Annotated in this window: 61 protein-coding genes, 1 tRNA gene and 2 pseudogenes (2 of these 64 running past the window's edge); 24 read left to right on the forward strand and 40 right to left on the reverse strand. The window is 61.8% G+C overall.

Annotation, left to right across the window (positions count from 1 at the left end; translation table 11 throughout):
- Together P9217_RS02600 and P9217_RS02605 are read right to left on the reverse strand one after the other, a co-directional pair.
- Window positions 1–281: the beginning of an ABC transporter ATP-binding protein gene (locus tag P9217_RS02600; RefSeq protein ID WP_245460562.1), read on the reverse strand. It extends 1,294 nt beyond the left edge of the window; the window shows 281 of its 1,575 coding nt (coding positions 1–281); its start codon is at window positions 279–281; its stop codon lies off the left edge, out of view.
- 1 nt (window position 282) lies between these two features.
- Complete coding sequence (locus tag P9217_RS02605) at window positions 283–885, reverse strand: ABC transporter permease subunit (protein WP_278086713.1); 603 nt, start codon at window positions 883–885, stop codon at window positions 283–285.
- A 63-nt stretch (window positions 886–948) separates the two neighbouring features.
- On the opposite strand from P9217_RS02605, the gene P9217_RS02610 reads away from it, so the two are divergent.
- The gene (locus tag P9217_RS02610; protein WP_278086712.1) at window positions 949–1,134 is read left to right on the forward strand and encodes a hypothetical protein; all 186 of its coding nucleotides are present in this window, start codon (window positions 949–951) and stop codon (window positions 1,132–1,134) included.
- Here the strand turns inward: P9217_RS02610 and P9217_RS02615 are convergent.
- From P9217_RS02615 to P9217_RS02635, 5 genes are all read right to left on the reverse strand, one after another.
- Window positions 1,131–2,087: an ABC transporter permease gene (locus P9217_RS02615; RefSeq protein ID WP_245418846.1), complete on the reverse strand. Its 957-nt coding sequence runs from the start codon at window positions 2,085–2,087 to the stop codon at window positions 1,131–1,133. The genes P9217_RS02610 and P9217_RS02615 overlap by 4 nt on opposite strands.
- A gap of 72 nt (window positions 2,088–2,159) precedes the next feature.
- On the reverse strand, window positions 2,160–3,740 hold the full coding sequence (locus P9217_RS02620) for an ABC transporter substrate-binding protein (RefSeq protein ID WP_278086711.1): 1,581 nt from the start codon (window positions 3,738–3,740) through the stop codon (window positions 2,160–2,162).
- A gap of 80 nt (window positions 3,741–3,820) precedes the next feature.
- A complete protein-coding gene (locus P9217_RS02625) occupies window positions 3,821–4,699 on the reverse strand; it encodes a dihydrodipicolinate synthase family protein (RefSeq protein ID WP_278086710.1) in 879 nt (292 codons plus the stop codon).
- A 605-nt stretch (window positions 4,700–5,304) separates the two neighbouring features.
- A complete protein-coding gene (locus P9217_RS02630; protein WP_245322552.1) occupies window positions 5,305–5,895 on the reverse strand; it encodes a DUF1349 domain-containing protein in 591 nt (196 codons plus the stop codon).
- Between the two features lie 128 nt (window positions 5,896–6,023).
- Entirely contained in the window at window positions 6,024–6,731 is a 708-nt protein-coding gene (locus P9217_RS02635) for a hypothetical protein (protein WP_245432974.1), read from the reverse strand.
- A gap of 463 nt (window positions 6,732–7,194) precedes the next feature.
- Here P9217_RS02635 and P9217_RS02640 point away from each other — a divergent pair, with 463 nt between their 5' ends.
- From P9217_RS02640 to P9217_RS02650, 3 genes are all read left to right on the forward strand, one after another.
- Window positions 7,195–8,790 (forward strand): GMC family oxidoreductase N-terminal domain-containing protein, encoded by a 1,596-nt coding sequence (locus P9217_RS02640; RefSeq protein ID WP_278086960.1) that lies wholly within the window; start codon window positions 7,195–7,197, stop codon window positions 8,788–8,790.
- Window positions 8,791–8,925: 135 nt separating this feature from the next.
- Window positions 8,926–10,101: an MFS transporter gene (locus P9217_RS02645; protein ID WP_164748138.1), complete on the forward strand. Its 1,176-nt coding sequence runs from the start codon at window positions 8,926–8,928 to the stop codon at window positions 10,099–10,101.
- 424 nt (window positions 10,102–10,525) lie between these two features.
- Window positions 10,526–10,828: a hypothetical protein gene (locus tag P9217_RS02650; RefSeq protein ID WP_067330561.1), complete on the forward strand. Its 303-nt coding sequence runs from the start codon at window positions 10,526–10,528 to the stop codon at window positions 10,826–10,828.
- Between the two features lie 242 nt (window positions 10,829–11,070).
- Here P9217_RS02650 and P9217_RS02655 read toward each other — a convergent pair whose 3' ends face one another.
- Window positions 11,071–11,928, reverse strand: a complete 858-nt coding sequence (locus P9217_RS02655; RefSeq protein ID WP_278086709.1) for a universal stress protein — start codon at window positions 11,926–11,928, stop codon at window positions 11,071–11,073.
- Between the two features lie 443 nt (window positions 11,929–12,371).
- Here P9217_RS02655 and rnk point away from each other — a divergent pair, with 443 nt between their 5' ends.
- Window positions 12,372–12,836: a nucleoside diphosphate kinase regulator gene (gene rnk, locus P9217_RS02660; protein ID WP_067330551.1), complete on the forward strand. Its 465-nt coding sequence runs from the start codon at window positions 12,372–12,374 to the stop codon at window positions 12,834–12,836.
- Between the two features lie 159 nt (window positions 12,837–12,995).
- On the forward strand, window positions 12,996–13,559 hold the full coding sequence (locus P9217_RS02665) for a nucleoside-diphosphate kinase (protein WP_278086708.1): 564 nt from the start codon (window positions 12,996–12,998) through the stop codon (window positions 13,557–13,559).
- An 8-nt stretch (window positions 13,560–13,567) separates the two neighbouring features.
- Here P9217_RS02665 and P9217_RS02670 read toward each other — a convergent pair.
- Window positions 13,568–14,111: pseudogene (locus tag P9217_RS02670) on the reverse strand (DUF488 domain-containing protein).
- A 705-nt stretch (window positions 14,112–14,816) separates the two neighbouring features.
- Here P9217_RS02670 and ctaD point away from each other — a divergent pair.
- Both ctaD and P9217_RS02680 read left to right on the forward strand, forming a co-directional pair.
- Entirely contained in the window at window positions 14,817–16,412 is a 1,596-nt protein-coding gene (gene ctaD, locus P9217_RS02675) for a cytochrome c oxidase subunit I (RefSeq protein WP_067330541.1), read from the forward strand.
- Between the two features lies 1 nt (window position 16,413).
- Window positions 16,414–17,076, forward strand: coding sequence for a Tim44/TimA family putative adaptor protein (locus P9217_RS02680; RefSeq protein WP_278086707.1), 663 nt, complete (start codon window positions 16,414–16,416; stop codon window positions 17,074–17,076).
- 121 nt (window positions 17,077–17,197) lie between these two features.
- Here P9217_RS02680 and P9217_RS02685 read toward each other — a convergent pair whose 3' ends face one another.
- The 10 genes and pseudogenes from P9217_RS02685 to P9217_RS02730 form a co-directional block, all read right to left on the reverse strand.
- The gene (locus tag P9217_RS02685) at window positions 17,198–17,743 is read right to left on the reverse strand and encodes a universal stress protein (RefSeq protein ID WP_278086706.1); all 546 of its coding nucleotides are present in this window, start codon (window positions 17,741–17,743) and stop codon (window positions 17,198–17,200) included.
- A gap of 72 nt (window positions 17,744–17,815) precedes the next feature.
- Entirely contained in the window at window positions 17,816–18,019 is a 204-nt protein-coding gene (locus P9217_RS02690; protein ID WP_278086705.1) for a hypothetical protein, read from the reverse strand.
- 156 nt (window positions 18,020–18,175) lie between these two features.
- Window positions 18,176–18,466, reverse strand: a complete 291-nt coding sequence (locus tag P9217_RS02695) for a hypothetical protein (RefSeq protein ID WP_278056374.1) — start codon at window positions 18,464–18,466, stop codon at window positions 18,176–18,178.
- A gap of 81 nt (window positions 18,467–18,547) precedes the next feature.
- A pseudogene (locus tag P9217_RS02700) lies at window positions 18,548–20,076 on the reverse strand (FAD-dependent oxidoreductase).
- A gap of 370 nt (window positions 20,077–20,446) precedes the next feature.
- Window positions 20,447–21,103, reverse strand: coding sequence for a fructose-6-phosphate aldolase (gene fsa / locus P9217_RS02705; RefSeq protein WP_278086704.1), 657 nt, complete (start codon window positions 21,101–21,103; stop codon window positions 20,447–20,449).
- Window positions 21,104–21,228: 125 nt separating this feature from the next.
- Window positions 21,229–21,600: a DUF488 domain-containing protein gene (locus tag P9217_RS02710; protein WP_278086703.1), complete on the reverse strand. Its 372-nt coding sequence runs from the start codon at window positions 21,598–21,600 to the stop codon at window positions 21,229–21,231.
- Window positions 21,551–21,805: a hypothetical protein gene (locus tag P9217_RS02715; RefSeq protein ID WP_278086702.1), complete on the reverse strand. Its 255-nt coding sequence runs from the start codon at window positions 21,803–21,805 to the stop codon at window positions 21,551–21,553. The genes P9217_RS02710 and P9217_RS02715 overlap by 50 nt, the downstream gene beginning before the upstream one ends.
- Window positions 21,806–21,843: 38 nt before the next feature.
- Window positions 21,844–22,251, reverse strand: a complete 408-nt coding sequence (locus tag P9217_RS02720) for a cytochrome c family protein (protein WP_278086701.1) — start codon at window positions 22,249–22,251, stop codon at window positions 21,844–21,846.
- Between the two features lie 119 nt (window positions 22,252–22,370).
- Window positions 22,371–24,137 (reverse strand): GMC family oxidoreductase, encoded by a 1,767-nt coding sequence (locus tag P9217_RS02725; protein WP_278086700.1) that lies wholly within the window; start codon window positions 24,135–24,137, stop codon window positions 22,371–22,373.
- Window positions 24,138–24,164: 27 nt separating this feature from the next.
- Entirely contained in the window at window positions 24,165–25,016 is an 852-nt protein-coding gene (locus tag P9217_RS02730) for a gluconate 2-dehydrogenase subunit 3 family protein (RefSeq protein WP_156751165.1), read from the reverse strand.
- A 95-nt stretch (window positions 25,017–25,111) separates the two neighbouring features.
- Here P9217_RS02730 and P9217_RS02735 point away from each other — a divergent pair, with 95 nt between their 5' ends.
- A complete protein-coding gene (locus P9217_RS02735; protein ID WP_278086699.1) occupies window positions 25,112–25,963 on the forward strand; it encodes a LysR family transcriptional regulator in 852 nt (283 codons plus the stop codon).
- Here the strand turns inward: P9217_RS02735 and P9217_RS02740 are convergent.
- From P9217_RS02740 to P9217_RS02750, 3 genes are all read right to left on the reverse strand, one after another.
- The gene (locus P9217_RS02740) at window positions 25,953–26,810 is read right to left on the reverse strand and encodes an ATP-binding protein (protein ID WP_095800018.1); all 858 of its coding nucleotides are present in this window, start codon (window positions 26,808–26,810) and stop codon (window positions 25,953–25,955) included. The genes P9217_RS02735 and P9217_RS02740 overlap by 11 nt on opposite strands.
- 73 nt (window positions 26,811–26,883) lie before the next feature.
- Window positions 26,884–27,432, reverse strand: coding sequence for a plastocyanin/azurin family copper-binding protein (locus P9217_RS02745; protein ID WP_127216080.1), 549 nt, complete (start codon window positions 27,430–27,432; stop codon window positions 26,884–26,886).
- A complete protein-coding gene (locus P9217_RS02750; RefSeq protein ID WP_127216081.1) occupies window positions 27,429–27,842 on the reverse strand; it encodes a DUF5602 domain-containing protein in 414 nt (137 codons plus the stop codon). Before P9217_RS02750 ends, P9217_RS02745 begins: the two co-directional genes overlap by 4 nt.
- A gap of 430 nt (window positions 27,843–28,272) precedes the next feature.
- Between P9217_RS02750 and P9217_RS02755 the strand changes: the two genes are divergently transcribed.
- The 5 genes from P9217_RS02755 to P9217_RS02775 all read left to right on the forward strand — a co-directional run bounded on the left by P9217_RS02755 (window position 28,273) and on the right by P9217_RS02775 (window position 30,598).
- Window positions 28,273–28,851, forward strand: a complete 579-nt coding sequence (locus P9217_RS02755) for a PTS sugar transporter subunit IIA (protein ID WP_278086698.1) — start codon at window positions 28,273–28,275, stop codon at window positions 28,849–28,851.
- 190 nt (window positions 28,852–29,041) lie between these two features.
- Window positions 29,042–29,197 carry a hypothetical protein gene (locus P9217_RS02760; protein ID WP_278086697.1) on the forward strand — a complete coding sequence of 52 codons (156 nt, stop codon included), beginning with the start codon at window positions 29,042–29,044 and terminating at the stop codon, window positions 29,195–29,197.
- A 362-nt stretch (window positions 29,198–29,559) separates the two neighbouring features.
- Window positions 29,560–29,636: transfer RNA gene (locus tag P9217_RS02765), tRNA-Pro, on the forward strand.
- Between the two features lie 64 nt (window positions 29,637–29,700).
- On the forward strand, window positions 29,701–30,036 hold the full coding sequence (locus P9217_RS02770) for a hypothetical protein (protein ID WP_278086696.1): 336 nt from the start codon (window positions 29,701–29,703) through the stop codon (window positions 30,034–30,036).
- Window positions 30,037–30,331: 295 nt separating this feature from the next.
- Window positions 30,332–30,598: a hypothetical protein gene (locus P9217_RS02775; RefSeq protein ID WP_278086695.1), complete on the forward strand. Its 267-nt coding sequence runs from the start codon at window positions 30,332–30,334 to the stop codon at window positions 30,596–30,598.
- 37 nt (window positions 30,599–30,635) lie between these two features.
- On the opposite strand, the gene hdaA is transcribed toward P9217_RS02775, so the two are convergent.
- Genes hdaA through P9217_RS02790 form a run of 3 tightly spaced genes read right to left on the reverse strand, consistent with a single transcriptional unit; the run spans window position 30,636 to window position 33,082 of the window.
- On the reverse strand, window positions 30,636–31,340 hold the full coding sequence (hdaA, locus tag P9217_RS02780) for a DnaA regulatory inactivator HdaA (protein WP_278086694.1): 705 nt from the start codon (window positions 31,338–31,340) through the stop codon (window positions 30,636–30,638).
- Between the two features lies 1 nt (window position 31,341).
- Window positions 31,342–32,553: an AI-2E family transporter gene (locus tag P9217_RS02785; protein WP_278086693.1), complete on the reverse strand. Its 1,212-nt coding sequence runs from the start codon at window positions 32,551–32,553 to the stop codon at window positions 31,342–31,344.
- Complete coding sequence (locus P9217_RS02790; protein ID WP_067330741.1) at window positions 32,495–33,082, reverse strand: CDP-alcohol phosphatidyltransferase family protein; 588 nt, start codon at window positions 33,080–33,082, stop codon at window positions 32,495–32,497. Before P9217_RS02790 ends, P9217_RS02785 begins: the two co-directional genes overlap by 59 nt.
- A 269-nt stretch (window positions 33,083–33,351) precedes the next feature.
- Here P9217_RS02790 and purM point away from each other — a divergent pair, with 269 nt between their 5' ends.
- The 3 genes from purM to P9217_RS02805 are packed head-to-tail and all read left to right on the forward strand — an operon-like array spanning window position 33,352 to window position 35,661.
- On the forward strand, window positions 33,352–34,431 hold the full coding sequence (purM, locus tag P9217_RS02795) for a phosphoribosylformylglycinamidine cyclo-ligase (protein ID WP_278086692.1): 1,080 nt from the start codon (window positions 33,352–33,354) through the stop codon (window positions 34,429–34,431).
- Window positions 34,428–35,135 carry a phosphoribosylglycinamide formyltransferase gene (gene purN, locus P9217_RS02800; protein ID WP_066995863.1) on the forward strand — a complete coding sequence of 236 codons (708 nt, stop codon included), beginning with the start codon at window positions 34,428–34,430 and terminating at the stop codon, window positions 35,133–35,135. Before purM ends, purN begins: the two co-directional genes overlap by 4 nt.
- A 7-nt stretch (window positions 35,136–35,142) precedes the next feature.
- Window positions 35,143–35,661, forward strand: a complete 519-nt coding sequence (locus P9217_RS02805; protein ID WP_067330453.1) for a histidine phosphatase family protein — start codon at window positions 35,143–35,145, stop codon at window positions 35,659–35,661.
- Window positions 35,662–35,783: 122 nt separating this feature from the next.
- Here P9217_RS02805 and P9217_RS02810 read toward each other — a convergent pair whose 3' ends face one another.
- The 3 genes from P9217_RS02810 to P9217_RS02820 are packed head-to-tail and all read right to left on the reverse strand — an operon-like array spanning window position 35,784 to window position 36,550.
- Window positions 35,784–35,990 carry a DUF680 domain-containing protein gene (locus tag P9217_RS02810; protein ID WP_278086691.1) on the reverse strand — a complete coding sequence of 69 codons (207 nt, stop codon included), beginning with the start codon at window positions 35,988–35,990 and terminating at the stop codon, window positions 35,784–35,786.
- Window positions 35,991–36,044: 54 nt separating this feature from the next.
- Complete coding sequence (locus tag P9217_RS02815) at window positions 36,045–36,251, reverse strand: DUF680 domain-containing protein (RefSeq protein ID WP_066995857.1); 207 nt, start codon at window positions 36,249–36,251, stop codon at window positions 36,045–36,047.
- A 53-nt stretch (window positions 36,252–36,304) separates the two neighbouring features.
- Window positions 36,305–36,550: a DUF680 domain-containing protein gene (locus P9217_RS02820; protein WP_066995852.1), complete on the reverse strand. Its 246-nt coding sequence runs from the start codon at window positions 36,548–36,550 to the stop codon at window positions 36,305–36,307.
- A 484-nt stretch (window positions 36,551–37,034) separates the two neighbouring features.
- Between P9217_RS02820 and P9217_RS02825 the strand changes: the two genes are divergently transcribed.
- Together P9217_RS02825 and P9217_RS02830 are read left to right on the forward strand one after the other, a co-directional pair.
- On the forward strand, window positions 37,035–37,703 hold the full coding sequence (locus P9217_RS02825) for a response regulator (RefSeq protein ID WP_067330446.1): 669 nt from the start codon (window positions 37,035–37,037) through the stop codon (window positions 37,701–37,703).
- Window positions 37,704–37,707: 4 nt separating this feature from the next.
- Window positions 37,708–39,105: a sensor histidine kinase gene (locus P9217_RS02830; protein WP_067330443.1), complete on the forward strand. Its 1,398-nt coding sequence runs from the start codon at window positions 37,708–37,710 to the stop codon at window positions 39,103–39,105.
- Here P9217_RS02830 and P9217_RS02835 read toward each other — a convergent pair.
- The 6 genes from P9217_RS02835 to P9217_RS02860 form a co-directional block, all read right to left on the reverse strand.
- Entirely contained in the window at window positions 39,086–39,961 is an 876-nt protein-coding gene (locus tag P9217_RS02835) for an ABC transporter permease (protein ID WP_095826471.1), read from the reverse strand. The two genes, P9217_RS02830 and P9217_RS02835, sit on opposite strands and share 20 nt — an antisense overlap.
- A 13-nt stretch (window positions 39,962–39,974) precedes the next feature.
- Window positions 39,975–40,829 (reverse strand): ABC transporter ATP-binding protein, encoded by an 855-nt coding sequence (locus P9217_RS02840; RefSeq protein ID WP_278086690.1) that lies wholly within the window; start codon window positions 40,827–40,829, stop codon window positions 39,975–39,977.
- A 164-nt stretch (window positions 40,830–40,993) separates the two neighbouring features.
- Window positions 40,994–41,980: an ABC transporter substrate-binding protein gene (locus tag P9217_RS02845; RefSeq protein WP_245430701.1), complete on the reverse strand. Its 987-nt coding sequence runs from the start codon at window positions 41,978–41,980 to the stop codon at window positions 40,994–40,996.
- Between the two features lie 204 nt (window positions 41,981–42,184).
- The gene (gene dapB, locus P9217_RS02850; protein WP_067330434.1) at window positions 42,185–42,964 is read right to left on the reverse strand and encodes a 4-hydroxy-tetrahydrodipicolinate reductase; all 780 of its coding nucleotides are present in this window, start codon (window positions 42,962–42,964) and stop codon (window positions 42,185–42,187) included.
- A 112-nt stretch (window positions 42,965–43,076) separates the two neighbouring features.
- Window positions 43,077–45,182, reverse strand: a complete 2,106-nt coding sequence (locus P9217_RS02855; RefSeq protein ID WP_095826470.1) for a molybdopterin oxidoreductase family protein — start codon at window positions 45,180–45,182, stop codon at window positions 43,077–43,079.
- Between the two features lie 248 nt (window positions 45,183–45,430).
- Window positions 45,431–47,308 carry an ABC-F family ATP-binding cassette domain-containing protein gene (locus P9217_RS02860; protein WP_278086689.1) on the reverse strand — a complete coding sequence of 626 codons (1,878 nt, stop codon included), beginning with the start codon at window positions 47,306–47,308 and terminating at the stop codon, window positions 45,431–45,433.
- Between the two features lie 128 nt (window positions 47,309–47,436).
- On the opposite strand from P9217_RS02860, the gene P9217_RS02865 reads away from it, so the two are divergent.
- Together P9217_RS02865 and P9217_RS02870 are read left to right on the forward strand one after the other, a co-directional pair.
- On the forward strand, window positions 47,437–47,691 hold the full coding sequence (locus tag P9217_RS02865) for a hypothetical protein (RefSeq protein WP_127239797.1): 255 nt from the start codon (window positions 47,437–47,439) through the stop codon (window positions 47,689–47,691).
- 197 nt (window positions 47,692–47,888) lie between these two features.
- Complete coding sequence (locus P9217_RS02870) at window positions 47,889–48,080, forward strand: hypothetical protein (RefSeq protein WP_067330421.1); 192 nt, start codon at window positions 47,889–47,891, stop codon at window positions 48,078–48,080.
- 113 nt (window positions 48,081–48,193) lie between these two features.
- Here P9217_RS02870 and P9217_RS02875 read toward each other — a convergent pair whose 3' ends face one another.
- The 5 genes from P9217_RS02875 to P9217_RS02895 all read right to left on the reverse strand — a co-directional run bounded on the left by P9217_RS02875 (window position 48,194) and on the right by P9217_RS02895 (window position 51,403).
- Window positions 48,194–48,475: a hypothetical protein gene (locus tag P9217_RS02875; protein ID WP_127239799.1), complete on the reverse strand. Its 282-nt coding sequence runs from the start codon at window positions 48,473–48,475 to the stop codon at window positions 48,194–48,196.
- 10 nt (window positions 48,476–48,485) lie between these two features.
- Window positions 48,486–48,926: a MucR family transcriptional regulator gene (locus P9217_RS02880; RefSeq protein ID WP_066995912.1), complete on the reverse strand. Its 441-nt coding sequence runs from the start codon at window positions 48,924–48,926 to the stop codon at window positions 48,486–48,488.
- Window positions 48,927–49,278: 352 nt separating this feature from the next.
- Window positions 49,279–49,521: a hypothetical protein gene (locus P9217_RS02885; RefSeq protein WP_245307741.1), complete on the reverse strand. Its 243-nt coding sequence runs from the start codon at window positions 49,519–49,521 to the stop codon at window positions 49,279–49,281.
- A 5-nt stretch (window positions 49,522–49,526) separates the two neighbouring features.
- A complete protein-coding gene (locus P9217_RS02890; RefSeq protein ID WP_278086688.1) occupies window positions 49,527–50,570 on the reverse strand; it encodes a DMT family transporter in 1,044 nt (347 codons plus the stop codon).
- Entirely contained in the window at window positions 50,570–51,403 is an 834-nt protein-coding gene (locus P9217_RS02895) for a hypothetical protein (RefSeq protein ID WP_066995820.1), read from the reverse strand. The genes P9217_RS02890 and P9217_RS02895 overlap by 1 nt, the downstream gene beginning before the upstream one ends.
- A gap of 110 nt (window positions 51,404–51,513) precedes the next feature.
- Here P9217_RS02895 and P9217_RS02900 point away from each other — a divergent pair, with 110 nt between their 5' ends.
- The gene (locus tag P9217_RS02900) at window positions 51,514–52,482 is read left to right on the forward strand and encodes a LysR substrate-binding domain-containing protein (protein ID WP_127216510.1); all 969 of its coding nucleotides are present in this window, start codon (window positions 51,514–51,516) and stop codon (window positions 52,480–52,482) included.
- A 250-nt stretch (window positions 52,483–52,732) separates the two neighbouring features.
- Here P9217_RS02900 and P9217_RS02905 read toward each other — a convergent pair whose 3' ends face one another.
- Complete coding sequence (locus P9217_RS02905) at window positions 52,733–52,915, reverse strand: hypothetical protein (RefSeq protein ID WP_067330410.1); 183 nt, start codon at window positions 52,913–52,915, stop codon at window positions 52,733–52,735.
- 125 nt (window positions 52,916–53,040) lie between these two features.
- On the opposite strand from P9217_RS02905, the gene P9217_RS02910 reads away from it, so the two are divergent.
- Window positions 53,041–53,196 carry a hypothetical protein gene (locus P9217_RS02910; RefSeq protein WP_082954124.1) on the forward strand — a complete coding sequence of 52 codons (156 nt, stop codon included), beginning with the start codon at window positions 53,041–53,043 and terminating at the stop codon, window positions 53,194–53,196.
- Between the two features lie 161 nt (window positions 53,197–53,357).
- Window positions 53,358–54,868, forward strand: partial view of an ATP-dependent helicase gene (locus P9217_RS02915; RefSeq protein WP_127216509.1) — the 5' portion only. 571 nt of this gene lie beyond the right edge of the window; 1,511 of the gene's 2,082 nt are visible here — the first part of the coding sequence; the start codon lies at window positions 53,358–53,360; the stop codon falls past the right edge of the window.

The following is a 54,868-nucleotide window of genomic DNA, read 5'->3' on the forward strand; positions in this document are numbered from 1 at the left end:
ACCAGCGATACTTTGCCGCCCTGGAAGGCACGTTTCCTCCGGCCCGAGAGTGAGAGGATGTCGGTGCCGCCAATCAAAATGTTGCCGGAGGAAATGCGCATTCCCGGCCGCGCAAAGCCTAGCAAACTCAAGGCGACTGACGTCTTTCCAGATCCCGATTCACCGATGATGGCCAGGACTTCACCCCGCTTCACATGAAGGGAGACGTCGCTGACGATTTCGCGGCCGTTGAGGTCATGCATGAAAAGCGATTGCACAACGAGCGGGATTGCTTCGGTCATTTCAAATCTCTTTCGACCGACCGACCGAGCGCGCAAAGCTGTCGGCAAGCACGTTGACGGCAACGGAGAAGGCAGCAATTGCCAGAGCTGGCGCGATTGCGATCCATGGCGAGATCGTGATGCCAATCCGGTTTTCGCTGATCATCAGACCCCAGTCGGCCGCCGGCGGTGGCAGGCCCAGGCCCAGGTAGCTTAGCGAAGCATAGAGGATGATCGACCCGCAAAGTCGGACCCCGAAGTCGGCCAGGACCGGTGTCAGCACGTTGGGCAGGATGTCAAGGAAGCAGATTGCGGCCCAGCTTTCCCCGCGCGCGAAGGCAGCTTCGACGTACTCGTTCTTTGATATGTCCATCGTGATCAGTCGCACGATACGGAAGATGCGGGGTGAATGCAGGATCACAATCCCTATGATGACTGTGGGCAGGCTTGGCCCGGTCGAGGCGAGAAGGACGAGAAGAAAGATGGCCGGCGGGAGCGCGTAGATCACGTCGGAAATGGCAATCAGAAAAATATCCAGCGGGCCTCGCCGCAGGCCCGAGTAGATGCCAAGCGGCACCGCGACTACATAGGCCGCCACGGTCGCGCAAAGCGCGACGACGAGCACAGTCCTCCCGCCATAGAGAAAGCGGCTGAAAGTGTCGCGCCCCAGGAAGTCGGTTCCGAGCCAATGCTCGTGGGTTATGGTCGCGAAGGGAGCCCCGACGATTTCATCGAAGGCGTACGGACTGAACAATGGTCCGAACGAGGCGAGGGCAACGATGATGACGACCAGGACCAGAGCGATGCGAGCTGCTGGCTTCGCCAGGGTCAGGCGCAGGACGGAGTGGCGCATACGGTCAATCTCTCCGGCTAGGTCGTACCGCGCGCCACGCGCAGCCTTGGATTAAGAAGAAGGATCAGCGCTTCGGACACCAGGTTGATAAGCACATAGGTCGCCGTGATGATCAGCGTGATGGCCAGCACTGTCGGCATGTCTCGGTTGATAACCGCTTCCGAGAGCGCGCTGCCGATGCCCGGCAGTTGAAAGACGGACTCGGTGACCACCACTCCGCCGGCCAACCAGGCCGCATTCAACGCGATCGTCTGGATGCTGGGTGTGATGGTGTTGGGAAGAACATGACGTAATAGCACCCGCGCGGGGCTTATGCCCCTCAGCCGTACCATATAGATGTATTCGGCGTTCAACACTTCGAGTGCCACCGCCCGCACCATGCGTACGACCTGGGCCAGCGTTGTGCCGAGCAGGGTCAGGACCGGCAAAATGAAAAGGGTCGATTGAGATGAAAGCGGAAGGCTGTCGTTGATCAGCGAAACCGGCGGCAACCAACGAAGATAAACCGCGAAAAGCACAATCAATACCGTGCCGATTACGAACTCAGGCAGGGCAACGGTCACGATTGTCGGAACCGATATCAGGTGGTCGGCCAATCTGTCTTTGTAGATCGCCGCGGCAACGCCGAGCACGAAGGAGAGCGGTATCAGCAGGAGCAGCGATGTGACCGTCAGTATCAGGGTGTTGACGGCCCTCGGCCCAATCGTCTCCCAGACTGGCCGGCCGGACGGAATTGACCGGCCGAAGTCGCCGGTGAGTGCGCCCCCGATCCAGCTGGCATATTGCACGACGGCCGGCCGATCCATGCCAAACTCGCGCCTGAGCGCCTCCACCGCCGAAGGGTCCGCCTTGGCACCGAGCGCTGCCCGGGCCGGATCTCCCGGCAAATATTGGGTCGCGGCAAAGACGACAATGGAGACGGCAAAAAGAGTGACGACAGCCAGGACTATTCTTGTCAACAGAAGCTGCAGCAAGGGTTTATTCAAGGGGTCTCACCTTCAGAGAAAGGGAGCCGCCGCGGCTTGGCTGGCCACGGCGGCTGCAGTTTACCCGAGATAGACGCTTTCGAACTGATAATAGCCGAGATTTCTCTGGGTGGAGGGAACGATATTCTTGACCTTGGCGCTGGCGGCGTCGAGAAGATCACGGAAGCCCCAGATGATGTAAGCTCCCTCGTTCCACAGGACCTTCTGAGCCTCCACATAATATTCGCGGCGCTTGGGGCCATCGAACGTGGTTCTTGCCTTGCTTACCCACTTGTCGAACTCGTCACTGGTCCAATCCGGTTCGTTCCAGTAGGCACCCCGGGCATAGCCTTGGCCGAACTGGGATTCGAGAGTGTGCTGTCCCCAATCCGAACTGCCCATCTGCGTCTTTTTGAAGTTCGGGCCGGAATAGTAGCTGTCGGGCGGCACGACCAGAAGTTCGATGTTGACGCCGATCTTCTTGGCCTGGTTGGCGATGAGCGTAGCCGACGCCTGCATGCCTGGAGCGGCATCCGAGGTGTAGAGGGTGATCGCCTGGCTATTGTCAAAGCCCGCCTGCTTGAGCAGCGATTTCGCCTGATCCGGGTCGTAAGCGCGTTGCGGCAGTTCGGAGGCGTAGTCCGGATCCGTGATGCAATGCAGGTCGTTGCCAATCCTGCCATATCCCGACAATGCGTTGTCGAGCAGTTGCTGGCGGTCGATCATGAGCCGGAACGCCTGGCGGACGCGCACGTCCGTAAAGGGTTTCAGGTTCGTCATCATGAATTGGTCGGTCGTGGCACCGCTCTTCGAGCGCAGCAGGGTGAGTGCGGGATTTGCTTCAATCAGGCGCGCAAGACTTCCATCGAGCTGAGCCACGGCATCGACCTGGTTGGCCACCAGCGCATTCATGCGCGCGGTCGGGTCGTTGATCGCGATGAATTCGACCCCATCGAGATATGGCTGGTCGGGCGTGCGATAGTTATCGCTGCGTGCCAGCGTCACCCGCTGACCGCGGGACCATGACACAAACTTGAAGGGCCCGGTCCCGATCGGCTTGTCGAAGTCGGTCGTGCCGTCCTTCATGAGGAACATGACCTTGCTGCCCAGCACTTGCGGCAGCAGCGCATAGGGCTGCTTCAATTCGACTTCGACCGTATTGGGGTCAAGCGCGCGTACCCCTTTCGGCTCCATGAGCGGCGCCAGGTTGGGGTAGGCATCGGCCTTGTTGTCGGAATTGAGGATGTACTGGATGGTGTAGACGACGTCCTTGGCCGTGAAAGGCGCGCCGTCATGCCAGACCACACCTTTCTTGAGCTTGATTTTCCAGACGTTGCCCTCGGCGTTGTGAGTGAAGTCATCCGCCAGCTTGTTGTAGAGATTGCCATCCTTGTCGAAGTCGGTGAGCCGGTCGAAGATCGACTGGGCGACGGCGAAATCCATATCGCCTGTCGAGATGAAGGGGTTGAGCGACGATTTCGCCCCGGCTGCGCCTAGACCGACGCGGAGCGTCCCTCCCCGCTTCGGTTCATCGGCCAGGCCCGGGCGAAGGCCCGCCCCGGCAAGCATCATACCGGTGCCCAACATCAAGCCTGTCTTCAGCACATCGCGCCGCCCGATAAGCGTCGAATCTGCCTTTGGGCGATTTATGTCCTTGCTCATTCCACATTCCCTCCTGTTTAGATGGTTTTCTTCGGCTTATTCATTCAACCAAGGGACGGAGCGCCCGCGCTGGCCACGGCTTAGGCAAGCAGTCCTGCAAGCTTGAGGGCCTTCAGGATGTTTTCCTGGTCCTGCTTGGCCAGGTTGCCATTGGGCTTGCGCGGTTCACCCACCTTGCGGCCTTGAGCGTTGATGGCAAACTTGATGCGGGCGGGGAAATTCACGCTCTTGGTCATCTCCCGTGCGAGCGGCGCGATCTTGTCCGTCAGCTTCCGGCCAAGGACGTAGTCGCCCGCTGCGTGGGCGGCGAAGATCTCCCCGTACTGTTTCGGGATGACGGTGTTGATGCCGGAAATCGAGGCCTGCGCCCCAAACAGAAAGCTCGCAATGTTCACGCTGTCCGCGCCAGCGGCAATGGCGACCCGGTCGCCGACGGTCTGGACGAGTTCCGTCACCGGCTCCAGCGCCACTTCCTTCACGCAGATGACTTCGGGCAGTTGGGCTACGCGCTGCATGACGGCAGGGGGGTTGAAGAAGTGGTTATAGTAGATGATGGGTAGAGAGGTCGCCGCCCCAACATCCTGGATGAACTTGTCCAGCCCCTCCCCCGATGGGGTATTATAGATTGGCGGCCCAAGCATCAGCGCACAGGCGCCGGCCTGCTTGGCTAGCAGACCACGCTTGATGGCGTCGCGGGTTGTGGTTGTGATTATCCCTGCGATTACGCGCAGCTTGCTGTTGGCCGTGGCTGTTTCCACCAAGAGCTCGAGTTCTTCTGCGGAAAGCTCATCCCCCGAACCTGTGCTTCCGCCGACCACGGCAAGGCGAATGCCAGCGCTTTCCATGAACCGAAGCTCACCCTTGAAGAGATCCAGGTCGAGATCACCATCGGGTCTAAACGTCGAAACGAGCGGCGGGATGATCCCCTTGATCTCGTCCTTTTGAAGCACAGTCGCCATTGCAGTTCCTTATTTCACCTAGTGAAAGTCACTATTACTGGAATGAACATCCTGCGAAGCGCGGAGCTTGTCAAGGGGCTTTCGCAATGACGGCGCTGAATGACCGAGACAGGCTTGCTGCGCTTGGTTTTCAGCCCGCCGAACCCGTTCGCTGGTCAACAGGCATCTTCGTGCGGGGAGCAGTGAAGCCGGCCATAATGCGACGCGGTCGGAGCACCGATCTTGTGGCGCAAGACGAGAATGCACACAGCGGGGTCATGGCATGAGTTGCGCGGGCTTGGTGGCAACCAAATCCCGCACTACACCCTTTGCGACCTTTGCACTCCTGGCGCGGCGATCGCGCTTGTGCTCAAGGCCCCGTACCTCGGCCGATCCGTAAGGATCACTGTTCTTGCGACCTGGAAACAGGCCACCCCCGTAACGCGACGGCGTGACATCCGTGACCCCGATCACAGTGTCCTGCCCCATCTCGCATCACCGTCGGCGTCTGGCAGGGAAAGCGATGCGGACGACCATAAAGGACGGTCAGTCGCTGTTTGCCCGACCGAGATCGATGATATGAGACGAACTGGCGCAGCTGTCCTCAACGGCCAAAGTACGGTCAGCTATTGTCCGTTGCGCAGATCGCTGATCTTGGCGACAGAAAGCCTGACGTCCGAGAAGACGGCGGTCGTCCCCTCGCCCGTCGGCGATTGAACGCCAAGTCCCATACGCACCGGCCGCCTTGCTACACCGGGCAGAGTGAACCAGCGCAGGAAATTCCAGTATTTGCCGTCTTCCGAAAAATGGAACGCGACCGTCTCGCCATCGCAATAAGCACGCAGCCACACGTGGGCGCCGGAATGACGAGGACCGTCCGAGTCGTCGGATGTGCCGCGCGTCACCACGCTCACGATGGTCGGCTTACGCGCGGCAGAAAATTCGAAGGCGACCTTTGCCCAATTGTTGTCGTCACATTCGATGAAGATCGCGCCGGCATCGTAAGCAGAGGCGAAGTCGACAGAGACCCTGGCAGACAGCGCAAAATGCTGCTCGTCGATCTCGCGCACCAATCGCGTGACATTCGCGGCCCGGCTTTTGCCGCTCGGGGCGAAGAACCAGTCCGTGTTCGCGTTGGCCCGCAGCCGCACCGAGGCGTTCTCGATTGCCGCGGAGCCGTTGTCAGCCCCCTCAACGCGCATGCTGTCGAGCTTCATGTTTTTTCCTTCACTTCAACAAATTCCGCCGAGAGCCGGCCGGTTTTGACCGGCTTAAACAGCGCTGAGAACGGCACTCGGCGCCAATGCTTGATATCGTCCGCGAAGCGCGCCAAGGATCGCCGAATTCAGGGGTGGAGTTCTATGGCGAGCCACACCGAATCGGTATCCGCGTAGTAGCGGTGCCATGGGTAGGCCCACTCATTCTTGCCGCTGACCCTGCAGAAGGGGTCATGCGAATAACCGACCGGCATCACAACGTCTTCATAAATTGTCGTTTCGTCACGAAGTCGAAACTTCTGCATCCGGCCGGAGCCGTGGATTTGCGTGTGTGTTTCAAGGAAGCGATGCTCATTGTGAATGAAGCAGTCAGTGTCTCCCGGCGACCACCAAAGGTTCAGCTTGAGCGTGAACGTCTGCGGGGAGCCGGGTGCCGCGCGCTCGTTGGTGAATACCAAAGGATCGGTGCTGACCGTGCCGATCTCATCCTGCGGGGAAATGAACAGAGGCGTGTCGCGTGGGAAACTCTTGATTCGATTGCCAAGCCAGTCCCAGCCGCGGAACATGCACCCCCCGAGATTGGTGGCTTTTCGCACCTTCAGAAGCGCCGCCCGTTCCGCGGATTTGATTTGCCCGCCCTTCAGCCATGTCGATTTCCAGGCAGGCACGATCGCCGGATGCTCATCTCCGGTGATCATCGCGCTGGGGCTGACATTCACAACGACAGCGTCTTCAACGGGATAGTCGTGGACATCTTCGACGACCTTGGCGAAGATGAAGTCGTCGGCAAACGAAAGGTCTCTCGTCTGGTTCGGCACGGTTTTGTCGTCCATCATCAGGGTAACCTGAGCCCGACCACACCACAATGCGGACGCCAAAAGAAGTGCGCGTCTGGACGATTCTTGTCGTAACTTGACGTCAATTCTGCGCCATATTGCGAAGTGCGCCGGTCCCGGTGGGTAAGCCGGCAATCGGGTGTCTTCGAAAGACTGGCTCTCAGGGCGCCAGCGATGCCAGGCAAAGAGTGACCTCACCACAGCGAACTTTCTCGCTCGGCGCGTCACATTGCTTCCATGTTCCATGCGTTGCGAACTTGTCATGAGCTCTCGATGTTTGCCTACTGGGCGAGATTGGCAGAGGCAGCTTCGACATTGCGTCGTATCGATGATCGAACAGGAGATCTGCCGCGCCAAAATCCGGCATGAAACCCGACCTCAGGCTGGAGCTCGATCAGAGGATCTCGACCCCATGACAAAGTATGGCTCGGCGCTCTTGGGCATCCGACCGCGGGATGAAATTATGCAGACCAACTGTGACTACATAGTCGTTGGCGGCGGCTCGACTGGATGCGTGGTTGCCGCGCGGCTTTCGGAAGATCCTGATGCCTCGGTCTTCCTGCTGGAGGAAGGCCCACGCGACTTCAATCCCTACATCCATATCCCGGGTGCCTACTATAAGACCGCACAAGGGCCCCTATTGAAAAGGATTCCCTGGGAACCAACCGCAGCCCAATCCCGTGTCGAGCAGCCGACGATGGTCCAGGCCCGGGTGCTGGGCGGCGGCAGTTCCGTCAACGCGATGATCTATATCCGCGGCGCGCCATCCGACTATGCGCGGTGGGAAGCGCTCGGCGCGGATGGCTGGAATTATGATGATGTGTTGCCCTACTTTCGGCGGTCGGAAGACAACAACCGGTTCTGCAACCAGGCCCACGCCGTAGGGGGACCGCTAGGCGTTTCCGACATCGACCATATCCACCCCCTCACACGCGCCTGGCTGCAGGCGTGCCAGCAGGCTGGGCTGCCCTATAATCCTGATTTCAATTCCGGCGATCAGGCCGGCTGCGGTCTTTACCAGATCACCGCCAAAAACAGGCGGCGCAGCAGCGCCGCAACGGCCTTCATCAAACCCGCCCGCCACCGACCTAATCTCCAGGTTCGAACGGGTTCCACGGTCACGCGGATAATTGTCGAAAAGGGGCGGGCCGTCGGGGTCGAGTATGTAGCGAAGGGCCGCAAATGGGCCCTCATGGCCAGTCGCGAAGTAATCTTGTCGGCAGGTGCGATTGCCTCGCCGAAATTGCTGATGTTATCAGGGATCGGTCCGGCCGACGCTTTGCGCGGACATGGCATTCCTGTCGTTGCCGATCTGCCCGGGGTCGGACAGAACCTGCAGGACCATATCGAGATATCGCTCGTCTATCAGTTGAACGGGCCCCACAGCTACGACAAATACAAGAAGCCGCACTGGAAAGCCGCGGCTGGCCTGAACTATCTACTGTTCAGGGGTGGCCCGGCTTCTTCCAATCTGATCGAAGGAGGGGCGTTCTGGTGGGGCAACACAAGCGAAGCGATCCCGGATGTGCAATATTTCATGGTCGTGGGTGCGGGCATCGAGGAAGGCGTCGACGCCGTCCCGGGCGGAAACGGCTGCACGATAAACCTAGGACAGATCCGGCCTCGGTCTCGAGGGGAAGTGACGCTGAAAAGTGCCGATCCTTACGCCAACCCACGCGTGGCCCCGCGGTATTTTTCCGACCCCTATGATCTCGATGCGGTGGTTGAAGGAACGATGGGGGCGTTCGATATCATGGAGCGACCCGCCATCCGCCGCTACATTGCCTCAAGGCAGATCCCGTCCGCCGGGACAGCGGCGCCACTACAGGTGAGAAAGTTCTGCCAGGAGGTCGCGCATCCGGCGCTGCATCCTGCAGGCACCTGCCGAATGGGCAAGGACGGCATGGCAGTGGTTGATCCCGAGCTTCGCGTCCACAGTATCGAAGGCCTTCGCGTGGCGGATGCGTCGGTCATGCCAACGCTCATATCCGGCAATCCCAACGCTGTGTGCATTATGATCGGCGAGAGGACTGCGAACTTTGTCCAGCATGGCAAGTAGAAACGCGCGACCCTGCTCCCTCTCAAAGATTAGCCTGCGCCCGCGGTGGCCTGCCTTGGCCGCCCCCAACCATGACGGCCTCGCTCCAATCACCGGTGTCTCAATTTGAACGCCACACCAGAGAGAATAGCGACAGTGAAGGACAGCTCGACGATCTCCCCTGCGATCCGAAGCAGCCGTTTCTTTTGCAGCCTTTTCTTTTTGGGAGCAGGCGTCGGCATCGGAGCTTGGGCGTCCTCACTTCCAGTCCTCAGCGCTCAAATGGAACTGGACAAGGCGCAACTCGGGTGGATCCTGATTGGCTTCGCTCTGGGCGCAATTGTGATGATGACCAATATCGGTCGCTTGGCTGCCATTGCCCCGAGCAGTGTGCTCAGCTTGCTGGGATCTCTAACGTTCGGCGCAGCGCTGTTGGCCCTCCCGTACGCCGGTGGCACCTATTGGCTGGCGTTGATTGTGTTTTTTGCCGGTATCGGTTTCGGGACGCTCGACGTATCGATGAATATTGATGCCTCGACAGTGGAGCGTCACATGGGTCGGCAAGCAATGTCCTCTTTTCATGCCGTATTCAGTTTCGGAAGCCTGATCGGCGCATTCGTTGTCGGCCAGATACTGTCCAACGGCGGCGCCTTGGCCGTTTGTCTTGGGGTGGCGGGACTTGGTGTTGCGGCAGTCGCGGTCGTCGCCTGCATAGGATGGAACAATTCAGGCCGGTTCGACGATCCTGCCGACTCCATTGAGGCGACGGATGGCAAATTCGATAATGCAATAAGGAAGCATCTTTACCTGCTTGGTGGCCTGGCATTCTTAGGGATGCTGGCCGAGGGCGGGATGATGGATTGGAGCGCTATTTACATCGTGACCCGATCCGGAGGAGCAGAAAGCACAGGCGCCTATGGTTTTGCGGCATTTGCAACCATGATGGCAACCGGCCGCCTATTCGGTGACGCCATCGTTAAGCGGATCGGCCAGATGCCGATGTTGCGCTATTGCACAATAGTTTGCGCAGGCTCGGTGTTCACAATGATCCTGATGGGCGGCAATCTTCCTGTTGTTCTGATTGCGCTCGCCATATGCGGTCTTGGCCTAGCAAACGTCGTGCCCACACTTTTCGCCGCCGCCGGGCGTGCGGGTGGCACTTCTGCTGCTCGGGCAATGTCGATCGTGACGACGATGGGATACGCGGGATTGCTTCTTGGGCCTGGATTGTTGGGTTTTATTGCTCAGATTTCGTCGCTCGTCGGCAGCTTATCCGTCATCCTAATGGCATTTGTCGCAGTTTCGGCTTCAGCGCGCTCGAGCAAATGCTAGGGTTTGGCCAATCACCCGTCCGTGGTGAGGCGGATGGCTCGCATGCACATTCTTAGGCCTCGCCAAGGACGTAGCTGCCAGCTGTATGGCCTCGCGCAGTTAGCTTTTGACACTGACCTACAGCCGGGGGGCAGGTTTCGCGGAACAATGGTATTCGTCCGACTGGGCACAAGCCGATCGCGTGCTGCCGAGCCAAGTTATGTTGTAGGGGCGAACACGGTTACCAACTGAATATGAGACTGGATGTCTGAAAAGGGCCGAAAGCGGAACGGGAGCTTCACAATTTCGACACCAGCCAACGGCATCGGCCCTTCCCTTTTTCGGACTCGATATCCATTTCTGACGGGTCGAGCCATCGCGCCGGAGCATACTGGCTTTCAGCAGACAGCGATGTCGCTCCCGAAAGCGTCTGAAAGGGTAACTTATGACGATCACTGGAGCTCAATGCCGCGCTGCTCGCGCGCTGGTCGAATGGACCCGCGAAAAGCTCGCCAGCAATTCAGGCGTGGATGCGCTGGCCATCGAGGAATTCGAACGTCGGATCACACTCCCCGACTACGAAGTCTGTAATAGGCTCCAAATCGCGCTCGAAGGCGCCGGCGCCTTTTTTATTGCCGAGAACGGCGGCGGTATCGGGGTTCGCCTGAAACTAAACCGCTCCGAGGTCAGGCGGATCAGCGTTCTCGAGAATGAGGGGGGCATCGTTGGCACGGATGCCGTTCCATAGATCCTGGGCAGGGTCCTCAACGGTACACCGCGCGCGAGGCGATGTAATCGAAATCAGCGAGCCCACCGCTGCTTCTGGGTACACTTTGAACAGTCTGCTCTTAGCGTGGGTCGTTTGCGGGAAACTCATGGCACGCGCGGCGCTTCACGGGACCGCAGCGAGGGCATGGTGGCGTCCCGCTCAATTCGTGGTGACCGCGGATTCCCAAGACGAACAACGATGATGATCCATGCGGACCTTGATCAACTTCGGATAGGCGGTACCGCAAAGACATCCACGTCGACCGAACGCAGAAGGCTTTCTGTCACGCTTCCCAGAAATAATTTGATGAAGCCCGAACGGCTATGCGTTCCGATCACCAGAAGATCGGGCGCCACCTCGTTAATTGCCTCCATGATCGCCTCGACCGGGCCGCCTTCCCTAATTTGCAGCGACCAATTGTCGACGTCAAAGTCGTTCGCTTCCAGAAATGCTATGAGTTCTTTTTCCACCTGCGAACGTTCTGTCGCCACGTAGCTCGCCAACTCGTCCTTGCCTATTCCGGCATTTGACATTTTTCCCTTGGCGAAGGCATCGAACCCATGGACCAGCGAAAAACTGGCCTCGCCTATCAATCCGGTTTCCTTCGCCGTGCTTATTGCGCGCGCCGACGGCTCGGACATATCCACGGCAGCCATCACTTTTTTGTAGGAATGTTCTACCTCAGCATTCACCATGAGCACTGGGAATTGTCCGGTGCGGATCACACGTTCGATCGTCGTTCCCACAAAGACATCACGGAGCAATTGCTTGCGGTGCGCGCCCATGACAATGAGATCGACCCCGCGCGCCTCGGCCGCATTCAAAATGCCGCGGAACGGATTCCCGGTCACGACTGCGAAATCACATTGGAGTCCCTTCAACTCGGCGATCGAGGTCATTTGTTCTGCAAGATATCTTAGGGCCTCGCGGGTTTCGAGCCGGACTATGGCTGAGGGTTGGTCGTCGTCGACGACATGGACGAGCGTGAGTTCCGCGGCAACGTTCCGGGCCAGAAGGCCGGCCCGCCGCAATGCCCGTTGTGACCGGGTGGAAAAATCTGTCGCCGCAAGGATTTTCATGCCAGGTCGGTTCCGTCTTCCTCGTCCATGAGATCACCATCCCCTTCCTTCGGGAGACTTTGGGTAGTGATCTAAGTGACGATGGTCTCGTTTGTCCGCCGAGTCACCCCAGGCGCTGGCTCAACTGTTTCAAGGTGCCGCTTTTGGCAGGTCTTGCGGCTGAGCCTGCCATTGTCCGCCTTGACTTCACGAATTACGTCACCAACTATACCTATATGAACGCCGCAGCCAAATTCTGTCGTGATTTTCTTTTCCGGGTTTGCCCCATCGCGGGATCTTAACCCCCGGCCCGGCTGCCAATGCGCCCCGAGCCGAGGGGTAACGCTCAATCGACATGTTAGGATCAGCAGGGCTCCAACCTTTTGGCGCACTGGGATCAATTTCCGAAGTCGCCTGTCCGCCACCTTTGATGGCGGCTGAGCCAGTAGAAATATGAGCATTAGATGCAGAAAAACTCGAAAATCCGGCGCAAGCCGAATATCCGCATCTCGCAGTCGGATCATGCGCGCTTATCGGTGCTCGCGAGCACTTTCGCCGCACGATATCCGGAGGCTTCCGATGAGCTGCTCGCCGAGCTCGAGCGCGCGCGGATCGTCGCCGATGGTTGGGTCTCCGCCGGTACCGTCCGGATGGGTTCAACTGTGACGTTCAAGCCCGACACCGGTGATCGGAGAACGGTAACGCTGGTTTTCCCTGGCGATGCTGACATCTCCGAAGGCAAGGTTTCGATTCTTACACCGATTGGCACAGCCCTGATCGGCCTCTCGGCTGGACAGTCAATCATGTGGACCGCCCGAGACGGGCGCCGGCACGAACTGTTGGTGCTTGGTGTGACCCAGCCCGCCCCGCAAGGTGATGGAGTCAGTCAGCTCGCACCTGCGTCTCCAACGATGGCAGCGAGCGTCTGAGATGGGCGTCTCCGTCCGTCTCCTCAATCATGCAGGCAGCTTGATCGCGGGAGTCTGACCCCTCCGCCGGCTCATCTCGGTCCGGCACAGGGGTACTTCCTCACATCCGATCAACTGCAGTTGCCGGATCGCCTTGTGCGGGCCGGCTGGAGACGTACCATGCCCAATATAGACACCTGCCAACTGACCACCAAGGATTACACGATTCTTCAAGTGATACGGGAACGCCATCCGATCCGCGACGAAACCTTCTCGACTATTCACCAGCGGAAGATTTCGAGCGCAGTTGTCATGTTTCGCGATGACATCCCAGCGAACGTCGTGACACTCAGCAGCCGCGTGGCCTATCGGGTGAACGACGGTCCTGCCGAAACCCGCATCGTCGCACATGACCAGATGCGCGGTCTGGTTGGCATGCTTTTGCCTATCACCAATCCGCGAGGCCTGGCGTTGCTCGGTCTGGCCAAGGGGCAGTCGATGTCCATTCCGACAGCGGACGGGATGCTTGAAACGCTGACGGTGCATGAAGTGGTTTACCAACCAGAAGCCGCAAGGCGCGAGAGACTGAAACTGGCGGGAGTTGCTGCATCGGATTCGCTGCGGCTGGATGGACACGGTCCGCGGGCCGTCCATCGTTCCGATGAACCGCACGACGAAGTTCAGAACAAGGTTGCGGCGGCTTTCAACGCCGGGTTCGACGACCCGGGGCCGTCGGCTGCCTGAGGGCTCGACTATGCCGAAGGCTGTGAAGGCGGGTAGACAAGCATTCCATCGGCTCCTGCCCTCACGCCGTCGGTGAGTTTCGCCGGCACGACCTTGTATGGCTCATCAGATGAAAAACGGACTCGCCGCGGCTGATCAGGTAGTCCGCGACGATCCTTCTGTGACAGCGCCACCACAGCGCTTCCGAGCACATGACGGCACACTGCCGCTCCCTGCCGAGCGATACAAGCCGGCCAGGCCGTCATGAAACTCCGCCGACAACGCGTAGTCGGCGTAGTTGTGAAAACTCTGGTTAATCCAGAACGCGTTTAGCATTGGTGGAATGTCATGCGCCTTGCCCCGCAGGCCGCCAAGCTCGGCAATGTACTCATATCCAATGCCGAACGGGGCCAGGCTTTCCGCAAGCACCTCGGTGTTGAATTGCGGGTTCGCCCGCGAGCGTCTGACGGTTCTTATGTCGATTACCAGGGCGACTTCTCCCACATGCAGCAGGGCAACGAATTCTGGAATCGACGTGGTCGAGTGACCGATAGTGTAAAACGGATAAGGCATTTTCTCCCTTGTCGACCCACAGCCAGCCATGTGGCTTCGCGCCTGGGAGGAACGATCATCCACAACGTGTTTAAATCCGCCTCGCGCCTCCTGCAGTCCCTCACTCCCGCGGCATGCTCCCGAATAGATGATTCCGGCGCCTTGCGCGACCTCGAGCCTACCTGACTCAATATCGGGAGCTGCGGCGCCGATGCGGAAATATTGTCGGCATCAGTTGTGCTCCGTCGTGGCTATTTGATTCCTGAGACTCGCCCCCCGGCGTGCAGATGTGCGCTCACAGTTGTCTGCGTACAAAGGCGACCGCGGTCTTCCAGACGCTGCCCGAATGACGATTTCAAGCAAGGTGCGGGCGCGATTGATGCCCACCGGCTCGCTTGCAAGAGCAATAAATTTGCACTTACGCGGCATTTAATTCCGTTTGCCTTCCTCTTCCCTCCGTAGCACGTTTGGGGCGGTACGGAGCTGGCGCCTCGGAATGTGGCGGCGCTTTCTTCGACAGAAAGCTCGCGGCCATGCACAGGCGGACCGCTGGCCATCGGCTTACGCCCGATCGGCTCCAAAGCCCACGACATTGCGATGGACGCAATGTCACGGACGACTGAAAACACGAAGCAGCCAGCGCCTGGTTCTCCGATCGCGGCGGATGAATGCCGTCCCTCGCGAGAGCCATCAGGCTTGCCTGCAATGAAAGGCAGGTAGCGCACCATGTCGAATCCAGCGGCAGCGATGGAAGGCCACAAGCCCCGGTTTCTGGTCAGGTGGCTGTACTCGACCAACCACAAGGACATCGGGACGCTCTACCTGCTCTTCTCGATCTTGGCGGGGATTCTCGGCACCGCGCTTTCGATGCTGATCCGGATAGAGCTCCAGGAGCCAGGGCTGCAGATATTCAGGGATCCGATGGCCTACAATGTCGTGGTCAGCTCCCACGGCCTCATCATGATCTTCTTCGTTCTCATGCCGGCCCTGATCGGCGGCTTCGGCAACTGGATGGTACCGATCATGATCGGCGCACCCGACATGGCGTTTCCGCGCATGAACAATATCTCGTTCTGGCTGCTGGTGATGGCGTTCATCCTCTTCATCACCTCGATGTTCGTGCCGGGAGCGCCAGGCACGCTCGGCCATGGCGGCGGCTGGACGCTCTACCCGCCGCTTTCGACCTCCGGCCAGCCTGGTCCCGCGGTCGATCTCGTCATCCTTTCGATCCACCTTGCGGGAGCGTCATCAATCCTCGGCGCGATCAACTTCATCACGACCATCTTCAACATGCGCGCGCCAGGAATGACGATGCACAAGATGCCGCTCCTTGCCTGGGCGATGCTGGTGACCGCTTTCATGCTGCTGATGTCGCTGCCGGTGCTGGCCGGAGCGATCACGATGCTGCTCACGGACCGCAACTTCGGCACGACGTTCTTCGTTCCTGATGGCGGCGGTGACCCGATCCTCTACCAGCACCTGTTCTGGTTCTTCGGCCATCCGGAGGTCTATATCATGATCCTGCCCGGCTTTGGCATCATCAGCCACGTCATCTCGACCTTCGCCAGGAAGCCAATCTTCGGCTATCTCGGCATGGCGTATGCGATGGTGGCGATCGGCCTGATCGGCTTCCTCGTCTGGGCGCACCATATGTATACGACCGGCATCTCCCTCGACAGCCAGCGCTACTTCGCCTTCGCCTCGATGGTCATCGCCGTTCCCACAGGCGTGAAGGTGTTTTCGTGGCTGGCCACAATGTGGGGCGGATCGATCGAGTTCAAGACACCGATGCTGTGGGCTATCGGCTTCGTCTTGCTCTTCACCGTCGGCGGCGTCACCGGGATCATGGTCGCCAGCCCCGGAATCGACCGCTCGTTGCACGACACCTATTTCGTGATTGCCCACTTCCACTATGTGCTGTCACTGGGCGCAGTCTTCGCCATCTTCGCTGGCTGGTACTACTGGTTCCCGAAGATGACCGGATACATGTACAGCGAGACGCTCGGGAAACTGCATTTCTGGACGATGTTCATCGGCGTCAATCTCGTCTTCTTCCCGCAGCATTTCCTCGGCATGGCCGGCATGCCGCGCCGCTACGCTGATTATCCCGATGCCTTCGCCGGCTGGAATTTCGTCTCCTCGATCGGCTCCTACATCTCGACCGCGGGGCTGTTCATCTTCTTCGTCGCGGTCGCAGAAGCTTTCAGCCGCAAGCGCCCGGCCAGCGCCAACCCGTGGGGCGAAGGGGCGACCACACTTGAATGGCAGCTGCCGTCGCCGCCGCCATTCCATCAGTGGGAAAGGCTGCCCCGGATCCACTGATATGGGCATCTTCGACAAGTCGATGGTGAATGTCATGAGCGAGACCTCAGACCCGACCAGCCAGATCCTTCTCGTTGCGATTCTCGCGCTTTATTGGGCAATGCTTGGGAGTTGGAGCCAGCTCCTGTCCCGCTGGAACGACGAGAGGGCCAAGCGGGACACTGCAGCGGCGCGGCGGGACGAAAGTGCCGAACACACATCCTGTGCGGACATGTCCCAGGATGCGCTTCGCAAGATCGACCCGGATTTCGATCTCGCGGCATTTCTGGCCGGCGCCAGGAGGGCCTATGAAGCGATACTGCGGGCGTTTGCGGAGAGTGACATCCAGACATTGCAGCGCCTCGTCGGGCCGGAAGTGCTTGATGCCTTCGAACGAGATATCGTCGGGCGGCGCGATCGGCAAGAGATGCTGGAACTCACCTTCATCAGGACAGACGAAACGAAGGTTGTCGATGCTTTCGTGGAGAATGGCACCGCTGAGATAGTTGTTCGATACGTTTCCGACGTAGTCAGCGTTACACGCTCTGCCGACAATGCAGTCGTCGCCGGCGATCCCTGGGAGATCGTTGAGATGATCGATACGTGGACGTTCGCCTGTCAAACCCAGTCAAGGAAGCGGAACTGGATGTTGATCGCCACCGAGGGCGAACAACAACAAGCCTGAGTTCTTGCGACAGGGTCCGGCGGCAGGCTTGTCACGGTTAACGAGCACCAACCCAGCGGGCTGGGATGCGTTCGCGAAATCTGTCAGCAGGTGGGATGCACTCCGCCATCGGTGCCGGCGATCAGTTCGACATGAGCCGGTTCAGCCGATCAGCTTCAAGTAGCGAGCGGGTAGCGCCGCCGAAGATCCACTCCCTGAACCTGCTGTGGCCATAGGCGCCGGATATGACGAGATCCGCGTTCATTGCGCCGGCGACGTCGGCGATCGTTCGGCCATTGGATTTTTCCGGAAACACCTCCGCCTTGGCCTCTACGCCGTGCATGTCCAGGAAGGCGACAACATCATCCAGCCCGTTCCAGGTTTGGTCAGTTGGGCCATCGTCGATCGTAATGACCCCAACCTCCTGAGCCATCCGCAAAAAGGGCATGGCATCTAGAACCGCGCGCCTGGCTTCACGCGTGTCCTTCCATCCGACCAGAACCTTGTTGATGCGGAAATTCTCCTGGTTGGTCGCTGCCACAAATACGGGCCGTCCGGCCTGAAGGATCAGATTGCCGAGGTCGGTCGACCGATACGCGTCGTCGAAACTGGCACCCTCCGGCGATGCTGTGACGATGACATCGGCCAACCGCGCCGATTCAATTAGCGAGCGGGTCGGATTGCCCACGGTCCCACGCCATTGCGTATGAACCGTCGTGCCAGCAATGCTTTCGAACTGCGCGTGGAGGTCCTCGAGCCGTCACTTGATGTTCTTGCGCTGGCGCATCATGCTCTCGCCTTCGAAGGCCACTCCACCTTCCATTACAACCGGCGGCGGAACGTCGGCGGCCGACAGACCTATCAGGCGCGCGTCGAAGCGCTGGGCGAGATCGACTCCGAGCTTGACAACAGGAGCGACCATCCCGTCGATGTTGAGGTTGAGAACGATCGACTTGTAGCCCATGTTGGCTTTTCTTCCGTTGGTTGCGGTTGATCGCGGCGCCGGAACGCAAACGTCAACAGGGCCCGCCGCGAGATCCGGCAAGGTTTCAACAAACTCAAGGACGAACGATGGTTGGAGTGAGGAGTTCGCCGGCCGGCGCGATCGTCAGGTCCCCGCCTACTCGAACATAATCCGAGCGGTGCCTCTTTTGGCGATCAAGGCTCTGCGAACTTCCTGAACCCGTTCAGCCTCTCGTTTGGTATAGGGGCCCATCGGCCGGGTCTTTTCATTGCCGCGACGGACCTGGCAGTACCAACGACCGCTGTCGGAGAAGATTGCGACCGACGTCGGCATCTGATGGGACTCTTGTTCGGCAACCTCCTTGGCGAACTCGACGATCTTTGAATGATGCTGAGTGGGCGCAATGACTTGCAAATCCCTGGCAACGTCCTGTTGCAATGCGGACATAGATCGGTCTCCTTTCGGTCACGGTGACATGCTCGGCTGCGTCATTCTCGGTGCGCTCCCACCCGTGCTCGAGAGCGCGTTCTAGCTTGCCGTTTGGCGCTCCATTTCCAGCTCGGCCTGCAAACTTTCCAGGTCGCGGAAGATCGAGGCGACAGCGAGCGTGCGCCCCTCCCGTTTGAATCGGAGCAGGCAATCCCTGGCCGCGACGTCTCCATCGACCGAGATCTCGTCCCATCGCTCGGCATGGCCGACATAGTTGATGGGCACATCGTAATGCTGGCTCCAGAAGAACGGCACTGCCGCGAACTTCTCGCGATGGCCAAGCATGTTGAGTGCGGCGGTGCGACCTTGTCTCTCCGCAACCACCCAATGCTCTACCCGAAGATTCTCGCCACTATGCGGATCGGGCCACCGGGAAATGTCGCCGGCCGCGAAAATTCCGGGCGCGCTTGTTTCCAAAAACGCGTTCACCGCAACGCCGCGATTGAGTTTGAGCCCGGCCTTTTCGGCGAGACCTATGCGTGGCCTGACGCCGACGCCGGCCACGACGAAATCCGCCATCAACGTGCCGCCGCTGCTGAGCTTCATCTTGTTGCCGTCGATGCTGGCCGCAGTCGCCTCGAGATGGAAGACGACACCCTTCTCCTCATGGACGGCGCGGATGAAGTCGCCCATCCGCGGACCCAGGACCCGCTCCATAGGCCGTCTGTCCGGCGCTACGACATGAACGTCGATGCCGCGCGAGCGCAGCGCCGCCGCAACCTCGAGGCCGATGAACTGGCGCCGAGCGCGGCGCAGCGTCGCGCATTCGCGGCCCGCTCGATAATCGCCTTGCAGTCGGCGAAAGAGCGCAGCGTGTGGACAAATGATTGCTCGGTTCCGGGGGTAGCAAGCCGAACTGGTTCGGCCCCCGTGGCAAGGAGCAGCCTTTCGTAAGAAATCGTGCTGCCATCCGACAGCACAACCTCGCGGGACCGCGGGTCGATGCGGTCGGCCTTTGTGTCGAGACGCAGGTCGATGTTGTTTTTCGAATAATACTTCTCGCCGCGCAGCGGAATTCAATCCTGCGGCGCCCTGCCGGCGAGATAGTCCTTTGAGAGGTTCGGTCTGTCGACGGGCGGCGCCTGGTCATCGCTGATCATGGTGATGCTGCCCTGGTATTGCTCACGCCGCAGTGTCTCAACGGCAGCGAAACCAGCCGCGCCACCCCCGACAATGACAATTCTTTCCGGAGCCGCACCGCCATCTTGCACCACCGGTGCCGTTCGCTTACGCTTCTCGACCACGAATATCTTGCCTTCTCGCTGTTCCACAGACCAGCAGGCGAGCGGGTTGAAGGCGGGCGCGCGCAGCGCCTCGCCCGTGCGCAGATCGAAGCACGCGTGATGCCACGGACACCGAACCGTGTCTTCTGCTACCAGACCCTCGACGAGCGGCCCGCCGTAATGCGTGCATGTCGCGCTGACCGCGAATACCTCGCTCCCGCGGCGCACCAGCAGCACCTGCTCGTCGCCGCAATGGCCGACGAGCTTGCCGCCATCCTCAAGATCGGCGATCGCGATGCCCTGAACCAGATCCGGACCGTTTGCCTTCGAATGGCTCCCAGCCATTTTCGTCTCCGTTGGCGATTCTCAGCGCAAGATCGATAACTGGAGCCTCGATAGACTTCGCACGCCCTGAACATGTTCCATCCAGGCGCGCCTTCAGACCGACGCTTTCGTTTTCACCGGAGCTCCCGACTAAAGCGGAACCGCTACGTCCCAGTCTCCTGCCATCCAGGGCACCATGCAAACGAATTTAGTGAGCGATTGAATGCATTTTTTGCGTTGGATTCCAGGAGCATGTGATGGACGGACGAAGTGAGGACAAAGTGAACATGCCGGCCACTTTGAGGCTGTCGGTGTCACCACGGCGCGTGTTCTCGACCAGCCCGTCCCTTGGGCTGCTCACGGCTCAAGTCGGACCGCCGGCCAGCAAGTTTTAAAGGATCGCTTGCCTGGTCTTGCCCCAGTCCGCGAGAAAGGATGCCAACCCCTTGTCGGTGAGTGGATGCTTGGCAAGGCTCCGAAGTACAGTTGGGGGAATGGTCGCAATATCGGCGCCTGCAATTGCCGCAGCTTTGACATGGATCGGAGTGCGTATTGAAGAAGCCAGGATTTCCGTCGTGAAGCATGCGTCGTTGTCGTAGATCGCGCGGATTTCCCGGACCACTTCCATGCCGTCCAATCCGAGGTCGTCGAGCCTGCCGATGAAGGGCGAAATGAACGTCGCGCCCGCCTTGGCCGCAAGCAATGCTTGGTTTGCGGAAAAGCACAGCGTGACATTGACCTTGTGGCCGAGGCGAGCGAGCGCCCGACAAGCCCTGAACCCATCCCAGGTGGATGGCACCTTGATGGCCACGGTGGTCGCGATGCTCGCCAAACGCTCTCCTTCGGCAATCATGCCGTCGAAGTCGGTCGCGGTGACTTCCGCTGAAACCGGGCCTTCGATCGTCCCGCAGATCTCCTTGATCACATCCCTGATCGGCCGACCTGTCTTCGAGATGAGCGACGGGTTCGTGGTCACCCCATCGACAAAGCCTGCCGCGGCAAGCTCGCGAATTTCAGATATATCGGCTGTATCGACAAAGAATTTCATTGTGCGTCTCCTCGATGATTTGATGAACCTTGCTCGGTTTGGTTCCAGAAAAGTGATTTGAACCCGCTGTAGTGGTCACACGCCCCATGTCCTTGACGGCACAAAGGCAGGGCGGCGCGACGTCTCTAGCGATGTCCCAGCAAAATCTCTCTCAGGACGACGGCATCGTTGTGGGCCTCGTCATGAGCCGAGTAGACGAGCGTGACAGGGCCGTGTCGTATCAGGTCGCGGAGCCGGTCGAGCTCATCGCCATGCGCGTGGATTTCCGCCGCATATCTCCGACGGAATTCGTCCCAGCGGGCGGGATCGTGTCCGAACCATTTCCGAAGCTCGGTGCTTGGCGCGAGTTCTTTCATCCAGCAGTCGATGCCGGCATCGATCTTCTTGACCCCGCGCGGCCAAAGCCGGTCAATCAGCACCCGCGTGCCATCGTCGGCAGCTGGGCTCTCATAGGAGCGCTTCAGTTTTATGCTCTCGTCGATGGCTTTTCCGCTCATCCGTCCGTCTCCTTTCGTTGACGGCATCGAGAAGCCCGGAGAACTCGTTTCGAAGGATCATCTCGTCGGCTTGATCGGATACGATGACGAAGATGCTGCCCCGATACCGCTCGATCCAGTGATGGCCGGTTCCGTGGCTTCGCAGGTAGTCACCGATCTGATGAACGGTCGAATACCCCAGGCCCTGATGCAGGAGGAATTTCATAAGATTGTGCTTTGCAAGCCGGACAGATCGTCCTTGGCTCAGGGGGAGGCCTTCTGTCCTTGGGCGTTGAACTGTTTCAGATAGGCGATCACATCGGCGATCTCCTGGTCTTTGCTGAGACCAGCGAATGTCATCTTCGTGCCGGGCACCAACTTGCGCGGCGCGTGCAGATATGTGGTCAGCGTCGGTTCATCCCAGGTCAGGCCCGAATTCTTGTTCGCCGCGGAATAGCTGTAACCAGGGTAAGTGCCTGCCGCACGGCCAACGACGCCATTCAATACCGGCCCTACCCCGTTCTTGGCGTCGGGCCCGACCGCATGGCAGGCCATGCATCTCTTGAAGACCGAGGCGCCGGCGTCAGCATCGCCAGGAGATTTGTCCTGCGCCTGCGCAGATCCGACTGCGCTGAGAACCACGGTCGTCAATCCAAGAATGGTTGATCTCATCTTCGCGTGCTTTCAATGAGGGGCGGCTTGGTTGCCGCCAAGCCACCCTGGTTATGTCGGTATTCGAAACGCACAGCCTGCCGGATCCGAAGCTTGGATCCGGACCCGGCAGACTTGCCTCAGGAGGGAACCAATGGGCCGGGGTTCTTCAGATAATTCTTGATCGCGTCCGCCGCCCAATAGGCAAGAGCGCCCACCGGTCCGGTCGGATTCTTCCCGGCGTTCTGCGGAAATACGCAGGCGCCGGTGACGAATACGTTCGGGACATCCCAGACCTGAAGATGTTTGTTCAGGACACTGGTGGTGGGGTCGGCGCCGAAAACGGCCCCGCCGGTATTGTGAGTGCTCTGATAGGGAACGATGGAATAGGGCACCGGCGGAATGCTCCGGTCGACCCTGATCGCACCCATCTCCTTGGCGATTGTCACGCAGATGTCGGCCTGGCCGTTCATCTGCTTTATTTCGTTATCCTGGAAATCGAACGTCATCCTCATCAGCGGGCGTCCGAAGATGTCCGTATAGGTCGGATCGAGGCTGAGATAGTTCTGCCTGTAGGCCATCACCGCGCCTTGATTGCCAACGTTGGCAGCATGGTCATAGTTGTCGACCACTGCTTTCTTCCAGTCCGAGCCCCAGCGCGGCGTGCCATGGGGTGTCGGATGTGACTGGATAGGCCGGGCGCCCGAGTTGCTGCAACTGATACCGCCGCCGCCGATGTATCCGGCCTTCACGAAATCGTAGTTGTCGCCGTTGAAATCATCCATGCAGGTGCCGAGCGCGCCGGCGCCCATGAAGCGGTTCAGGATGGTCTTCTTGTCGAAGAAGGCGGTAGCCCCGCCGCCGCACTGGTAGGCATAGTTTCGGCCGACCACGCCTTTACCCGTGGCGGGATCGTAAGGAACGCCGATCCCCGACTGCAGCAGCAGGTTGACGTTCCCGAGCGCGTAGGCCGACAGGATGATAAGGTCGGCAGGTTGTTCGAATTCTCGCCCGCGAGCGTCGAGATAGCTGACGCTGACGGCCTTCTTGCGGGTCGAATCGAGATTGATCTTCAGCACGATCGAATTTGTGCGCAGTTCGAAATTCGGATTCTTCAGCGCCAGCGGAATAACGGTGAAGTGCGGACTGGCTTTTGCATTCGCCTCGCAGCCGAAACGCTCGCAGTAGCCGCAGTAGTGGCATTGGCCGAACGCCACGCCATCGGGATTGACGTAATCGCGAGACGCGTTGGACGAGGGGTTTGGGAAGGGATGGTAGCCGAGATTGCGGGCCGCCTTCTCGAACATCACCATGCTCTGCGCGGCGATCATTGGCGGGTTGGGATAATCCTCCTTACGCGCGCCCTCGAAGATATTGCCGCCGTCGATTTTCTTGCCGTTGAGATTGCCGGCCTTGCCGGAGGTGCCGCAGGTCTTTTCGAACTTGTCGTAATAGGGTTCGAGATCGTCATAGGTGATCGGCCAGTCCTGCAGGTGCATGTCCGAAGGGATGATCTTTTCGCCGTACTTGTCGACGGTCCGGGTGCGCGCCTGATGATCCCATTCGAGCCAGCGCCAGGTCACGCCGTTCCAATGCACGCCGGCACCGCCGACACCCTGCCCTGGCAAGAACGAGCCGAGTTGACGCATCGGCAGCGCCGTTTGCGATTCACTATTGCGGAATGTGATGGTTTCCCGCCGCACGTTCTGCATGAGGTCGTGGCGGGCGGCGTAGCGCAGTTCGTCGTGGATTTCAGGATCGATGAAATCCGGATTGGTGTCACGCGGGCCTCCCCGCTCAAGGGCGACGATCTTGAGCTTGGTGGATGCAAGCTCCTTGGCAATGATGCCGCCTGTCCATCCAAGACCGACAATCAGCACATCGACCGGGTTCAGTTTGGTGGCCATGTCAAAGTCTCCTTTTTCTTGCGGCGATCAAATGAGGTCCTGGATGCCCTTCGGTTCAGCCTTGTAGGGCTTGTTCCGGAACGGCTCGATCTTGTCCACGTACATGGCATCTGCGCCGGGGAAGCCGATCATCTTCCAGGCAGCTGCGTCCTTGTTCCCGCCGTACATCGGGTCCGCGAAATAACCCTCGATCGTGAGCTGCAGAAGGAGGCTGAAGAAGGTTGCAGCGGGCACCGTTGGAAGCTCGGTCTTCGTGGCCTCAAGGTCCGCCATAACGGCGGCGCGGTCCTTTGCCGAAAGGGCCGCGAAGCTGTTCTTGTGGCTTTTCTGTACGACGGCATTGACGTCGGCGATTCCCGCCCGGATCAGTTCCGAGGGCGTCATCGGCAATTGATATCCCTGCCCGGGCGTACCCTCGCCGAACGGCCCTTCCAGATAAAGCCGGTCGCCCTTGCCGTATCCGCTGGCCATCTGCCGGTCGATGTATGTCGCCACGCCAAGCTCCTTGGCTCCGGGACCGGCCGCATCCTTTGGAATGAGCGTGTCGACCGCCGCCTCGACGAAGGCGGATTCGTCGACATTGAAGAATTCGTAGCCACCGCCTCGGGCACGAGGTTCGGCGGCGTGATGGTGCTTCGTGTCCGTGGCGGCAGCTGCCACGATCTCGTCCGCCGATGTGGATCCGCCAAACGGCAGGGTGCCCGCTGCCGCGCCGGCTGCGCCGAACAGTTTTAGAAAGTCACGACGTCCGACATCGCCTTGGCCGTTCTTTTCTTTCGTCGACATGATCGCTCCTGTGACACTGCGGGCAAAACGAGGGTGAGGATGGAGAGGCCTATGCCCGCTCCATCCCGGCGCTGCGCCGCATTCAGCGCTCAATCCGGTGAGTATTCGGAGAGCCTAATGTTCGCGCCTACTATGTGGCAAACGAAATTCATTGACATTTAAGCGCAACTTTTATGCTATTAGCGGTCATGGATATCGAACTCGCTCGCACCTTTGTTGAGATCGTCTCGACCGGGAGCTTCATTCGCGCCTCGGAGCGCTTGAACGTCGCCCAGACGACCGTCAGCGCACGGATCCGCAACCTCGAGCAACAATTGGGCCGACCACTCTTCGTTCGCCACAAAGGCGGCGCTTCGCTCACGCCCGCGGGTGAGCAATTTCTGCGGCACGCTCCGATGTTCGTCCAACTATGGCAACGCACCCTTCACCAGGTTGCCGTGCCTACGGGACGCCGGGCTGTTCTGACGGTCGGCAGCGAAGTCAGCCTTGCGCAACCTCTTCTGCTCGATTGGGTCCGATGGATGCGCCGCTCGCTTCAGGATATTGCACTTAGAGTGCATGTCGATGTGCCACAGGACCTGATCAACCAGGTCGCCTCGGGAATGGTCGACATAGCCATCATGTACGCGCCCCCACACAGACCGGGCTTGAAGATCGATCTGCTTCTTGAGGAAAAACTGGTTCTCGCGACCACCAACCCCGAAGCGCAACTCCTGGACGGATCCGATTATGTCTATATGGATTGGGGGCCGGATTTTGAGCTTCATCACGGCGTGAATTTCCCGAGTGCTGCGCCGGATCTTTCCTTCGACCTCGGTCCGCTCGGATTGAACTATGTTCTGGCCGCTGGCGGGTCCGGATATTTCCGAATGAGCTCTGTGCAACCTCACATAGAAGCCGGCCGGCTTCATCTTGTGCCTGAAATGCCCCAGTTCTCCTATCCGGTGTACGCGGTGCAATCCGCGAGTGCGGATGAGAGCGTAGTAGGTCCTGCCCTGTCAGGATTACGTGCCGTTGCAGGCGGCGACGTTAAATTCTAGTCATTCTTGACGAGGCTTTGACATCCGGTCGGATTGACGGGAACAGCAGGTCGACTGTCGTCCCAATCCCCGGCTCGCTTGCAATGCGAACATGGCCGCCGATCATACGCATCAATGCGCGCACTTGCGGCAGCCCCATGCCGGTACCTTCCTCACCCTTCGTGGTGAAGAAAGGATCGAACGCGTTTCGCAACACTTCGGCGGTCATGCCGCAACCTTGGTCCTTGACGCTAACGCAGACATAGGTTCCCGGCCCCGGCGGATCGGGTGTCGCGGTCTCCTGCACCAACGGTCCGGTGATGACTCTGATCTCGCCGCCATTTGGCATGGCATCGCGCGCGTTGACGACGAGATTAAGCACTGCGGTGTCGAACAATGCGGGATCGATCAGGCAGTCGGGAGTTTCTGCACCGAGTTCAAGCTCGACGCGCACATCGGGTCCGCCGCCGTACCTCAGCAAAGGCGCGAAGGATCTGAGGAATTCATTCACGTCGCCAGCATGAGCATCAAGTTCCTGGTGCTTTGCAAAGGCGAGGAGCTGCGAGGTCAAATCGATCCCGCGATTGATTCCTTCTCGCGCCAGCGTGATGCAGGCCCTCACACGGTTGGGCTCGTCGGCTCTTGCTTCGGCAAGCCTCAGGCCGGACTCGATGACCGCCAGCAGGTTCCTGAAGTCATGCGCAATGCCGCCAGTCATCTCCCCCAATGCAGCAAGGCGATTCCTCGCACGCTCGCGTCCCTCGACTACGGCCCAGCCATCGATAGAAGCGTCCAGCAACTGAGAGCGCCCGCCTCGCCCAGCTTGAGACCGCGACTGATTTTCGCATGTATGCACGTCGCCTGTCATGAGAGCCGTCCCCAATCGACGACAGCCGGGAACTCGTGCCCCGGTCTGACGCAGTATCCAATCTTTCCTTGTTTCAGCCCGGTCCCGTAGGCATGGTCTGATCGCGCCGGACGAACCCTCGTGTCATGATGTCTTCGACTTTCGGAAATGCCTTGAGGGCCGCCTCCGGCAGATCGCCATTCGGGCCAACCAGCTCGCTCCAGCCATGTGCCTCGGGCGCGCCGACGATGATACGTCCGACCATTCCGGCGTGCTCATGCGGGATGCAATAGTAGTCATAGACCCCCTTCTCGATGAAAATGACCGAAAAGCTCTCGTTGGGCAGGAGGTAATCGGAATCCCACGGTTTTGCCGCCTTGGGCATGCGGCGCGGTCTCCCGAAGTTCGTCGGACTGTAGGCAGTCGTCGTGTGCGAATTGCCGGAATTGAGATTCGTCCAGCGCACCGTCTGTCCCGGTTCGACCAGGATGCCGATCGGGTCGAACCAGACCTGTGAGCCGTCGTCGCGGCCTCGCATTCTGATTTCCACCACCTCGTCGGCCCACGCGACCTGGGGAGAGAGGGAAAGGGCAGCCACAAGCCCGCCACCCCCGCCCAGTACCTGACGACGTGTGAAGCTCATTTGGCGACACGTGCTTCGTCGGCGGTAGAGACGTGCCACAACACGACGTGGACGTGCGGTTCCGGAACGCCGGGATGCCCGGCATTGTAGTAGATGTCGACATGGTCGACATTGCCGCCTGGCGCCTTGAGGTCGTCCAAACGCTTGTCCGGATTGAGATCCTTGATCGGCAGCATATAGATGGTGCTGACAAGCTTGCCGTCATGGTCATAGGCAAGGAACGGGCCGGCAGGCAATGTCGTCGGATCGACGAAAAGTTGGCCCATGCCCGGCAGGAAGTCGGGCAGCTTCACGAGCTTGCTGACCTGTTCGTAAGGAGCCGCTGGTGGGGCTTTGGTGACCTCATCCGCCGCCATGGCGCAAAGCGAACTGCCCGCTGTGAAGGCAACTGCGAGGATGAGTTTTTTCATCACGGTATCTCCTTGTTGAACTAAAAATGCGACCACCGTTGATCTATAGGAAGGTCGACAACCGATATTCATTGGTGAGACGGGCATATCGCGTCCAAACCAGCAAGCAGGAGACTGTAGCGGTCGTCAAACGAAATTAACTGTTGTCTCAGTGCACTATTTTTGCTCGTCAGATCGCGTACGGTTTGCTTGATTTCGAAAAATCTTTCACTACCTTCAAACTGCTATGCATATTTTTAACCTCGATTTCCGGCGAATGCCGAAACGCCTCAAAACGGGCCATTAACCCGGACGCGAGAATGTCCTGGCTTCGCGTCCGGGACGGCCAGGATCTCAACTTCATTCGAAAGTGATTTCGGCTCTGCCTAAGCAGCGCGGCTGAACACTCATTTGTCGCTTGCGTTTGGATCGACGCGGAGGTTTGACCCTGATGATCTCCTCCATCTTGTCGGAAGAAGACATCTCGCTTGACCTTGTGACAAAGGGAAAGCAATCAGCCTTGTCGAAAATCGCGATCAGGATCGCTCGAAGGAGTGGACTTGACGAGAAGGTGGTTCTCCGCGGTCTTTTCGACCGCGAGCGCCTCGCCTCGACTGGCATCGGTCGTGGCGTGGCGATCCCGCACGCTCTACTGGAGAACATCTCCTCGCCTGTCGCGTCTTTGACACGCTTGGCCCCGCCTGTGGATTTCGACGGTCCCGACGACGACCCAGTCGATCTCATTTACACTATCCTTTGGCCGCGCTCAGCCTCTTGCGCCTTCCTCCCTGCCCTTTCGCGAATATGCCGGCTGCTTCGGGCATCTCAGGTTCGGGAGCGGCTCCGCCTTGCACAATCCGCAGATGAGGCGTTGACGGTTCTCGAAACTCAGCTGCTCCCGAGTTCCACCAGTTTGCATATTTCCCCGGAGGGGTTGGAGTTGTCTCGTATGGGGATGCAGCGCTGCCTTGCGGGGCGCGGTGCGATGGCCTCATTTCCGAGCACCCCTGACCGCTACACACCGCGATGATGCCCGAAAACTTCCTCGTAGGCCCCCCGTTCCCCGGCTGCATTGGCGACGGGCGAGCCAGCGGGCCACTAGGAACGCTGGAACTACGTGAGATGGCTGCGTGTGGACAATTTGGTGCAGTCTAGGCTTCGACTGGACGGGTGTCACACTACCGCATGGGAAGAGCGCTCTTTCTGGAAAGGAGACGAGAATGGTTAAGCCGAAGAAAAACGGCAAGGCAGTTTCAAGGCTGTTCGAGTCTAACATCAACCGTGACAGCAGCTTGCTGCCGATGCTGATCGGCGGGCTTGTCCTGAATCATCATCGGGGCAACCGTCGTTATGATGTTCGTTTAGTTTCGCAGTGATACCGACGCGAATAGCGGCCGTGACCCACCCGCCATTAGGCCTGCTGATCAATTTGACAGGACTCTGGCCTCGTTACGCGGATGTGTGGTGACGCGAAGCTCAACGGCGGGCGCGGTCGATAGAGATGTTGCTGGGCGCGCATCCGTACGCCGCCGCGTATCTGCGCCTGCCCATCGCCCGCAGCCGGCCCTTATTACATTTTTGACCTTCGGCTCGAAAGCAGGAGGGGGAACGACTGGGCAACACTGTGGGACTTTCCGTGGGACTTTGCGTGCCGGACTCTGCCAATGTACGCTGTTCGTTCCGCTCTTCCATTTTGGGGCTTGCTCAAAATGGTTCGGAACCCTATGGGGATGCCGTTCGGAGTGTAGCGCAGCCTGGTAGCGCACCTGATTTGGGATCAGGGGGTCGCGTGTTCGAATCACGCCACTCCGACCAGTTTCCTGAACATCTTAGAGCCCGCGCTTCGGGAACCCTGTCGGCCTTCAGAAGTTCTGTTGCCATGGCCGACATTCCAAGGACCCCCACCATCGCCCGCATCTGGCGCGGCCGGACCTTGCCGGAAAAAGCCGACGATTATGAAGCTTACAATTACGAGACCGGCATCAAGCCGCTCATCGAAAAGGCAGTCGGCGTCCAGACATTTCGCGAGGACACGGCGACCCATTCCGAGTTCGTGACGATCTCCTATTGGGAGAGCATCGAGGCAATGGCGCGCTTCACCGGCGGCGGGCCGACCCAGGTCCACCACCTCGACCGCGACGCGGAATTCCTGATCGAGCTGCCGAAGAGCGTGCAAGTGCTGCGCTTGCTCACCAGCCATGGCAAGACGGGCTGAAGGTGTCCAGCATCGAGCAACAGGCCTTGATCTCTGAAGGGAGCCGTCGGCGTGGAACCGAGTAAACCCGCCGGGCGAGTCCCCAACAACCTCGAGCCCGGCGAGCCTACAACCCGATCTGCAATGTGACCGGGACCGGGATCAACCGGCCTCTTCCACACTGCAAGATGGATGCCAGGGAAATGGCTCGAAATGGGACAGCCACGATCGTCCCGCAACTCCGGACGGAAAACCGCTACGCACTTTTCCCGGAGTTGCTCTAGACTCCGGGCAAACGGGGCAAGGGGGACTCTGGATGCCTATTCTCGAGGCGCTGCTGTCGCTGATCGGCCCGGCCTATTTGGCCTGTTATGGCTTCGCGGTTCCGGTCGCGGTCGCCTGGGCAATCCTGTGCGCTACTCTGTGGGTTTGGAACAACCGGCCGAGCAAGAGGCAGAATGGCAGCGTCGCCCTGTCGCGGATCGCCAGCCTGGTGCTCTTCGTCTTTGTCATCGCATGCTACGTGGCGGCGCATACGGGGGTCTATCTGCTGGCTCGGCATCTGGCCGGACTATGGGCGTAGAGAGCGCACAACCCCGGGAACAGCCTTCCTCGACAGCCTAAATATCGAACTCGCCCTGCCCCTCGTCCATGGCGCTGACGGTCTCGGCGGCGAGCGCTCGGGTGATCGGCGTCTTGCGCTCGAGAGCGGCGCGGTCGAGGCGCTCCACGACCCGCATGGCGGTTGCCAGCGAGCGCTCGATGCGCCGCACCAGATATTGCACGACATGCGGCTCGACCTCGACCTGGCGGTCGGCGAAGAGCTTGGTGATAACGCCGGCGAGCAGCAGGTCGTCCGGCTCGTGGATCTCGATGGTCGCCGCCGCTTTCAGCCGCGAGATAAGATCCGGCAGCGCGACGCGCCAGGCCGAGGGAAAGCGCCGCGCCGTCAGAAGCAGCGTGGAGCCGGCGCCGCGCACGGTGTTGATCAGGTGGAACAGGCCTTGCTCGTCGATCGGGAGCTTGTCGATGTCGTCGATCAGCGCGGGGCTCGCGCCAAGCCCGCCAATGTGCTCGCCGATGCGATCGGGAGCGATGGCGACAGCGTGCGCATGCGCTTGCCAGATCTGGGCAAGATGCGTCTTGCCGGACCCGGGAGGGCCGGCGAGCACCACCACCGGCGCGGGCCAGTCCGGCCAGCGGTCGACCAGTGCTGCGGCCTGCGCGTTGGCCCCGGAGACGACGAGCTCGTCGCGCGAGTAGCCGGTACCGTGGCCGAGATCGAGCGGCAGCTGGCGCGGTGGATCGGTTCGTTCGCCAGCCATTTCAGCCACGCGGCTGTGAGCGGCGGCCGCCGCCGCGATCCGCCGGCAAAGGAGGTGCTGGCTCTGTGGCATGGCCGTTGTAAAGCGGCGATTCGAGGTAGCGGGCAATCGCAAAGCGCACCAGCACGGCAATGGCCGCCGAAGCCGGCACCGCAATCAGCAGGCCGACGAAGCCGAACAGCGCACCGAAGGCAAAGAGCGCGAACATCAGCCAAACCGGGTGCAGGCCGACGCTTTTGCCGACCAGCCTCGGCTGCAGGATATTGCCCTCGATGAACTGGCCGACGAAGAACACGCAGACCACCGCCACGATCATCGTCCAATCCGGCCAGAACTGGACGAAGGCGACGCCGACAGCAAGCACCAGCCCGGTCAGCGAGCCCACATAGGGGATGAAGGAGATCAGCCCGGCGAAGAAGCCGATGAGGATGGCGAAGTTCAGCCCCGTCAGCGTCAGGCCGGTAGCGTACATGGCGCCCAGCACAAGGCAGAGCGTGCCCTGCCCGCGCACGAAGCCGGCGGTGGCGGTGTTGATCTCGCGGGCAAGCGCCCTGACCGTCTCGACATAATCTCGCGGCACCCAGCTGTCGACCACGGCCACCATCCGGTCCCAGTCGAGCAGCATGTAGAAGGCAACGACCGGGGTGACGACGAAGAGGCTGACCACCGAAACCAGCGCCACGCCCGAGCTCCAGATCGAGGTGAAGACGGTGGTGAGCAGCCCAAAGCCGGTGGTGAGCAGCGAGTTCAGTCCTTCGCGCAGGCTGGCCGCGTTGACGCCAAAACGCTGCTCCAGCCACTTCGGGTCGAAGCTGGTGATGAGCGACTGCAGGCGGGTGAGATATTCCGGCAGCTTGCGCGCGAAATCGGCCATCTGCGTGGCCAGCACAGGGACCAGAATAACGAAGGCGAGCACCACGACGACGACGAAGGCAATGAGGATCACCACCGTCGCCATCAGCCGGGAGAGGCCGAGCCGCTGCAGCCGATCGGCCACCGGATCGAGGAAATAAGCGAGCACCATGCCGGCGACGAAGGGCAAGAGGATGCCGGAGAAGACATAGAGGAACAGCGCCAGAAGCACGGCGACGATCAGCCAGAATGCGATCTGCCGGCGCAACGCGGTCGAGGCCGCGGCCGTCCAGGCTTCGCCGTCAGGTGTCCGTGCTGGAATTGCCCGACTTGGTGTTGCTCGTCCGGGAGCCTTCGCCATAGCCACTCATATGCCTTAGCCAGGCCACGAGATAGGCCGCGGCCGAAGCCACGGTCAAGACCCCCGAGAGCAATATGAGGGCCGGCCGGAGCGGATAGAGATGCATGGAAAAGGCAAGCTCGCCCAGCACAAGCGCCGCCAGCGCGATCTGCACGGCGGTGTTCACCTTCGACACCAAGAGCGGCTTCATCTCGACCGGCTGCGCCATCACGCTGGACAAAAGCACGGCGCAGACGATCAGCGCGTCGCGCGAGACCATGGTCACGACAAGCCAGAGCGGCAGTTCCCCGGCATAACCCATGACGACGAAGACCGAGACCAGGAGGAGCTTGTCGGCGACCGGATCGAGATAAGCGCCGAGCCGCGAGAACAACCGGTAGCGGCGAGCGATGAAACCGTCGACGCCGTCGGAGATGCCGGCGACGAGGAAGCCGGCAAAGGCCCAGTCCCAGCGCGCCTGCAGCATGGCCAGAACCACGGCCGGCACCAGCAGCAGCCGCATGATCGTGATCATGTTGGGTATGGTCACGTGATGTCCCATCATGGGTTTTGTTGGAAGATAGTTGATGGAGATGAGAGGCGCACGCAAGGGAGGAGTTGCGGATCTCCCCGCTCGAGGGGGAAGATGGTCTCTGGCGCACAAGGCGCTGGAGCTCCACGCGAGGCGACCCCCTCTGTCGCCTCCGGCGACATCTCCCCCTCAAGGGGCCCTCAAGGGGGGAGATTGGCTCTCACGCGCCTTGCCCCTCGAAACCATTCATGCGATGAGCCCGCAATGGAAACAGGGATGAGCCGAAGATGAGCAACGGCGACAAGGCCAAGCGCAAGAACGGGCTCACCTATGCCGAGGCGGGCGTCGATATCGATGCCGGCAATCTCATGGTCGAGAAGATCAAGCCGCTCGTGCGCGCGACGCGCCGGCCGGGCGCCGACGGCGAGATCGGCGGCTTCGGCGGCCTGTTCGATTTGAAAGCCGCCGGCTTCACCGATCCGGTGCTGGTCGCGGCCAATGACGGGGTCGGCACCAAGCTCAAGATCGCCATCGATTCCGGCAAGCACGATACGATCGGCATCGACCTCGTCGCCATGTGCGTCAACGATATCGTCGTGCAGGGCGCCGAGCCGCTGTTCTTCCTCGACTATTTCGCCACCGGCAAGCTCGATCCGGACCAGGGCGCGTCCATCGTCGGCGGCATCGCGCAAGGCTGCCGTCAGGCCGGCTGCGCGCTGATCGGCGGCGAGACCGCCGAGATGCCCGGCATGTATCACGACAAGGATTACGACCTTGCCGGCTTTGCCGTGGGCGCGGCCGAGCGCGGCCAGTTGCTGCCCACCGACGACATCGTCGAGGGCGACGTGCTGCTTGGCCTCGCCTCCTCCGGCCTCCACTCCAACGGCTTTTCGCTGGTGCGCCGCATCGTTGCCGCGAGCGGACTTGGCTGGAGCGATCCTGCGCCGTTCAACGATGAGCTCAGCCTCGCCGAAGCGCTGCTCGAGCCGACGCGCATCTACGTGAAGTCGATCCTAAAGGCGATCCGCAACACGCATGGCATCAAGGCGCTTGCTCATATCACCGGCGGCGGTTTTCCGGAAAACATTCCGCGCGTGCTGCCCAAGGATTTCTCCGCCGAGCTCGACCTCGAAGCGATCGACGTACCGCCGGTATTCTCGTGGCTCGCCAGGACCGGCGGCGTCGCGTCGCAAGAAATGATGCGCACCTTCAACTGCGGCATCGGCATGATTCTCGCCGTTGCTTCCGGCCAGGCGGCGCAGGTGGCGGCGGTGCTGCAGGAAGCCGGCGAGACGGTGACGCCGATCGGCCGCATCGTGCCGCGCCGCGACGCCGGCGTCATCTACCGGGGCTCGATCGAACTATGAGCAGGAAACGCACGGTCGTCCTGATCTCGGGCCGCGGCTCCAACATGACGGCGCTGATCGCGGCAGCCAGCGACCCGACCTATCCGACCGAGATCGTCGGCGTCATCTCCGATCGTGCGAACGCCGCGGGCCTCGGCCTCGCGCAGTCGCGCGGCATCGCCACCAAGGTCATTCAGCGCGCCGACCATCCGAGCAAGGACGCACATGACGCTGCGATCGATGCCGCGCTTACCGGCTTCGGCGCCGAGATCGTGGCTCTGGCCGGCTATATGCGCATCCTCGGCCGCGGCCTGGTCGAAAAATGGCAGGGGCGCATGGTCAACATTCACCCTGCCCTTCTGCCTGCCTTCAAGGGGCTGGACACGCATGCGCGCGCCATCCGCGCGGGCGTGCGCATCCATGGCTGCTCCGTGCATTTCGTCACGCCCGAGATGGATGACGGCCCGATCATCGCCCAGGCCGCCGTGCCGGTGATGGTCGGCGACAACGAGGACACTTTAGCCGCGCGGGTGCTGAAGGTGGAGCACCGGCTCTATCCGCTGGCGCTAGGGCTGGTCGCCGAAGGCAAGGCGCGCATGGAAAAGGGCCACACCGTGCTTGCCCATTTCGCCGACGACGCCGACAACGCCACTTCAGTGGTGATGGCGCCCGACCCGCTGCGCGAGGAAACCGACCTCGAACAGCTGGCGCGCATCACGCCGTAGGACTGCCATGGCGACGCCCAGACAACTCCTTGTGCTGCGCCATGCCAAGTCGAGCCGGGACGATCCCAAGCTCGCCGATTTCGACCGTCCGCTCGCCCCGCGCGGGCTGAAGACGGCACCGCTGATCGGGCGCGAGCTTTCGCGGCGCGGCTGGCTGCCGGATCTGGCACTGGTCTCGCCGGCGCTGCGCACCCGCGACACCTGGCGACTGGTCGCCGCCGAATTGCCGAAGCATGGGCCAGCGGAATTCGCCGAGGAGCTCTACGCGGCGGCGCCGGCCGCCATCCTGGCGTGCGTGCGGCAGGCGAAAGCCACCAGCCTGATCGTGATTGGTCACAATCCCGGCCTGCAGAATTTCGTGCTGCGGCTCGCCGGCACCGGATCGGATGAGGGCGTGTTCAAAAAAGTCGAAGCGAAGTTTCCGACGGCGGCACTGGCCCGGTTCACGGTGAAGGAGGATTGGGCGAACCTCGACTTCGGCGGAGCGCGACTGACGCATTTCGTCAGGCCGAAGGATTTGGAATAGAGCGCCTCTGTGCGCAGCCGGGCCTATAGTCACGACACAAGCCGGCCTGCGGATAGCCGGCTCCATAAAAGCAGAGCGGCGGGACAAACCCGCCGCTTTCAGGTCTATCGACGATCGACCGTCTAGTGGTTGCCGAACAGATCGCGGTCGGCGTCCTGGGCAACCGGCTTCTGGACGTTCGCATCAGACTTCTTGACCGAAGCGGTGTACGAGGTATCGACCGAAGCAGCCGGCTGGTGGGCGTTGGCCGAACCGTAGTTGTCGGAACCGGCGAAAGCGGCACCGGTGGCAACGAGAAGGGCAGCGGCGGTAAGAGCGATCTTGGTCATTTCAGTTACTCCAGATTTGAGGGGTGAGTTTGAAGAGGTCGGGCTGGCGGCCGGTTAGTGGTTGCCGAACAGGTCGCGGTCGCTGCCCTGGGTGACGGGCTTCTGGACATTCGCATCAGACTTCTTGACCGAAGCGGTGTACGAGGTGTCGACCGAAGCAGCCGGCTGGTTGGCGTTAGCCGAACCGTAGTTGTCGGAGCCGGCGAAAGCAGCACCAGTGGCAACGAGAAGGGCAGCGGCGGTAAGAGCGATCTTGGTCATTTCAGTTACTCCAGATTTGAGAGTTGTGGTTCTGATCGGTTCGGGACGGAGGCCTAGCGGCCCCAAATGCCCTGGCCGGATTCCGGCTGGTTCTGATCGGGCGTGATCCTGAGATCGCGCTGCTCGAACTTGCGGATCGAACCGGTGATGCTGCGGTCGATGTTGTCGCCCGACCGCGGCGCAACCGACTGGGTGACGGCCGGCTGGTTGACGTTGTCGGAACCGTAATGGTCGCTGCCGGCGAAGGCGCTGCCCGTGGCAACGAGAAGGACCGCGGCGGTAAGAGCAATCTTGTTCATTTTAGGTACTCCAGATTTTCAAAATTCTGTCCGTCAAGTGGCGTGCCGTAATGGAAATTCGCGTCGCTCGGACCACCCCGAGATGGGTCGGTCCTGTTGCCATTTCCAATCACGAAGATGTGCAAATCGAACCGTTCGGTTCGACCTTGAAATCGCGTGAACAGCGCGGCTGCCACATTCTTTTGTTTGAATATCAACTACTTGCAGTGTTAGCCGACGAGGTTTCACGGTCTGGACAACGAGCCAGCGTTCACCTGAGTTACACGAACCGTCAACATAAATTGAACCGAACCGTTCGGTTTTATCCATCGCGCGAGCGAATTGGGCCTCCAGGCTGACCGACGGAACCGATTTCAGCCGGCGTTTGCCTTGTCCGCGGATCGAGACTATCGATTGCTTTCAAACTGTCCGTTCGGACCGCCGGGCCGCGCTTGCGAAAGCCCGGCGCCACCCGGATGGAGGCATTGCCGAACAGCGATGGACGATGCGGCTCCTGCTTGTCGAAGACAATCGCGAACTGGCCGATTGGCTGAGCAAGACGCTGCGCCAGGCGAGCTACGTCGTCGACGTGGTACATGACGGCGAGGACGTCGAGCATGCGCTGGCGGCCGGCGACCATGCGCTGATCATCCTCGACCTCGCCCTGCCGCGCATGGGCGGGATGGAGGTGCTGAAGCGGCTGAGGGCACGCGGCAACCCGGTGCCGGTCATCGTGCTCACCGCCAACGCCAGTCTCGACGGCCGGGTGAAGGGCCTCAACGAGGGCGCCGACGACTATCTGGCTAAACCCTTCCAGATCGAGGAACTGGAAGCGCGCATCCGCGTGCAGCTGCGCCGTGCCAACGACCGGACAGCGCCCGTCATCTCCTGCGGCGACCTCGTCTTCGACACCAACACCAGGCTGTTCTCGCTCGGCGGCGCGGCGCTTTCGCTGACGCCGCGCGAACATGCGGTGCTGGAACAGCTGGTAGTCAAGGCGGGGCGCACGGTGAGCAAGGCGGCACTCTCGACGGCGATCTACGACTTCGACACCGACGCCGATCCCAGCGCCATCGAGATCTACGTGCATCGGCTGCGCAAGAAGCTGGAAGGCTCGCGCGTGCAGATCGCCACCTTGCGCGGCCTTGGCTATCTGCTCCGCCATGAAGATTAGGGCCATGAAAATTAGCAGCCTCCGCCTGCAATTGCTGGCCTGGGTGGTGCTGCCGCTGACCGCGCTGGTGACGGTCAATCTGTGGACCAGCCAGCGCAACGCGCTGGCGACGGCAGATCTGGTCACCGACCGGATGCTGGTCGGCTCGGCGCGCGCGATCGCCGAGCGGGTGGCGATGGCCGAAGGCGTGCTCGACGCCACCATTCCGCCGGCGGCGATCGAGATGTTCGACACCGGCGACCGCGACAGCGTCTACTACCGGGTCGAGACCGCCAACGGCCGGCTGCTGACCGGATATCCCGACCTCCCCCAGGCGTCGCAGAGCGGCAGCATCGAGGCTTCCTATCGCGATCGTCGGCTGCGTCTGACAACGCTCAGCCATGCCGTGATCGGCGCCGGCACGGATTCGCCGATCAGGGTCACGGTGGGCGTCACGCTCGCCGGCCATGACGCGATGGTGCAGCGGCTGTGGTTCAGCGCCTTTGCCCAGCAGCTGGCGCTGGTGGCGATCGCCGGCCTCTTCGTGCTGCTTGGCCTGCGCCGCGGGCTGGCGCCGCTGATGCGCCTGCGCGATACGGTGCGCTCGCCGGATCGCAGCGATCTCGACCCGGTCGAGGTGCCGGGCGCGCAAAGCGAGATCCGGCCGCTGATCGACGCGCTCAACGCCTATATGGAGCGCGTGCGGGCACAGATGGCGGCGCAGCGCCGCTTCATCGCCAATGCCGCGCACCAGCTGCGTACGCCGCTGGCGCTCATGTCGACACAGGCGAGCTATGTGCTGCGCGAAAGCGCCGCCGACCGGCGCGAGGAGGCGCTGGTGGCTCTACAGGCAGGCTCCGGCCGGCTGGCGCGGCTGGCCGAACAGCTGCTCACGCTGTCGCGCGCCGAGCCGGGCAGCCGCCGGCCGCGTGCCGACCGCATCGACCTCACCGAAGCCGCCCGCGAGGTGCTGGAAACACATGCGCCGAAGGCCGTCGAGCGCAACATCGATCTTGGGCTCGAGGAAGCCGGACCTGTTCCCGTCATCGGCGACGGCACCATGCTGCGCGAGATGATCGTCAACCTGGTCGACAACGCGCTGCGCTACACGCCAGCCGGCGGCACGGTGACCGTCCAGCTGGCCGCGATCGGTCGCGAGGGCGTGCTGACGGTCACCGACACCGGTCCCGGCATTCCGGCCGAAGAGCGCGAGCAGGTCTTCGAGCGCTTCTACCGCATTGCCGGTGCTGCCGAGGAAGGCAGCGGGCTCGGACTCGCGATCGTACGCGAGGTGGTCGAGAATGCCGGCGGCAGCGTTGCGCTTGGCGGGGCCGCCGGCAGCGGGCTCAGGGTCGAGGTCCGGCTGCCGCTCGCCGCGCCCCAGGACAGGCCGACTGGAGCGGTCAGGCCCCCTGCTCGTTGAACGGCGCCGGACGCCATTTGACGACGTAGTTCTCGAAACGGGTGATGATGAACTCCACCACCAGCGCCATCACCGCCAGGATAATCATGGCGGCGAAGACGCCATTGGCGTTGAACGCGCCCTGGGCGGTCGAGATCAGCAAGCCCATGCCCTGCTTGGCGCCGAGGAACTCGCCGACCACGGCGCCGACCAGCGCGAAGCCAAAGCTGACATGCAGGCTCGCCAGGATCCAGCTCATGGCCGATGGGATGATGACTGTGGTGGTGATCTGGTAGGGCGAGGCGCCGAGGATCTGAGCGTTGGCGATCATCGCCCTGTCGGCCTCGCGCACGCCCTGGAAGGCGTTGGCGAAGACCACGAAGAACACCATGACGACGGCCAGCGCCACCTTGGAGGCCATGCCGAGGCCGAGCGCTATGATGAAGACCGAGCCCAGAACGACGCGCGGCACCGAGTTGGCGATCTTGATGTAGATCGAGAAGACATCCGCCAGGAGCTTGTTGCGGCCAAGGATGATGCCGGCGGCGATGCCGCCGACGGCGCCGATGGCGAAGCCGAGGAAGGTTTCCTCGAGCGTCACATAGATCTGCAGCCAGAGCGGCCCCTGCGAGGTGCCCTCGGTGACCCAGGACCAGATCTGCTCCCAGATGCCGGAGGGGCTTGAGAAGAAGAACGGATCGATGACGCCGTGATCGGCGCCAAGCTCCCAAAGAGCGAGGAAGACGATCAGGATGGCGAGCCGCAGGCCGATGACCAAGGCATGGCGGCGGCGCAGCCGCGCCCTCGCCCGGGCTTCCGCGGCGACGATCGAGGTCGCGCGGGCGGCTTGGTGAGAGGCTGGAGAGATGGCGGTCATGGCAAGTCTCCTTTCAATGGCCGGTCTGCAGGCCGCGGCTCTGGCCGAGCTGCACTTCCTCGCGCAGGTCGTTCCAGATCACCTTGGCGATCTCGATGAATTTCGGATCGTAGCGGATGTCGGCCATGACACGCGGGCGCGGCAGGTCGATGCGGTAGACACTCTTCACCGTGCCCGGCCCGGCGGTGAGCACATAGACCTTGTCGGCCAGTGCCACCGCCTCCTCGAGATCGTGAGTGACGAAGACGACGGAGGATTTGAGATCCGACCAGAGGCCGAGCAGCTCGTCCTGCATGGCGGTGCGGGTCTGCATGTCGAGCGCGCTGAACGGCTCGTCCATCAGCAGAATCTTCGGCTGGTTGATGAAGGTTTGCGCTAGCGCGACCCGCTTGCGCATGCCGCCAGAGAGCTGGTGCGGATAGTGTTTCTGGAAACGCGCAAGGCCGACGCGTGCGATCCAGTCGCGCGCCCGGTCATAGGCTTGCGCCTTCGGCGTGCCGCGATAGAGCGGGCCGGCGGCGACATTGTCGATGACGCTGCGCCACGGAAACAGCGCGTCCGCCTGGAAGACGAAACCGATGTCGCGGCTGATCTCGGTTACGGGATTGCCCATGACGCGGACATTGCCGGTCGTCGGCCTGAGCAGCCCGGTGACGAGGTTGAGCGTCGTCGACTTGCCGCAGCCGGTCGGCCCGACGACGCAGGCGAACTCGCCGCGCGCCACCGTCATGGTGAAATCGCGGATGGCCGTCATCATGTGGCCGTCGGGGGTGACGAAGCGCAGCGTCACATCGTCGATGGCGATCGCGGCATCGGCCGGCGCCGCGGCCGGAGACAATTTCTCGGCCGCCATGGTTTGCAACTGCATGGCACACTCCTGTAGCGATGGTGCGAGGATGGCTGGGGGCTCGGGCCCATGGGCCCGCCGCGCCTCGGCATCCGGAAAGGCGCCGCTGCCGAATTGATTCCGACAAGCGGCGCAACTTGTTGTTCTTCAACGACCGAGCCGGCAGGCCCGGCTCCCTGTCGGCGCTACTTGGCGGCGTCGACGAATGCCGTGGTATAGGTCTTCGACAGATCGATCTGCTTGCCCTGCAGGCTTTTCGAGAAGGTCGACAGCACCTTCAGCACCGTCTCCGGGCCATCGGCGGGCATGCGGCCGTCAGGCGTGAACATCGCCTTGCCGCCGGCCAACCCTTGCACATAGAGGTCCTTGTTGCCGGCGTAATAATCCTTCGGCATCTGGTCCGCGATCTCTTCGGCCGAATGGCTGGCGATATACTTCATCGTCTTGACGAAAGCGTTGGCGAGCTTCTGCGCCTCGTCCTTATGGCTCTCGATCCAGGCGGACTGGACATAGAAGGATGCCGCCGGATAGTCGCCGCCCAGCGCTTCCCTGGTCTTTTCGGGCGTGCGCATATCGACCAGCACCTTGGCCTCGCCGGTCTGAAGCAGCTTGGCGATGGTCGGCTCGGTGGTCATGCCGGCCTGGATCTGGTCCTGCTTGACGGCGGCGATGAAAGTGTTGCCGGCGCCCACCGGCAGCAGCGTGTAGTCGCCCGGCTTCAGGCCGTTGCGCACGGCGAGATACTGCGTCAGGAAATCGGTCGAGGAGCCAAGACCGGTGACGCCGAGCGTGGCGCCCTTGAAGTCGGCCGGCGACTTGATTTCCGGATGCTTGGCCGAAACCAGCTCGACCTCGCCCGGCGCCTGGCTGAACTGGACGATCGACTGGATGTATTTGCCCTTCGACTGCAAGTCGACGGTGTGATCATAGAAGCCGACGACGCCCTGCACGGCACCGGCCAGCAACTCATTCTCGGCCTCGACGCCGGCGCGGGAGTTGACCAGCTCGACATCGAGCCCCTCATCCTTGAAGTAGCCGAGCTGCTGGGTGAGCACGGCCGGCAGGTAGATCTGCTTTTCCATGCCGCCGACGATGATAGTGATCTTGTCGGCAGCCGATGCCGCCGTGGCGCCCGCGGCGACGATGGCAAACGAAAGCGCCGCCGAACGCAAGACGCACTTCGAGATGAAACCGGTCACGTAACTTCCTCCACCTGGGCGGCGTGCCACCAGGCCACGCCGCATTTCCTCCTTGCCGGCCCGCTCCCGGACCGATCCCGCGGCGAACGCCGCAAAAATGTCATGGCATGCCCAAGCTTTCAGCTGGCTTTCAGTCATTTTAGCGGCCGAAAGAGCGAATTCCGCAGCTATCGCTGGTCACGAAGCGGCGAAGCCAAGCACATCGTGCATGCCGTATTCGCCTGGACACTGTCCGGCCACCCAGAGTGCCGCCGCGATGGCGCCGCGAGCAAACATCGAGCGGTCGCCAGCCGAGTGCGAGAGCGTCAGCGCCTCGCCCTCGGCGAGGAAGCTGACGGAATGCTCGCCGATGATGCTGCCGCCGCGCAGCACGGCGAAGCCGATCTCGCCGGCAGGGCGTGTGCCGACAATCCCATTTCGAGCGCGCCGCGCCACTTCGTCCAGCCTGACGCCGCGTCCGCGCGCCGCCGCCTCGCCCAACATCAGCGCCGTTCCGGACGGCGCATCGACCTTGAAACGGTGGTGCGCTTCCAGGATATCGATGTCGCAATCGTCAGCCCCAAGCGCCCGCGCCGCCTGCTCCACCAGCCCGGTCAGCATGTTGAGACCCAGCGAGTAACTGCCGGAGCGCACGATCGCGATCGTCTTCGCCGCGTCGGCGATCGTCTCCAGCTCGGAACCATCTAAGCCGGTGGAGCCGATCACCAGCGCCGGACCGCCGCGCGCCGCGCATGCCTTTGCTAGTTCGACCGACGCCGCCGGCGTGGTAAAGTCGATGACGACGTCGGCAAGCGCCAGCGCCGCGTCGCGCGCGACCAGCCCCTCGCCCGTGCTGCCCGGTCGATGGAAGCGGGCGACAAGCTCCAGCCGCGGATCGACCTGCACCGCCTCCGTCATCTCCCGGCCCATGCGGCCGAGCGCGCCGGCGATGGCTATTTTCAATGGCTGTTGCGGCAAGGGACACCTCGCCCGTCGCTTCGCTCCTTGCTCCGTCCTTGGATGACGAAGCAACGGGCGTTTTCGGCTAATCTCCCGGGCATGCGACCTGCCGAGCTCGCGCCACAGACCATCACAGCGCCCTGAGCCAGACCTTGTTGTCGTGGAGGGCAGCACCGCCATAGGGCGCCGGGGCGTCGGCACCGGTCAGCACGTTGATGCCTTCGCCGCGCTCATGCGCACTGTTCGGCCAGATGCCTTCCGCAATCACCACGCCGCGCTTCACGCCGTCGAAGAACCTGGCATGCAGCACCACGTCGCCGCGCCGGTTGCCGATCTCAACGCGGCCGCCGTCCTCGATGCCAAGCGCCGCGGCATCTTCCGGGTGCAGCAAAAGCTCCGGCCTGCCTTCCTTGGCTTTCGACACCGGCGTCTCGGCAAAACTGGAATTGAGGAAGTTGCGCGCCGGCGAAGTTGCCAGCCGGAACGGATGCTCTTCGTCCGCGACCTCGATCAGCTCGACATGGTCGGGGAATTGGGGCAGACGCTCGACCGGTCCGAACAAGCCCATGCTCTTCGGCGGCCGGTTGGGCGCTGACTGCCCGGTCCAATTGGGCCGGAAGTGGAATTTCTTGTCGGCATGGCCGAAGCCGTTGATGAAATGCGCGTCGTCGAAATCGGGTTGCAGGTCGACCCACTTCTGTTCCTTCAGGCTGTCGAAGCTGCCTAGCCCGCGCTTGCCGAGGATGATGTCGATATGTTCTTTCTCGGTCAGGCCAAAGCCCGGCCGGTCGCCGACGCCCAGCCGTTTGCCGAGCTCCTCATTGAGGTAGTGGTTGGTGCGCGGCCCCTCCGGCGGCTCGATCAGCTTGGGGCCGAGCGTGATGTGCTGGTTGCCGCCACCCTTGTAGATGTCGTCATGTTCCAGAAACATCGTCGCCGGCAGCACGACGTCGGCGAGCTTGGCCGTATCGGTCATGAACTGCTCGTGCACGCAGGTGAACAGGTCCTCCCGCAGGAAACCTTTTCTGACCAGCCGCTGCTCGGGCGCGACATTGGCGGGATTGGTGTTCTGGATCAGCATCGCCGTCACCGGCGGACCGCCATAAAGCGCATCCTCGGCACCGGTCAGCACCGGGCCGATGCGCGAATGGTCGAGATAGCGCACCTTCGGGTCGCGCATCGCGGTGCCTTCGAGCACATCCTGATTCAGCTTGAAGATGCCGGAATTGGAGTGAAAGGCGCCGCCTCCCTCATATTGCCAGGCGCCGGTAACCGCCGCGATGCATGAGGCGGCATGCATATTGACCGAGCCGTTGCGCTGGCGCGCAAAACCGTAGCCGAGGCGGAAGTAGGTCTTCTTCGTTGTGCCGACCAGATGCGCGAAGGTCTCGATCTCGGTGACTGTCAGACCCGTGATTGCCGCCGCCCATTCGGGCGTGCGCGTCCTCAGATGTTCTTGCAGCCCGCGCGGATCGTCCGTGTATTTTTCCAGATAGGCGCGGTCGGCCATGCCGTCGCGAAACAAGACATGCATGACCGCGCAAGCCAGCGCGCCGTCGGTGCCGGGTTTTAACACCAGGCCGAGATCGGCCTGCTTCATGGTGGCGTTGTCGTAGATGTCGATGGCGACGATCTTGGCGCCGCGCTCTTTTCGCGCCCTCGTCGCATGGGTCATGACGTTGACCTGGGTAACAACGGCATTGGTGCCCCAGATCACCACGCAGTCGGACTTCGCCATCTCACGCGGATCGGGGCCGCGCAGAGCGCCCGCTCCCATCATCCAGCCGGTCCAGGCGAGATTGGTGCAGATCGAGCCGAAGAAGCCCGAATATCTCTTCGCGTGCCGCAGCCGCTCGATACCGTCGCGCTGCACCAATCCCATCGTACCGGCGTAAAAATAGGGCCAGACCGTCTCCGAGCCGTATTTCTCTTCGGCCGCGATGAACTTCTCGGCGACGAGGTCGAGCGCCGCTTCCCAACTGGCTTCCTTCCAGGCGCCCTCCCCCTTGCCGCCCGCGCGCACCAGCGGCTTCAGCAGCCGGTCGGGGTGATGGACGCGGTCCGCATATCGCGCGACCTTGGCGCAAACGACTCCTGCCGTGTAGCTGTTCGCTTTCGCGCCGTGGACGCGGCCGATGCGGTTATTGTCGAGCAGCTCCACCTCGAGCGCGCAGGTGGAAGGACAGTCATGCGGACAGGCCGAATGGCCGATCCCGAGCTTGGCGTGCTGGTTCATGCCAGGGTGTGTAGCGGGTTTTGCGGGAGAGGTGTAGGGCCAGATGGGGCTCCTCCTTCTCCCCTTGTGGGAGAAGGTGGCCGAGCGAAGCTCGGTCGGATGAGGGGTGTTGGAAGGATCGCTACGACAAAGAAATGGGCGATCGAAGCCGCCTGTTGTTCGGCGCGTCACTCCATCCAACACCCCTCATCCGTCTCGGCGCTTCGCGCCGATCCACCTTCTCCCACAAGGGGAGAAGGGGAACCGCCCTACTCCGCGATCCCCTCCTCATATTCCGCCGACATCGTCAGCCACTTGTCCTCGTTGAGGGCAAGTGTGTGGGCAAGCTGCGAGCGCTCCTTGGCCAGCCGCGTCGCGGTCGAGGGGTCCTTCTCGTAGATCGCCGGGTTGGCGAGCTCGTCCTCGATCAGGTCGATGCGCTTGCGGATGCGGTCCATCAGCGCCTCGGTGGCGCGGATCTCTTTGGCTAGAGGCTCGAGCGCCGAGCGCCGGGCGGCGGCCTCGCGGCGACGGTCGGCCTTGGATGCCTTGTCCGCCTCCTTCTGTTCCCGACGATTTGAGGAAACGCCGGTGACCAGCGTTTTGTAGTCCTCCAGGTCGCCGTCATAAGGATTGACCGCGCCGTCCTTGACCAGCCACAGCCGGTCCGCCGTCGCCTCCAGAAGATGCCGGTCGTGCGAGATGAGGATCACCGCGCCAGGGAAATCATTGAGCGCATGGATCAGCGATTCACGGCTGTCGATGTCGAGGTGGTTGGTGGGCTCGTCGAGGATGAACAGGTTCGGCCCCTCGAAGGCCGAGAGCCCCATCAGGAGACGCGCCTTCTCGCCACCGGACAGATCTCTCGCCGCGGTATTCATCTTCTCGGTCGAGAGCCCGAACTGCGCAACGCGGGCGCGCACCTTGGCTTCCGGCGCATCGGGCATCAGCCGGCGCACATGCTCATAGGCGCTTTCCTCGGGACGCAGATCGTCGAGCTGGTGCTGCGCGAAGATCGCCACCTTCAGGCCCGGCGCCACCGTCATCGTGCCGGTCTCGGCTTTGAGGCGGCCGGCGAGCATCTTGGCGAACGTCGATTTGCCGTTGCCGTTGGCGCCGAGCAGCGCGATGCGATCGTCGGCATCGATGCGCAGCGTCATCTTCTTCAGCACCGGATTGCCCTCGGTGTAGCCGACATTGACGCCGTTGAGCGCCACGATCGGCGAGGCCACCGTCTTCACCGGCTCGGGGAAGGAGAACGGCCGCACCGTGTCGTTCACCACCGCGGCGATCGGCTTCATCTTCTCCAGCGCCTTCAGCCGCGATTGCGCCTGCCTGGCCTTCGAGGCCTTGGCGCGAAAACGCTCGACGAAGGATTCCATATGCTTGCGCTGCGCTTCCTGCTTGACGCGGCTCTTTTCCTGCAGCTCGCGCTGCTCGGTGAGCTGGCGCTCGAACTGGTCGTAGCCGCCGCGCCAGAAGGTCAGCTTCTTCTGGTCGAGATGGACGATCGAATTGACCGCGCGGTTGAGCAGGTCGCGATCGTGCGAGATGAGCAAAACCGTGTGCGGATACTTTGCGACATAGTTCTCGAGCCAGAGCGTGCCTTCGAGGTCGAGATAGTTGGTCGGCTCGTCGAGCAACAGAAGATCGGGTTCGGAGAACAGCACGGCGGCCAAGGCCACGCGCATGCGCCAGCCGCCGGAGAAGGACGAAGCCGGGCGCTTCTGCGCCGCATCGTCGAAGCCGAGGCCGGCAAGGATGGTGGCGGCGCGGGATTCGGCCGAATGCGCATCGATGTCGGCGAGCCGTGTGTGGATTTCCGCGATGCGGTGCGGATCGGTCGCGGTCTTCTCCTCTTCCAGCAAGGCCTGGCGCTCGACATCGGCTTTCAGCACGATGTCGATCAGCGGCTCCTCGGTGCCCGGCGCTTCCTGTGCGACCTGGCCGATGCGGGTGTTTTTCGGCAGGCTGATCGAGCCGGTCTCGGAGGGGAAATCGCCGGTGATTGCCTTGAACAGTGTCGTCTTGCCGGTGCCATTGCGGCCGACGAGACCGGCCTTGGTGCCGGCCGGCAGGGTCAGCGAGGCATGATCGAGAAGCAGGCGCCCCGCCATGCGCAGCGAGAGGTCGTTGATGATAAGCATGGGCTGGCTTTTGCACCGGACGTCGGCGCTTCGCAAGAGCCAGGCCTGGAGGACGGCTCGCCGTGTTCCGGGCGCCGGTCCCGAGCCCAATCAGGGAACCAGTTGCCGGCCGAAGCGTTCTGAGCCCCGTGATCCGCTATTTCGCCCTCGCCTTCATCTTCTTCCAGGTCGCCACGACCGCCGCGCTGGCGACACAAGTGGTGCTGTTTGAGGGCGAGACGGCTGCAGTGCTCTCCTTAACCGGCCCGGCAAGCGCGGCGCCGACGCTGCCAGTCTCCGCCCAAGTGGAGGAGATGACCGGCAGGCCAGAGGCGGACGCGACGAAACACCTGCTGATCCAAATTTATCCTGGAAAACAATCCCAGACGTCGCCTACGCAATGACCGATAGGCCGGCGGCGCAGCTCCGCTCTGGGCTGCCGCGCGTCGAAGCTTTTGGCCCAGGCCTGATGCTTTCTGAAAATTGACTTCAGTTTTTGTCGTGACCCTGCGAATTTGGAATTGCGCTGTGAGTCGCGCGTAAGCGCCAAGAATGATCAAGAAGAACAACAACAATAACTTGGCTTGTTTAGGAACTCACGATGGACGGGGCGGCAAACGATCTGCGCATGCTAAGATATGTGGCGGAGATCACGCGCAGGCTGGCGAAGATGCTTTCAAGCACGCGCTATCAAATGCTTGTCTATTTGCTGGAAATGACCGCCGTCGAGGCGGACAGCCTCGCGGCCGACCAGGATCGAGGCACCGGGGCGCGCAAGCTGCCGCGCAATTGAAGGCGGCCCGAGCGGGTCCGGCTTTGATAGGGACTAACGCTGAATACCGCTCCTCCCGGATTCCGGAAAACCGCTGCGCGGTTGTCTCGGAACCGCCTTGACCATGCGCCTTTTCAGCCGCCGACGATGCCGTCCAGGACCGCGAGGCATCTCAGCCGTCGCGCAGCGACGACCGGCCGGTCGTCATGCTCGACGATGGCGCGCTCGAAATTGTCGAGCGCGTCGAGCGCGGTACGCAGATCGATGGCCGGCAGGTCCAATGAAAACAGGACGCGCCGCGCCTTGACCCCCTCGCCGGCATCGGCGCAAGACTGGATGGCCACCCTGCGACGCAACGCGTCGAGCGCGGCAAAGCGGTCGGCCGACGGCGTGGCGCCGTCCGTAACGGGCAGCATGACCTTCGGCTCAGGCCTTGGCTTTACGCTTGCCCCTGCCGGAATCCGCGGCCGGCTTCCGGCCCAGGCCGGAAGACTTGGCAAGCGCCGAGCGAGTGGCCGAATAACTGGGCGCCACCATGGGATAGTCCGCCGGCAGGCCCCATTTCGCGCGATATTCGTCCGGCGTCAGCCCATGGTCGGTCGACAGGTGCCGCTTCAGCGACTTGAACTTCTTGCCGTCCTCGAGGCAGACGATGTAGTCGGGGAATACCGAACGCTTCGGATTGACGGCCGGCGTCTGCGGCGCGCTTTCCTTCACCGGGGCGCCCCCCGCGAGCTTGCGCACGGAAGCGCTGACGCTGGCGATCAGATCAGGCAGGCCGGATGCCGGAAGCGGGTTGTTGCCCACATAGGCCGAAACAATGTCGGCGGTCAGCTCGATTGCAGTCTTGTCGTCGATATTGGACAATTTTTTCACCTTCTGCTGGCTCTCAAATGACCAGCTGTTTTTAAGACTTTAGTCTAGGTATCTTATTGGACCTGTCCCCCAACGGACGTCCAGAGTCAGTAAACGTGCGAGACTCAATACCGAAGGTATGTTTTCACCGCGGGCCGCGACCGCGCAAGTTAGGAATTCTAATACCTACAACAAACACTTTACAGCACCGAAGCTCTGCACGGGCGAGGAAATGACGCAACAGCACTTCAATTTCTACGAGTAATTCCTGCAAAAATTGGAATTCTGGACGGAAAGCCAATAATTGCGAGCAGCGCTGGCTCTCTGATCAATCGATCATGCCCGATTCGTTAGGGCAAGTCGCTTATTTCGCGGCAACGCCGCGCCGGAGATCGGTCGGGCCGTCGGCCAGAATCTCCAGCACGCGTTTCCAGCGGGCGCAGCGGCCGAAATCCTTCTGCTCGATGGCCTTCTCAGCCTTCATGGCGGCATAGAGCTGCGCCTCGGCGCCGAATTCCTTGACCAGCCAATGCGCCTCCTGTCTGGCCCGGCGTTCGTCGTCGTCAAGCCCGCTCCCTGGCATGTTTCCTGGTACGATGCCTGGCATGGTCTTCAGCCCTCCGGACGTTCGATGCCGACAGCAATGCAACTGCCGATGACAAGGACGGCGCCAGCCATGGCCGTCATCGACAGGCTTTCGCCCGACAGCGCCAGCAAAAGCGTGGAAGCGATCGGCGTGAGATACGCCACGACCGCGAGCCGCCCACCCTGATCGAGGCTGAGCGCGCGCGACCAGAAATAATAGCCGAGCCCCATCGGCCCGGCGCCGAGATAGAGTCCGAGCAGCAGGTCCAAGCCGCCCAGGGCGGCGACGCCGTCATGCAGGCACCATGCGAAGGTCAGCGCCACGCCGATCAGGGCCGAAGGCAGCAGAAGCCGATCCGGCGACACGGCAAGGCGGCCGACGGCAAGCGAGTAGAAGGCCATGCAAAGTGCCGAGCCGAAGGCGGCGCAATAACCGACGGGGCTACCTCCGAACCAGGGATGCGCGCCTCCGCCGGAGATCACCAGCGCGGCGCCGGTGAAGCCCAGCGCGGCGGTCAGTCCAAGCAGCAGCGGCCGTCGCGGGCGGCCGAGCACGATGACGGCGGCGGCGACCATCAGCGGCCAGGTGTAGGCAACGAGATTGGCCTCGATGACCGGCATCGAGGCGAAGGCGATGTATTGCAACGCCATGGTGCCGACCAGGCCGATGAAGCCGACGGCGCAGGCGCGCACGGTTCTCCCCTTATCCCCTTGGGGAACAAGGTGGATCGGCACGGAGCGCCGAGACGGATGAGAGATGTTGGAAGAAACTCCTGCGTCGGCGATCCGTCCGGCCCCCTTGATCACAAGGGGAGAAGGGAAGAACCTGATCAGCGCAAAGACCAGCGCGGCGCCTGAGAACTGCAGGAACTGCACCTCCGATACCGGGTGATTGGCAAGCAGCGTCTTGCCGACGAAAGCGTTAGTCGCCCAGAGCGCCACGGCGCCGAGGGCAAAGGCCAGCGCCACCGGGGGAGCAGCGCTGGAACGGTCGCTGCGCCTTTCGGCGGTGAGCGGGCCAAGGCTCAGCGATGCTGAAGGCGGCTGGCGACCGGCCGGATCGTCAGCCACTACCACGATTCCCTGGCTCCGCCGGAGACCGGATCGACAGCCGGCTTCGGCACGGGATGTTCTTCGGCGTGACGGCGATAGGCCGGCAGCTGGTTCGTCCAGACGTCCTCGGCCAGTTCGTTCACCCAGCCGCGGTCCTGGTCGTTGTCGGCGGCGAGGTAGAACATGCGGTTGTCGTCGACATAGGGCTTCGCCACCGAACGCTGGTTGAGCACCAGGGTGACCCGCGAGCCGAGCTGGATCGGCGCGGTGCGATGGAGCACGCCGAGGAACTGGCCGAGCGTGGCGTAATTCATCTTGTGGTCGATGCGCATGACCCTGTTGCGCGGCAGGTCGCTGCCGGATTCGAGGATGGCACGCCCCGTCTCGGAATCGTCGCAATAGATTTCAAGATGGCCGCCGATCAGAGGATCGCTGATCGAGAGCGGAATGAGTTCCGTCACCGGAACGCCATCGCAGTGCCAGTCGACGGCGCCGTCCTTGGGGTTCATGAAGGTGACGGTCGAGCCGACGATAGACAGCGGATAGGGTTCGAGCTTGGTGCCCATCATGTCGGACAGCCGTTCCAGCCGCAGCTTGTCGTTGAGCAGTTCCTTGATCTCGGGAATGTAGCGGTCCGCGCCGGTGATGAAGGTGAGGTCGAGATGCTTGTGCACGGCGTGGCTGGCCTTGAGCTTGAGCGCCGCCTCCTCGATCGCGGCGAGCAGTTGCGGGTCGTAGCCGTGAAGATACTGGGCGACGCCGAAGCTCGACACTTTCCACGCCGTATCATGACCGATGATGGCTTCACGGCTCATCGCATAGCGCAGTTCGGGGATTGTATGGGCGTTCATTCTACTTCTCCAAGGTGGGGGCAACACTTGGTAAACAGTCGATTGAGCACCCGCCCCTGTAAATTTAGGAATGCTGGTGCTACTTTAAGCATAGCTAAAGGTCGAACCCCGTGCGTCTGCTCAGCCAGGTCAACTTAAACTCGCTGAAAATCGTGGAGAGCGCCGCCAGGCACCGCAACTTCACGCGCGCGGGCGAAGAGCAGTTCATTACCGCCTCAGCCGTCAGCCAGCGGGTGAAGAGCCTGGAGGACCAGCTGCGCTTCAAGATCTTCCAGCGCGGCGGCAACGCGGTGTCGCTGACGCCGGAAGGCGAGACCTACGTGGCGCGCGTGCGCGAGGCGCTGGAGCGGATCGTGGCTGCCAGCATGGAGGCGACCGGCCAATCCCAGGCGCATGTGCTGAAGATCTGCGTCTTGCCGACCTTCGCGGCGCGCTGGCTGTTTCCGCGGCTTGCCACCTTCCAGCGGCAGTATCCGGATATCGAGATGCGGGTCTCGACTTCCTATGCCACGCATGAATTCGCGACCTCCGAATACGATCTCGAGATCCGCTATGGCGACGGCAATTTCCCCGGCCTCAACTCCGTGCTGCTGTTCAAGGAGGACCTGACGCCGGTGTGCAGCCGCAAGCTGTTCCGCGAGGTGCTGGGCGACAAGCCGCTGTCCAAGGTGACGCCGGAGGACCTCAGGCACTTCACCCTGCTCCACTCCGACACCTGCACCCAGAACTGGCAGTCGTGGCTGGCTTTTGCCGGCGCGAGTTTCGTGCTTGGCGAGACCAAGAGCATCTATTTCGATTCCTGCATGATGTCCTACGAGGCGGCCAATGCCGGCATGGGCTTTGCCGTTGCCAACCGCGCCTATATGGCAAGCGACATCCGAGCCGAGCGGCTGGTCGCCCCCTTCGCGGTCCACCATCCCAACACCGCCGGCTGGTATTTCGTCAGCCCCATCAAGGCGCTCGGCGCCCGCAAGGTGGAGCTGTTCAAGCAGTGGATCATGGCCGAAGCGGCGCTGACGCAGCGCCAGTTGGACCTGGAGATCGCCAACGTGCCGCTGGCGCGCGCCGCGATGGCGTGACGCGGCGGCGCAAGCGACGCAAACACACCCCTGAGATTCTCCGATCTTTGAAGGCCGACAAAGCGTTTGGACGGATACCTGTAGCCGGCTAGCGCGATCGCCCCATGACGCGGCGGAGAGACTCAGCTATCTTTGATCCTGCGGCGGGCCTGATTTTCCCGCTTGGCCGGCGCTTTCCAGCTTCCTCCCAAGCAGCGCCGGCCTTCTTCTGCGGCGCCGCCGCTTCGTCTCCCGACAACATCGTCCGCTCTCATTGCTTCGGCGGCGTGCCGGGCTGGTCGCCGCCGGTGGTCGATTGCGGCACCGGGTTCTTGTCGACCTGCGGGTTTTTGTCGACGGTGTCGCTTGGCGCCTTGGTGGGCTGTACGCTGTTGTCGCAGGCGGCGAGCCCGAGCCCTGCCGCGAGAGCCAGCAGCACAGGAAGTTTCTTCATGACGACCTCCTCTCGTTCGCCCCTTTCTTCGAAGCAAACGAGGCGGCGGCGGTTTGGTTGCGCCGTCCGGCGGGAACCAACGCGCCTGTCTCCGGTTGAACCTCGTTAACTCACGAGGAGATGTCATGATCCGTCTGCTGCTCGTCGGCCTGTTCGGCTACACGGCCTATCGCGTCACGATGAGGATCATCGAGGAGGCGTCCGGCGATCTCGCGCCGCCGGACGATCGGCGGTCGCTGCGGCGCCAGTCGGCGGCGATGGGCGTCGAGCCGAAAAGGTAGATCGGCCGTTCTCGCGCTTGTTGGGAAGATGGCCGGCCTATCCAGCACATGCCGGCGCGTACAGCGTCCCCTCTGCCCTGCCGGGCATCGCCCCCCACTTGGCCGCCTTTGGGCGAGATTAGCTGTATTGCGAACAAAGCGGAAACGATGCTTGATGGGCGATGAACATCGCCGCCCGTGATTCGTCCTTCGAAACTCCTGCCTATCTTGCCCGGCTGAACGACGAGCAGCGGCTGGCGGTGGTGCATGGCGACGGCAAGGTGGCCGCGCCGCTGCTGGTGATCGCCGGGGCCGGCTCCGGCAAGACCAGCACGCTGGCGCATCGCGTGGCGCACCTCATCGTCAAGGGCGCCGATCCGCGCCGCATCCTTTTGATGACCTTTTCGCGCCGCGCCGCGGCTGAAATGGCGAAGCGCGTCGAGCGCATCGCCGGCGAGGTGCTGGGCCGCGATGCCGCGATCATCGCCGATGCGCTATCCTGGGCCGGTACTTTCCACGGTATCGGCGCCAGACTCTTGCGCGACTATGCCGAGCAGATCGGCCTCGATCCGGCTTTCACCATCCACGATCGCGAGGATTCGGCCGACCTGATGAACCTTGCCCGGCACGAGCTCGGTTTTTCCAAGACCGAAAGCCGTTTTCCGACCAAAGCCACCTGCCTGCAGATCTATTCGCGGGCGGTGAACGCCCAGGCGCCGCTCGGCGAGGTGCTGGGCTCGGCCTTTCCCTGGTGCTCAGGATGGGCGGAACAGCTGAAGGAGCTGTTCGCGGCATATGTCGAGGCCAAGCAGGCGCAGAACGTGCTCGATTACGACGACCTTTTGCTCTACTGGGCGCAGATGGCGGCCGAGCCGGAGATCGCCGCTCACCTTGGCTCCCGCTTCGACCACGTGCTGGTCGACGAATACCAGGACACCAACCGGCTGCAGGCCTCTATTCTGTTGGCGCTGAAGCCGGACGGCGCGGGCTTGACCGTGGTGGGCGATGACGCACAGTCGATATATTCCTTCCGGGCCGCGGAAGTGCGCAACATTCTCGATTTCCCAAAACAGTTCGCGCAAGGCACCGAGATCGTCATGCTGGAGCGCAATTACCGCTCGACCGAGCCGATCCTAGCCGCCGCCAACAAAGTAATCGGCGAGGCAAGCGAGCGTTTCACCAAGAATCTCTGGACCGAACGCCGGTCGTCGCACAGGCCGCAACTGGTAAGCGTGCGCGACGAGGCTGAGCAGGCCAATTATGTCTGCCAGGCGATCCTTGCCGAGCGCGAGGCCGGCACGGCGCTCAAGGCGCAAGCCGTGCTGTTCCGCGCCTCGCATCACAGCGGGCCGCTGGAGGTGGAGCTCACGCGGCGCAACATCCCCTTCGTCAAATTCGGCGGGCTGAAATTCCTCGATGCCGCGCATGTGAAAGACATGCTGGCGATGCTGCGCTTTGCCGAGAACCCGCGCGACAGGATCGCCGGCTTCCGGGTGCTGCAGTTGATGCCCGGCATCGGGCCTTCGGCCGCCTCACAGATCGTCGAGGCGATGGCGACGTCGCTCGACGAGACGCTCGGCCTTGCACGCTTCCGGCCGCCGCAGCGCGCGGCCGAAGACTGGCCGGTCTTCCTCGACATCTACAGCGGGCTGCGCGCCGGCGCCAAATGGCCGGCCGACCTCGAGCGGGTCAG

The organism is Mesorhizobium sp. WSM4989 (assembly GCF_029625795.1).
Lineage (GTDB): Bacteria > Pseudomonadota > Alphaproteobacteria > Rhizobiales > Rhizobiaceae > Mesorhizobium.

Coding starts and splice junctions, on each gene's coding strand:
- P9217_RS02910 (WP_082954124.1), top strand. CDS start 53,041: ATGATCCGTCTGCTGCTCGTCGGCCTGTTCGGCTACACGGCCTATCGC.
- hdaA (WP_278086694.1), bottom strand. CDS start 31,340: ATGGCTGGCGAACGAACCGATCCACCGCGCCAGCTGCCGCTCGATCTC.
- P9217_RS02840 (WP_278086690.1), bottom strand. CDS start 40,829: ATGCAGTTGCAAACCATGGCGGCCGAGAAATTGTCTCCGGCCGCGGCG.
- P9217_RS02825 (WP_067330446.1), top strand. CDS start 37,035: ATGCGGCTCCTGCTTGTCGAAGACAATCGCGAACTGGCCGATTGGCTG.
- P9217_RS02735 (WP_278086699.1), top strand. CDS start 25,112: ATGGATATCGAACTCGCTCGCACCTTTGTTGAGATCGTCTCGACCGGG.
- P9217_RS02640 (WP_278086960.1), top strand. CDS start 7,195: ATGCAGACCAACTGTGACTACATAGTCGTTGGCGGCGGCTCGACTGGA.
- purM (WP_278086692.1), top strand. CDS start 33,352: ATGAGCAACGGCGACAAGGCCAAGCGCAAGAACGGGCTCACCTATGCC.
- fsa (WP_278086704.1), bottom strand. CDS start 21,103: ATGAAATTCTTTGTCGATACAGCCGATATATCTGAAATTCGCGAGCTT.
- P9217_RS02860 (WP_278086689.1), bottom strand. CDS start 47,308: ATGCTTATCATCAACGACCTCTCGCTGCGCATGGCGGGGCGCCTGCTT.
- P9217_RS02710 (WP_278086703.1), bottom strand. CDS start 21,600: ATGAGCGGAAAAGCCATCGACGAGAGCATAAAACTGAAGCGCTCCTAT.
- P9217_RS02905 (WP_067330410.1), bottom strand. CDS start 52,915: ATGAAGAAACTTCCTGTGCTGCTGGCTCTCGCGGCAGGGCTCGGGCTC.
- P9217_RS02715 (WP_278086702.1), bottom strand. CDS start 21,805: ATGAAATTCCTCCTGCATCAGGGCCTGGGGTATTCGACCGTTCATCAG.
- P9217_RS02885 (WP_245307741.1), bottom strand. CDS start 49,521: ATGCCAGGCATCGTACCAGGAAACATGCCAGGGAGCGGGCTTGACGAC.
- P9217_RS02785 (WP_278086693.1), bottom strand. CDS start 32,553: ATGGCGAAGGCTCCCGGACGAGCAACACCAAGTCGGGCAATTCCAGCA.
- P9217_RS02680 (WP_278086707.1), top strand. CDS start 16,414: ATGGGCATCTTCGACAAGTCGATGGTGAATGTCATGAGCGAGACCTCA.
- P9217_RS02625 (WP_278086710.1), bottom strand. CDS start 4,699: ATGGCGACTGTGCTTCAAAAGGACGAGATCAAGGGGATCATCCCGCCG.
- P9217_RS02810 (WP_278086691.1), bottom strand. CDS start 35,990: ATGACCAAGATCGCTCTTACCGCCGCTGCCCTTCTCGTTGCCACCGGT.
- P9217_RS02720 (WP_278086701.1), bottom strand. CDS start 22,251: ATGAGATCAACCATTCTTGGATTGACGACCGTGGTTCTCAGCGCAGTC.
- P9217_RS02820 (WP_066995852.1), bottom strand. CDS start 36,550: ATGAACAAGATTGCTCTTACCGCCGCGGTCCTTCTCGTTGCCACGGGC.
- P9217_RS02755 (WP_278086698.1), top strand. CDS start 28,273: ATGATCTCCTCCATCTTGTCGGAAGAAGACATCTCGCTTGACCTTGTG.
- P9217_RS02655 (WP_278086709.1), bottom strand. CDS start 11,928: ATGAAAATCCTTGCGGCGACAGATTTTTCCACCCGGTCACAACGGGCA.
- P9217_RS02745 (WP_127216080.1), bottom strand. CDS start 27,432: ATGAGCTTCACACGTCGTCAGGTACTGGGCGGGGGTGGCGGGCTTGTG.
- P9217_RS02760 (WP_278086697.1), top strand. CDS start 29,042: ATGGTTAAGCCGAAGAAAAACGGCAAGGCAGTTTCAAGGCTGTTCGAG.
- P9217_RS02835 (WP_095826471.1), bottom strand. CDS start 39,961: ATGACCGCCATCTCTCCAGCCTCTCACCAAGCCGCCCGCGCGACCTCG.
- P9217_RS02630 (WP_245322552.1), bottom strand. CDS start 5,895: ATGAAGCTCGACAGCATGCGCGTTGAGGGGGCTGACAACGGCTCCGCG.
- P9217_RS02750 (WP_127216081.1), bottom strand. CDS start 27,842: ATGAAAAAACTCATCCTCGCAGTTGCCTTCACAGCGGGCAGTTCGCTT.
- P9217_RS02815 (WP_066995857.1), bottom strand. CDS start 36,251: ATGACCAAGATCGCTCTTACCGCCGCTGCCCTTCTCGTTGCCACTGGT.
- P9217_RS02895 (WP_066995820.1), bottom strand. CDS start 51,403: ATGAACGCCCATACAATCCCCGAACTGCGCTATGCGATGAGCCGTGAA.
- P9217_RS02870 (WP_067330421.1), top strand. CDS start 47,889: ATGGACGGGGCGGCAAACGATCTGCGCATGCTAAGATATGTGGCGGAG.
- P9217_RS02610 (WP_278086712.1), top strand. CDS start 949: ATGCTCGTGGGTTATGGTCGCGAAGGGAGCCCCGACGATTTCATCGAA.
- P9217_RS02665 (WP_278086708.1), top strand. CDS start 12,996: ATGCCCAATATAGACACCTGCCAACTGACCACCAAGGATTACACGATT.
- P9217_RS02805 (WP_067330453.1), top strand. CDS start 35,143: ATGGCGACGCCCAGACAACTCCTTGTGCTGCGCCATGCCAAGTCGAGC.
- P9217_RS02875 (WP_127239799.1), bottom strand. CDS start 48,475: ATGCTGCCCGTTACGGACGGCGCCACGCCGTCGGCCGACCGCTTTGCC.
- P9217_RS02775 (WP_278086695.1), top strand. CDS start 30,332: ATGCCTATTCTCGAGGCGCTGCTGTCGCTGATCGGCCCGGCCTATTTG.
- ctaD (WP_067330541.1), top strand. CDS start 14,817: ATGTCGAATCCAGCGGCAGCGATGGAAGGCCACAAGCCCCGGTTTCTG.
- P9217_RS02855 (WP_095826470.1), bottom strand. CDS start 45,182: ATGAACCAGCACGCCAAGCTCGGGATCGGCCATTCGGCCTGTCCGCAT.
- P9217_RS02695 (WP_278056374.1), bottom strand. CDS start 18,466: ATGTCCGCATTGCAACAGGACGTTGCCAGGGATTTGCAAGTCATTGCG.
- P9217_RS02830 (WP_067330443.1), top strand. CDS start 37,708: ATGAAAATTAGCAGCCTCCGCCTGCAATTGCTGGCCTGGGTGGTGCTG.
- P9217_RS02740 (WP_095800018.1), bottom strand. CDS start 26,810: ATGACAGGCGACGTGCATACATGCGAAAATCAGTCGCGGTCTCAAGCT.
- P9217_RS02690 (WP_278086705.1), bottom strand. CDS start 18,019: ATGGGCTACAAGTCGATCGTTCTCAACCTCAACATCGACGGGATGGTC.
- P9217_RS02725 (WP_278086700.1), bottom strand. CDS start 24,137: ATGGCCACCAAACTGAACCCGGTCGATGTGCTGATTGTCGGTCTTGGA.
- P9217_RS02620 (WP_278086711.1), bottom strand. CDS start 3,740: ATGAGCAAGGACATAAATCGCCCAAAGGCAGATTCGACGCTTATCGGG.
- purN (WP_066995863.1), top strand. CDS start 34,428: ATGAGCAGGAAACGCACGGTCGTCCTGATCTCGGGCCGCGGCTCCAAC.
- P9217_RS02770 (WP_278086696.1), top strand. CDS start 29,701: ATGGCCGACATTCCAAGGACCCCCACCATCGCCCGCATCTGGCGCGGC.
- rnk (WP_067330551.1), top strand. CDS start 12,372: ATGCAGAAAAACTCGAAAATCCGGCGCAAGCCGAATATCCGCATCTCG.
- P9217_RS02650 (WP_067330561.1), top strand. CDS start 10,526: ATGACGATCACTGGAGCTCAATGCCGCGCTGCTCGCGCGCTGGTCGAA.
- P9217_RS02635 (WP_245432974.1), bottom strand. CDS start 6,731: ATGATGGACGACAAAACCGTGCCGAACCAGACGAGAGACCTTTCGTTT.